A 57671-nucleotide genomic window follows, 5' to 3' on the forward strand; every position below is an offset into this window, starting at 1 on the left:
GCATTTTCTCGTCGGCGATCCTCTCGTTTATCGCGGTCTGGAATGACTTCCTGTTTGGCCTCAACCTGACCAGCGATGAGAGCGCACAGCCGGTTACGGTAGGTATTACGCGCTTCAATTCAGAACACGTTGTAGCGTATGGGCAGCTGGCCGCTGCGGCCATCATTGTAACCATCCCCCTGGTTATTATTGTCCTTTTCCTGCAACGCCGCATCGTTTCCGGCCTCACCGCCGGCGCCGTCAAAGGTTAAGAGACAATTGTGGTCAGGCGCTTGTGAGCGACTGACCACAATTGTTGCCTCCATTTGATTACCGCTCTCCTGCGCTCCCTGTATTCTCTGCCTGCCAATTGATGAGTTTTGTGATTGGTGGTCTAGACATCTTGACATTTATAAGAGAAGAATTTATAGTATCTGCAAGAGCTGTGCGCGACTTGCCCGTGGTGGGTGCGTGCGGCGATGAAACCTTTTCATTTGTTGCTTTCACGTTATACTCCATTTGTTTCTGTTTGTGACGCTGTTATGTCATGTCAGCCGTAAGTTGTAACAAAAGTCTGTAGTTACATTGGTGTTTGTTTCGGAAAAGCGAGGAGTGAAAGGTGTTCCTTCCAGTGATCTCTTCTCTTCATCTTCCGATACACTCGTTCTCATGATGTGCGGTTATAGGTAGACTGCATCGATGTCTGCCGAAACAGCTGCGCCTATTTTCAGAGGGTGGCTTTTAGTAGTCCTTTAGTAGAGGAGAACTTGCGATGAGTTCAATCACCACATCACCGACCAGTACCGGTGATCGTGTCCTTGGAGCGCTTCAGAGCGTTGGTCGTTCCCTCATGCTGCCAATCGCGGTCTTGCCGGCGGCGGCTTTGCTGCTGCGCCTGGGCCAACCTGATCTACTTGGTGGTATTCATTGGGGCGTGATTCATCTGGATTGGATCGCGAATGCGGGGAATGCTATTTTTACGAACCTACCGCTTATTTTCGCGATTGGCATCGCCATCGGCCTTTCTGGTGGCGAAGGCTCAGCGGCGCTGGCGGCGGTAGTGGGCTTCCTGGTGTTTACGGCGGTGTTTAATACTATTATCCCGCAGGTGAAGGGCGCCGATGGCACCATGGGGCCAGATCCAAATATTTCAATGGGTGTACTTTCGGGAATCTTGATGGGTATCGTTTCGGCGGGCCTGTACAAGAGGTTCTATGATATCCGCCTGCCCGATTACCTGGGTTTTTTCGGCGGTCGCCGCTTTGTTCCTATTATTACAGCTTTTGCGGCCCTTATTCTTGGTCTGATTTTCGGTATTATCTGGCCTCCTATCAATAGTGGCATTAACGCGCTTGGGACCGGCATCGTCTCGCTGGGCGCGGTTGGTGCTGGCATCTACGGCTTCTTGAACCGCTTGCTGATCCCCACCGGTCTGCATCATGTATTGAACTCCTACTTCTGGTTTCAGTTAGGCAATTACAAGGGTCCAGGTGGGACCGTGGTCCACGGTGACCTCAATCGCTATTTCGCGGGGGATCCCAATGCGGGATACTATATGGCGGGCTTCTTCCCGATGATGATGTTTGGTCTGCCTGCCGCCTGTTTCGCGATGATTCGCCATGCGAAATACCCCAAGGTGGCGGCCGGTATCCTGCTCTCGGCTGCGTTCGCCTCGTTTTTGACTGGCATTACCGAGCCGATTGAGTTCGCCTTCCTGTTTGTGGCACCCGTACTCTTCGTGGTGCACGCGGTCCTGACCGGTACGGCGCTGGCCGTCTGCTATCTGCTGCAGATCAAGATCGGCTTTGGCTTCTCCGCTGGCCTGATCGACTTTGTGTTAAACTTCAATAAGTCGAACACTACCAACCCCTGGCTCCTGTTGCTGGTCGGATTGATTTATGGTGTCATCTACTACTTTGTCTTTAGCTTCTTTATCGTTCGCTTCAACCTGGGTACCCCGGGACGCGGCGAGGAGTCAACCGGACTGGCTCCCGACTGGATCCTGCCCGAGTCACAGCGTCGACCGGCGGCGAGTCGGTCCACCGCGGCTTCTCCTGCAGCGACCGGTGAAGCAGTAGCGACCGAAGAGGCCGAGGATAAAGATACAGTGCTGGCTCGCGAGGTATTAAGCGCGCTGGGTGGCAAAGAAAACATCGAGAGCCTGGAAGGCTGTATCACGCGCCTTCGTACCTTTGTGAACCAGCCTGACAAGATCGATGAGCCACGTCTGAAGAGTCTGGGCGCCTCGGGTGTGATCAAAAAAGGCAAGATCGTGCAGGTGGTGATGGGCACACAGTCCGATCGCATTGCCAGCCGCATTAACCGTCTGCGCAAAGAGAACAATGTCGAAGTGTAGTTTTAGCGAGGAAGTATAGAGAACGATGACAAAGATTAACGTGCTCGCGCCCATTGATGGGACCGTGGTTGAGCTTGAGAAGGTTCCTGACGAGGTGTTCGCGCAGAAGATGGCTGGTGATGGTGTGGCCATCGATCCATCGGGGACGATCGCGGTCGCTCCTATCAGTGGAGATCTGGTCAAGCTGTTTCCCGGCGGCCATGCCTTTGGCATCGCTGCCGACGATATTGAGCTGATCGTGCACATCGGCCTCGATACCATCGAGCTAAACGGCGCCGGCTTTGAAAATATTGCCACTGAGGGACAGCATGTCGAGGCGGGCACCCCCATTGTGCGCTTCGACCGTGCCACCATTGAAGGCAAAGGCAAAGTCGTGCTGAGCCCCGTCGTTTCCAGTGGCGACGGTACCGTCGTCAGCCGTGCCAGCGGCTCCGTCAAAGCGGGGAGCGACGTGCTCTTTGTCCTGGAAGTATAAATTTCTGTATGTACCCTGGCGCGCCCGGCTGTCGTATTGCCGGGCGCGCCTTTGCGTTCCCTATGCAGATCGGCTACACTATAGGCTGAGAGTCCATCTACTGTCATCGATGCAATAAGCAGACAGGCAGAATTTCACCTGGAGGGAAAACCAGCCAGCATGTCACTCACCGCGGCGCAATCATCGGAGCCATCATTAACAGCACATATTCTGAAAGATCCACGCAATCCATTCCCCTGGTACCGGGAGATGCGGGAGCGCTATCCAGTCTACTATTCGCATGAATTCCATAGCTGGTTCATCACGCGCTACAGCGATGTGCAGCGCGTAATCAGCGATCCCCAGCTCTTCTCTTCCGAACAATCTATCCGCGCGCGTCCAACGAGCAGGATACAGACAACGACCAGACCGCTGCTGTGGACCGATCCGCCGCGTCACCGCCAGTTGCGTTCGTTGATCAACCAGGCGTTTACGCCGCGCACCATCGCCAACCTGGCCCCACGCATCACAGAGATCGTCCATTCCCACCTGGACCAGGTCGCATTGCAGGGGCAGATGGACGTGGTCAGTGACCTGGCCAATCCCCTGCCAATCATTGTGATCGCCGAGCTGCTGGGCGTCCCGATTCAGGATCAGCAGCGGTTTAAGCACTGGTCGGATATTATTGTGAGCCCGGCGCGCCAGCAGAAAAAACAGGCAGTCATCGAGATGAATACTTATTTTCAGATGGTGGTGGAGCAGCGCCGCCAGCACGCACAGGATGATCTGATCAGCGCGCTGCTGAGCGCCCATATCGAGGGAACGTATCTGACCGATGCCGAGATTTTAAGCTTCTGCCGCCTGCTACTGGTCGCCGGTCATGAGACCTCCACCAATCTGATCGGCAACGCCCTGTTGACCTTTGATGAACATCCTGAAGTCATTGAGGAGCTCCAGGCTCGGCCCGATTTGTTGCCGGGCGCCATCGAGGAGGTGATTCGCTATCGCACCCCGATTCAACGCCTGCGACGGGCCATTACTGTGGATACACAGCTCGGCGAGCACCGCATCAAGGCCGGGGAGATCGTATCGCCCGTGCTGGGCGCGGCCAACCGCGATGAGACGCAATTTAGCGCTTCCGAGACCTTTAATATCCATCGCAGCCCGAACCGGCATATCGGCTTCGGTCACGGCATCCACTTCTGTATCGGCTCCTCGCTGGCGCGGCTGGAGACGAAGATCGCGCTAGACATCCTCCTGTCACGCTTCGCCTCCCTCAGGCGCATCCCGGATGTGCCGCTGCAGCATGTTGCCAGCTCGTTCGTCTATGGTGTCAACAGCCTGCCCATGACCTTTCGGGAGCGCCAGTAGAACCTTGCGCGACCTGGGGCAAAAATCGGCAGAGACACCTACCAAAAGTGCCACTACTGGCGCGTGGTTGATGAGGGGCAGACTGCTGCCAGCGTACATTGGGCGCAGCGGGGTGAACGCGCCACGCATACGGCTCTCCCATGATAGATAATGCGGTGGGCCAGGCTAAGCCACTCTTGTTGAGGAACAAGGTTCATTATTTCGCGCTCGGCCTTGACGGCATCATCCTGCTGCGTCCAACCGAAGCGTTTGATCAGGCGTGCCACATGGGTATCAACAATAAAGCCTTCCGTGATGCCATAGGCGTTGCCGAGCACCACGTTGGCCGTTTTGCGTCCCACACCGGGAATCTTGACCATGTCGGCCATCGTCTGTGGCACCTCTCCGTTATGATGCAGCAAGAGATACTGACAGGCGGCACGGATCTGTTTGGCCTTCTGACGATAAAAGCCAGTCTTGATAATATCCTGCTCCAACTCTTCCTGACTGACCGTCGCGTAATCCTCGGCGCTGCGGTACTTCTGAAACAGATCTACCGTGACCGCATTAACACGCTTATCCGTACATTGCGCCGCCAGCAAGGTAGCCACCAGCAATTCGAGGGGCGTCGAAAAATTTAGATCGTAGCGGGCCTGGGGATACAGCGAGCGCAACTCATCAATCACGGTCTGCACAGGCAGCGCGCCTTCCGGTAGAGCCGCAGCAGTGGTCTCCTGAGATGTGTCTTTCATCATAACCTCTTCACAATAAATAGTAAACGCATCCTTATCCTATCTTATTCTCTGCTTTCCACGGAATTATGGCAAAAAAGTAGGATAAACGGCTACACTGGTTTTTTGAGTTGGTGCAGGGGAACGAATGCGCCCCCTGCACCAACTCAAAAAACCAGTGCGATCGATAGGCCATTCTTGCTTTTGGTTACCTATTCTATGCCCGCGTCATCCAGGATGCCGCGGCTCAGCTCTGACCAGTCGCGATCGGCGCGACCGCGCGCGAGGCCAGAGAGGAGACGATTCGATAGGTGGCTGGCAAACGGCATGGGTGACTGCACCTCTTTCGCCGAATCAAGGACCAGGTTGACGTCTTTGAGCGCCAGCTGCATGGTAAAGCCGACCGGCTCAAAGTTCTTTTCGGCGATGCGCTTGCCATACGACTGGTAGGCGGGGCAGGCAAACAGCGTCTGGGTGAACAGCTCATACATCTTAGAGCGCTCAATACCGTTCTTTTCACCCAGGGTAAACGCTTCTCCCATCGCTTCCATAGCCGCGGCCAGCATAAAATTCCCGCTGATCTTGACCACATTGGCATTGGCCGCCTCTTCCCCGAAATCAAACTGGCCCTGTCCCAGGGTGCCCAGGATATGCCGCACCCGCTGTTTACCTTCCGGCTTACCGGCTACCGCGATCCAGAGCTGACGAGCGGCCGCAGCCTCTGGTCGGCCAAAGACGGGAGCGGCCACATAGGTGCAATCCTGCTGCTCATGCAACTGCTGCATCTTCCGGGCCATGGCGGGTGATACAGTACTCATCGAGAGATGGATGCCACCGGGGCCCAGGTGAGCTAGCAGACCATCATTCCCCAGCGTGACGGCCTCCAATGCCTCATCATTCGCCAGCATCGTAATCACGATACTTCCATGATTGACCACATCACGCGGACGCGTACCACGTTTGGCGCCAGCCTCTACCAGGTCCTGCGTCTTGCTTAGATCACGATTGTACACCTGCAGATTATAGCCAGCCTTCAGCAGATTGATAGCCATCGGATGACCCATATTGCCCAGGCCAATAAAGCCAATTGTCTCACTCATAATTTTAATAATCTCCTTCCTACTCTTTATCACGTTGTAACGACGCAGAGAGAGATATGCGTCACCCTGAAGGCATGTGAGCGCCCCCGCACACGCGTCCGCACTGGTTTTTGTATGTTGGTGCATCGTGTGCGCGGATGCACACACGATGCACCAACATACAACTGGCACATGAGCACCGAAGGTGCGAAACATCAGGCAAGCGACAGGCGATGATCATGAGAGTAAAACACTCTCTCATTCTCTGATCGGATCTTGAAGCAATATAGGAAGTAATCATAAGATAGACACAAGGCTCGGGAACATTCATCTCTCGGGCACATTCTATTAGGAGCACTTATGCGTATACTCGTCACTGGAGGCGCCGGATTTATTGGAAGCACCTTTGTCAGACATATCCTGGCTACCTACCCGACAGATGAAATTGTGGTACTGGACAAATTAACATACGCTGGCAACATGGCCAACCTGCCGACGCTATCGACAACCCCTCGTCTCTCATTTATCAAAGGCGATATCTGTGACGAAAAGATTGTCGAGCAGGTAATGTCGGACTGTGATACGATTGTCCACTTTGCCGCCGAAACACACGTTGATCGTTCGCTGCTACAGGCCCAGGATTTTATGCGTACCAACGTGCAGGGTACCTATGTGCTGCTGGAGGCCGCGCGGCGGCGGCAGATACGGCACTTCTTGCATATCTCAACCGACGAGGTCTATGGCAATGCCCGCTCGCCCGAAGGGGTCAGCCGACCATCACTGGAGACCGATACGCTGCTCCCGCTCTCACCCTACGCCGCCAGTAAAGTGGGGGCGGATACGCTGGCCTTCTCGTATTGGGCCAGTTATGGGCTCCCCGTCACCATTACCCGCTGCAGCAACAACTATGGACCCTATCAGTATCCCGAAAAGCAGTTGCCGCTCTTCATCTTGAATGCGCTTGAGGATCGTCCTCTCCCTGTTTACGGGAATGGAGAGCATTCGCGCGATTGGATATATGTACAAGACCACGTGGAGGCGCTGGCGTTGATCCTGCATCAGCCGGACACCAAGGTGATTGGCCAGATCTTCAATATCGGTGCCCACGAGGAACGCAGCACGCTGCAAAATGCCCGCACGGTTCTGGAGATACTGGAAAAGCCGGACAAGTTGCTCAGCTTTGTCGAGGATCGCCCGGGTAATGTCCAGCGCCACGCGGTCGATACTAGCAAGATCGCCCGACAATTGGACTGGCGCGCACGCATCTCTTTCACGGTCGGTCTGCGACAGACCATCGACTGGTATCGCGCTCATCCCGCCTGGATCGATACGATTAAAGAACAGCGGAACGAATTCCTCGCGACAGCCCTGCAGCGCGGTATGCATGGCAGGTCAGTTGATGGTGTGACTCATTAATCATCTTCATGGAAGGAGGCCGTCAACCGCCAGCCGTCGGGGATGTTGAGCAGGACCGTTGCGCCCTGTTGATCGAAGCGAAAATGCATCCTCTTCAGGCCTCGCTCGTGCAAAACAGCGGTAACGGCCTCCTGGTCCGCTTCTGGGCAGTAGAGCAAGAAGAAGCCTCCACCACCAGCGCCGGTGATCTTTCCACCCTGCACGCCATGCTGACGCGCCAATGTATAACATTCGTCGATAAAGGCTGAAGACAGGTTGGGAGCGAGACGCCGCTTCTCCTGCCAGGAGTAATCCAGAATGCTGGCGAAACCGTCCAGGTCACCAGTCAACAGGCACTGCTCGATCTCACCCGCGCTCTTCTTGATATTATGCAAAGCCTGCAACACCGATTCATCCTGCTCGGTGGTCGATTTGCGTTGGTGCTTCAGGATAGATGTCGACTCGCGAGAACTGCCCGTAAAGAAAAGCATCAGGCGTTGCTCCAGCAGAGCACCTATCTCTGGCTCGATGCGCAGAGGCTCAACGGTTACGCCGGAACTGGTAAAGGTAATCTTATTTAAACCTCCAAAGGCCGAGGCATATTGATCCTGCTTCCCAATCGGCATGCCCATCTTCTCGATCTCGATCATGGATGCCAGATCGGCTACCTGTTGCCGGCTCAGCGGCTGATCAACCAGCGTCGACACGGCCCGCACCAGCGCCACCGTCGCGGCACTCGATGAGCCCAGGCCGGTCCCTGGTGGCACCTCGCTGGCGCTAAACAGATTGAGACCACCGCGAATACCAAAATGATGCAGCACAGCCCTGGGTAATGCCAGCTCACCATCCCATGTCAGATCGGCCGAGGACGTACTCCGAAAGAGTGTATGGTAATCAGCTGAGATCAACTGGAGATCTTGCGGCTCTTCAGGCGTCAGGATCGCGTAAAAATACTTATTGATGGTGCTACTGATAACCATGCCACCGTATTTTGCATAGTAAGCCTCAAGATCTGTCCCACCACCTCCCAGGCTGATACGCATCGGCGCTCTGGCAATTAACATAGTATCCCTCGTGCTACCTGTGTACAAAGCATATAGGAAGAAACATCTATCTATCTGTTATAAAGCTATCTTACCATTTTTTCTATTTTCTCTGCACAATCCATCATCCATGGCTTCCTTTATCGTCCTCTTCTTGAACTGTGCTGAATTTTCGTTACCCTCCTATTCAGGAACGCTCTATCGTGACGACAACCTATTGATGGCTATCGGTAGTCGTCGTCACGATAGAGCGCCAGTAGTCGAGTGTGTGTTTGAGCGCCTGGTTGAGGTCCACATCTGGTCGCCAGCTCGTATGGCGTTGAAGCTGTGACGTATCGGCACGCGCGGCTGACTGATCGGAGGGTCGCAAACGGTTGTGATCCTGCTGGACCCGAATAGGATGGTCGGTATGCTGCAGCAGCATGTTCAGAATATCCGCGATTGAATAGGCCATGCCCAAGCCAATGTTGTACGCTTCCCCAGGCTGGCCACGCTCCGCCACGGCCAGGTAGGCCTGCACCACGGCCTCGACAGGCAGGAAATCACGCCGGGCCTGCAGATTGCCAACGGATAGCACAGGCTCTATTTTTCCCGCCTCAATCAAGGCGATCTGGCGCGCCAGGCTGGCGATAACAAAGGTGGGCAGTTGCCGTGGTCCAAAGTGATTAAAAGGGCGAACGCGTATGGTGGGCAGACGATAGGCGACAAAATACTGGTAGGCGTAGAGATCCTGGGCCGCTTTCGCTACGGCGTAGGGGTTCGTCGGGTGAAACGGCTGGCTCTCTTTGATCAGATTCACCTCGGGAGGCACGGCACCATACTGTTCGCCTGAACCAACGACCACGATGCGCGCCATCAATCCCGCCAGGCGCAAGGCTTCAAAGAGATGGATCGCCCCCTCGGCGTTCACGCGCAGCGTCCTGATGGGATCAGACCAGGAAGAAGCTACCGAGGACTGGGCAGCCAGGTGGAAAACCAGGTCTGGTCGCGCGCGATCAACAACATTTTGCATGCTCTCCAACGAGAGGACATCGCCACTTACAGATTGAATACCTGTCTGGGGAATCGGCAACGCCAGGTGCTGACGATAGAGGCCAAAGATGGTAGCCTTTGGATAACGGCGCAAGCATGCCTGGGCAAGGTAGCTTCCTACAAAACCAGAAACGCCGGTGATCAGGATGCGGGCAGGCACTGTCATGACTCAATAACTCTCTTTCTGTGGACTTGAGCGTCTTTTCCGGCTATCTTGACCGGATCTGGCAGGGCTGTGTGGTGAAGGTATAGCTAACTTTTTTGATGGCCTCCTCCTCCCGGGCCACCAGGTGAATATCGTGCTTGATCATGCTATGCACGATATCCTCGAAGGTCACGGTCGGCGTCCAACCAGACGTTTGCCGGTTCCAGACCTCGACGCGGCGACTCATGGTTAAACAAAATACCGGAGCAGGCGAACAGGTCGTAGCTCTCGCGAAAGTTGACGGTCATCCAGTGACCATAGAGCTTGGCCACGCCATAGGGGCTACGTGGATGGAACGGCGTCTGAAGGAGTAATAAATAGGATCTTCATGCGGGTGAGATCTTCCCCTTCCAACAACATCAATCTACGCTTACAGCATCACATTATAATAAGCAGGTCATGGCTAAAAAGTTGCCAAATCGTTATATTGCAGTTAATTATTGCAATTCATGGTTGAACTTTTCAAATCCAGTAAATACATATAATAATATTAAATTAAGCAATTCAAATATCACACACCATTCATGCTCAGAAAACCGTTTTTGTGTAGGTGCAACAAGGGCGCGAATGCGCCCTGTCGCACCTACACAAAAAATCCACGCATCCGCGCAGGCGGACGCCCGTGCGGGGGAGCTCAAACGCGCCAGCAAGAGGTAGATGGCCCATCCATCCTAATACCTGCAATAACAATACAGATATTAGGATGGATGGGCCACAAGTTACTATATTTTTGTGGAAACGTTGTATGCTTTGATCATAGGTGATTTATGAATAGCTAAAGGCGATGCATGCTTGTGAGGAAGATTGGAGGAGGAAAGGTGGAAGTGGCATGTCTATTGGGACAGGTATAAAACATTACGGAACGTTGCTGCGGCGCTGGCTGTGGTTGTTGCTGCTTGTGGTCGCGCTCTGTACGGCGGTAACGTACGCCATCAGTATCACGATGCTGCCCGTTTATGAAGCTGCGGCACTACTGCAGGTCCACGATGTCAGCACAAACAATGGCAGCATCTTTGTTGACCAGGCCCTCGCGCAAAGCGATGCCCTCCTGATCAATCGCCCCGATGTGTTGCAGCGCGCGACCCGCAAAATCCATACGGTGAACGCTCAGCAGCTCGCAACACAGATCAGTGCTTCCCCCCTGGATAATACACCCATCATCCAGGTACGGGCCAGAGATACTGACGCGACACGTGCGGCCACGATCGCCAATACGGTGGTCGCCGTCTTTATCCAGCTGCAAAATGATTCACAGCAGCAACAATTAAAAAATATCGCCACCAGCCTGGCGAAGAATGTGAATAACGCCAGAAGCGCGGTTGACAACGACCAGGAACAACTGACACTCCTGCAAACGGCACACGCGGCACCCGAGAGCATTGTCCATCAGAACGATATTATTAACGGTGATCAAACCACATATAATTCATCATTAAGCAATTATACCCAGGTGCAGCAGCAATTGCTGCAGGTGCCCGGCAGCTTAAAAATCGTCCAATCCGCGGTCGCGCCACGCGACCCGGTGAGTCCGCGTGTACTGCTCAACACGGCGACCGCCGGTATCATGAGCCTGGTACTGGCCCTGGCGTTTATTCTATTGATGGATTGGATCGATGCCTCGCTGAAAACTGCGGAAGACGTGGAACGGATGGCCCGACTGCCGGTACCTGGCAGTGTACCTGATGTAACAATAACGTCCCAAAAGATGCGCGATGAGCTCCCCCTGGTCAATAACGAAGCGATCGAGCAGGCGTTTAGCACCATCAGTACCCATTTGATAATGAGGTTAGCTGAGAAACGTGCCGTGCTGGTAACAGGAGCACATGCGAAAGCGGGCACATCAACTGCGGCGATCAACCTGGCGATCACACTGGCACGCACAGGCTTGCGTGTCATGCTGGTGGATGGAGATTTGCAACGGGGGACCCTGCATCGCGTCTTTAAGCATCCTAACATTTATGGCCTCACCACGGTTATGACAGAGGGAACGCTCTTTCAAGAAGGACCAACCAGGTCTACCTGGCTACATGCCTGGCTACATCCACATAAAACCTCTATCCCCAATCTCTGGTTTTTACCAACCGGCCCATTACCCAACTCACGGGGAACCATTCTGCGTATACCGATGCTATCCCTGTTCCTGAAATGCCTGCTCCAGACGGTACAGGAATCAGAGGAACAGGCGCATAGTTTGATGGACGTCATCGTCATAGATAGTGGTCCGCTGGAAGAGAGTGCGCATACAGCGGTCCTGGCGGCGTGCGCGGACGCCTCACTGCTGGTGGTTGAAGCCGGTCACGAACAGGCAACACATCTACGCCACATAGCCCGCAATCTACAACGCCTGCAGGCTCCGGTACAGGGAGTTATCATCAATCGTCAAAAAGCACACCACCGATCTTACTTCTATGTTCCATCGCAAAATAGTGAAAAGACGTGGCTGGACGATGCGGAGGAGGCAGACAAAAAACCGTGGCGCGCAACCTCACCCTGGACGCGTATGGCGATAAGTAACCAGAGGCGCGCCTCGCTAGCGCGATCAACGTCATCCACCCATCATAAACCTGCGCTCCCACAGACCACCACAGCGGCGGACGAGGCACCAGAGGGGGGGCATCTATTGCCTGCGGTCTATCAGAAGCAACCGACAAATCAACACAAAGGGATTGTGGATGAGAAGTAGTCGCCGGGTAGCAATGATGCCAATCTCTATGCGGAGCAACAGATACTGCTGGCTCTGTGTTTCGTAGGGCTGCTAACCTTTACCGTGATAAGCTGCGCCTACCTGGCAACCCCAATGAAAGGGGGAAACTTCCGATGGATACGGCTTCTGTAAGCGTCATTATCCCTTATAGCAGGGCAGACCTCATTGAAACAGTGCTGGAAAAACTCAGTCAACAGACATATCCGGCCGATCTGACTGAAATTATCATTGTGGGGCAGCCCGGAAAAACGGTCGAAGAGCAGTGGTCAACCCATACCGTTAACGCGGCATCCAATATGTATCCAGGCCAAAAACGCAATCAGGGGGCACGTATCGCGCGTGGCGACTATCTACTCTTTCTCGACAATGATTGTGAGCCAGCGCCAGATTGGATCGCGCAAAATGTGCTCGAATTGCAGAATCCACAGATCGGAGCGGTTGGAGGACAGATCAAGGGGAAGTCCAACGCGTTCTTCGCGCGCTGTCTCGATTTCAGCAGCTTTGCCTTCTGTCAGAATAGTCAACGCAGCGAGATGCAGCTGTGTTCAGCCAGCCTCGGCGTCAGGCGCCAGATCTATAAGGAAGTGGGAGGTTTCAACGAGACGTTGCGTGTCTGTGAGGACATAGATTTTTGCTATCGCCTAGTGCAGCTCGGCTACCGCACCGTCTATCAGCCCGCGATCAAGGTAAAACATAACCATCGCCGCGACAGCTTCAAGGTATTGATGGCTTACAGCTATTTTTTGGACGCGCATCCGGCTTACACGTCAAGCTTTTATATCCCACCATGAACAGGCGCAGCCGCATCCTCGCATTGGCGCGCCATCCCTTCATTTACGCCCTGCTACTCGTCCCGGTCTCACTTAGCATTACCATCCTGATCATTCGCGTCAATATTGCCGAGCAGCCCCGTGTCCTGCTCTACGCTCCTTTTATCTTTCTGGCTAAGCTGGCATTCCACGCGGGTGTGCTGCAATGGTTGCTGGCTAAGCGCAACGCCTCTGAAGATAGGCCAGCAGCGGCTCAATGAAAGGGGAGACCCCTTTATAGGCCAGCATTTCGGGAGGTGTGGTGGTCAGAACTCGCTCCACCTTGCGCGCGGCCACCGGATCGACAACTATCTCTGCAACAGGCGCCTGATAGGTATGGACGGTAAAAAGAATGGCCTCCGTTTCTGGCAGACGTGTCAGAGTCTGACGCTCGACGCGCAGCCAGCACCGCTCTCCAACCGTGTCTTCCGACAGGTTCGCATATGACCGCAGCACCTCGCCGGCGGCCCGGGGCGTAATATCAAGCCGGGGAGTACTACGAAAAGCCCAGTTCAGCCGCCAGACGGGGCGGCCAGCCTTCAGGCGCTGCAATAAGAGCTGCGAGGATCGCCCCAGGTGTCGCGCAAATGAAGGGACCGGCTCATGGATCGCCAGAAACGATTGCCCAAGCTTCTCTTCCAGGCACCACGAATTAGGAAAGCACAACAGACCCGCTACCAGGGGAAAGCCAGTCTCCATATTCCCATCTAGCACCAGGAGATCCTCTTGCAGCTGGCGCCCTAACCAGTGAAGCGGCGAGAGCCGTAGATCAGCTAGCATTCCCGGTCGAAACTCGGTTTCTTCGTTCAACAATTGGTTATGCCAGTGCCATCGCCCCTGCTCTACTTTTAAGGTAAACCACTGTGGATAGCGCGCCGCCAGCTGCGGCAACAGTAATTCCAGCACCTCCCACTGCGCCGCCTCGGTTCGCGGCAAGGCTTGAAAATAATAAGGGGTATCCTCCCTCAGAAGGCGATGCTTGAGCGCTATCTCAGCAGCATAATGATCGGGATCAATCTCAATTACATTACCAGCTCCCAACGCCTGCACCCCCATAGACATCGAAAAGCTTTCAGACTCAAAAGGGAAGTAAGGAAACAATATATTAACTCCTCCGGTAAACGTGCGCGCCCCCGCTACGCGGGCGCATTCATTTTGTTTCTGTTGGTGCGTGGGTTGCGCATCCGCGCAACCCACGCACCAACAGAAACAAAATGAATGCGTACTTCAGTTGCATATCCCATGCACTAACAGAAACAAAAGACATGAGTGCCGAAAGTGCACATCCCATGCAGCAACAGAAACAAAAACTATGAGTCCTGCAGGTGCGAAAACCCAGACACGCCAAAGATGATGATCTTGCACGTAAGACGTATTCCCAGTATACCTGCTTGCGGGGAACATTGGTAGAGCAATGGTTCAGGTGAGATGCTACATAAGCAAATAGACACAGCCCAACAGCCATTTGGAGCCATCAATACAATGTACATAAAGAGCGGGATAATATAATACACTTAAAATAAGTGGCTTGCTTGTCACTTTAAACATATCCCTGGTTCATAAAATCTGGAGGCTTCGTAGTGTTTGATGTGATTATCATTGGCGCTGGTCCTGCCGGACTGAGCGCTGCTTTAATGTTAGGGCGTTGTTGCCGATCTGTGCTTGTCTGTGATAATGGGCAGCCGCGCAATATTGTCTCCCACGCGATGCATGGCTTTTTAACCTGTGATGGTATGGCACCAGCGGAATTCAGACGCATCGGGAAAGAACAATTACAAAAATATACAAACGTAGAGATACGCTCTACCACCGCAATCGATGCCAGGCGTACAGACGATCTCTTTACCGTCACCCTGGGCGATGGCTCTATACATACGGCCCGTGCCTTGCTGCTGGCCACCGGCCTGAAGGATGTTACCCCGTCGATTGAGGGGGTTCGGCGCTACTATGGAGCCGGGGTCTTCTCCTGCCCCTACTGCGACGCCTGGGAAGTACGCGACCAGCCACTGGCCGTCCTCGCGCAGAGAGCAGGAGGGGAGATGCTGGCCTTGCAGCTTCTACAATGGAGCCAGGATATTATCCTGTGTACCGATGGTCCCCATCAGATCAATAGCGAGACGCTGGCGCTTCTCAATCAACATAACATTCAACTTTATGAAACACCCATCGCCCGGCTGGAGGGTTCGGAACAGCGCTTTGAACGCATCGTCTTCACCGACGGCACCACGCTTGCGCGCTCGGCCATGTTCTTTCAAGTGCAGCATGTGCGGCGTCTGGAACTGCTCGATAAGCTCGGTTGTTCATTGCCCGAAACATACCAGGAGCCGATCGCCCCTGGCATCTACCTGGCTGGCGATGTCTATCGGACGCGCTGGGTGAGCGGAGCAGTCGCAGACGGCGTCGAACTCGCCGTCATGATCAACATAGAGCTGCAAAAAGAGGAGTTGGCGCGTAGCTATCAAACCCTGAAAGCATTTAAAGCATAGCTTGACAGATCACAATCCGTCGGCTATAGTTGTAATGGTTGTGATAAAAGTTTTATCGACGATAACAGAAAGGAGGACATGCCATGAAAACAGGTAATCATGTATTCCTGCCCATTTCTAGCTGGAACCTCCCAAATGTGATCGTATCCATACACAACCCACTGAACAACGGTGCGCACATTGATCTGGGGACCACAGGAGCCGTCTGCCCATTTTCAGATATGTGTGTCGCATATTCCGATCTCTACCCGCTAACATAGAGCACACAGCACATCTTCTGACCGTGGGCATCCGCCAATGAGGACCCGCGGTTTTTTTGTTGCCTTGCGCCGCATATCTCCATGGGTTCCATCATTGCCGGGCTCCCCTTTCAGCCATACGTTTTTTTGCTCGCCAGTAACTGCTGCTCGTTTTACAGAAACATAAGGAGGATACACACATGGCAATGACGCTGGATATCGCCGCCGCCGACTATAGACGTGACCTGGGCGATGGCCTGGTAGCGCGCTGGTCCACAGCAGATGATACAGAAAAGATCGCGCAGACCGCCGGCCAGGTCTTTCGAGGCAAAGAGAGCGATCCCTTTAATGAGAGGTTAGCCAATGTCGTCAGGGTATACATGAGCGGACGAGTACCTATCATGGGGCCGGGCGACTATGCGATTGTTGAGGACCACAATAAAGAGGGCAATCCCGTTGTGGCTGGTATCTGCCTGCAACGCATGGAGTGGTACTACGAGGATATTCCCTTTAAGATGGGGCGTCCGGAAATCGTCTTCAGCGATCCCGGCTATCGTAACCGTGGCCTGATACGTACCCTGTTCGAGTTCGTCCACGCGCGCAGTGCCGCCGAGGGACGTCTGCTGGACGCGATTACGGGCATCTACTACTTCTATCGCCAGTTTGGCTATGAATACGCCCTCGATCTGGACAGCAGCAAGGGGGTTTACCTGACCGCCATCCCCAAGGCCAAAGAGGGGGAGGCCGAACTTTACACCCTGCGCGAAGCCACGCAAGAAGACCTGCCACAGATAAAAGCAATCTATGAGCAGCGTGACCGATCTTTGCAGGCCGTCACGACGCACACAGATGATAGCTACATGAAATTCCTGGTAGAAGATTGGTCTGACCATCCCGCTCGCTCTCAATTCGGTGCCACGATGATGATCGTCGACCAACAGGGACAGGCACAGGGCTGGCTCTCGCTGCCCACCGCACGTGGGGTCAAGTCGCTTAATGTCTGGAGTATGTATACCAGGCCACACCTCAACCTGCAGGCAATGCTGCAATCCCTCTTGCGCGCCTTGCAGGCCTACGGTCAGCAGATGCCGACCCAAAAACCCGACACAGAGGCGTTCAGTGAGATCAGGTTCTACCTGGGGCAGCAACATCCGGTCTATACAGCATTGGGCAATCTGGCTGCCATTGCAGATCCGGGTTACGCCTGGTACGTTCGCATCGCGGACCTGCCTCGCTTTATCCACCATATCGCGCCCGCGCTGGAGAAACGCTTGCTCCATTCGCCGGTCGAGGGCTTTACAGGCGAGTTAAAGCTGGATTTCTACCGTGGGGGCATACGCATGGTCTTCAATGAAGGTCGGCTTGAGACAGTCGAAGACTGGCGCTCAACCGTGCTGAACAACAGCTCGGATGGTGGCTTTCCACCACTGGTCTTTTTCCAGGCGCTCCTTGGCTATCGCAGTTTAGATGAGCTGCGCCGAAACTATCCCGACGCCTGGGTCAATAACGAGGTGCTCTTCAATACCCTGTTCCCGGTGCGACCATCCTGGGCAGCGGTGCTATAACCCGCTCAATTCCAGACAGAGGACGGATGTATTTATCTACATCCGTCCTTATGAAATCTCTCTCTTAACGAGGGAACGCGTACTGGAACCACGCGCACGGAGCTGACCACGCAGCATAACCTGGCGCGGGGGTCGTGAAGGTTCAGCGATACGCTGGATCAGCAGTTCGGCGGCGATCTTGCCGATCTCATAGGTAGGCTGGGAGATAATCGTAATCGCCGGCTGCACCAGCACGGTCCAGGGAGTTTCGTCAAAGCCCGCCAGCGCGATATCTGCAGGCATTGAGAGATGGGCCGCGCGAATCGCCTGCAGCGCCCCTTCCAGGGTCAGGCTATTGCTGGTCAGCAAGGCATCTGGCTGTTGGGGTAGGCGCAGTAACGCGCTCGCGGCCGCCTTACCAGACTCAACCCGTGGCTGGGTATGCCTGATGTATTCGGGTACCACTGGCACATTATGCTGCCGCAGCGCCTGCTCATACCCTTGCTGCCGTTCCAGGCCGGTCAGGCTGGTCTCTCCAAAGATAGCCCCGATACGCCCAAAGCCATTGTTGATCAGGTGTGTTGTCAGCCGATACGCCGCCTCCACATTATCCAGCAAAACGGCATCAGCCTCAAAATCAGGGGCCGTGCGATCCACCATCACGATTGGAAAATCAAAGCGCTGTTGAGCAAGGCTGGCAGCCGTCTGGCGCGTCGGAGAAAAAATGATACCCGCCACGTTGGTATCACGCATCAACTGTAGATAAATGGCTTCCTTATTGACGTCTTCATCGGTATTGCAAAGCAGGACCGTAAAGCCCTGGGCGTAGGCGATGTCCTCAACGGCACGGCTAATGGAGGTAAAAAAGGGATTGCGAATATCTGACACAATCAGACCAATAGTATTCGATTGCTGAGAACGCAGGCTGCGCGCCACCAGATTGGGCCGGTAGCCTAACTTTTCGACCGCCTCCATCACCCGCCGACGCACCTCGGGCCGTACGTGCTGACCATTCGACAGCACACGCGAGACCGTAGCGGTAGAGACGCCAGCCGCCTCGGCAACTTCTTTAATACTCGCCATACCCACTCCCTCATTGATCAGGCTAGCCACAGATTGTAATCGATTGCAATTAGTATAGCATATTTTGAAGCAGTTTGAAAGGAAATCAAACAAAAATTCCTTGACAAATGGCATTGTAATCGATTACAATTTGCTTATCGGTTGTAATCGATTACAAGAATCTCAGGTTGGTCAGAGGTGACCATGTAGTGAAGACCATTCAGTTGTAGGACTCTGGGGAGAGCTCGCATGATTGAGATCAACGAACGACAGATCAGCTTGCATGCCAGTCCGCGTGACAAGCAAGAGGCCATCAATCTTGTAGGACAGCTTCTTATTGATAGCCACAATATCGCCCCCGGCTATGTGAACAGTATGCGGCAACGCGAAGAGGTATCCAATACATATCTGGGAAACGGGATCGCTATCCCCCATGGCTTAAATGAACATCGCGATCTCATTGAGCGTACAGGCATCTCTGTGCTGCAGGTCCCCGCAGGCGTCACCTGGAATCCAGGAGAAACGGCGCGCCTGATCGTGGGCATCGCCGCCAAATCGGATGAGCATATCGAGGTTCTGCGCCGTCTGACACGCGTACTGAGCGATGAGAAACAAGTTGAGCGCCTGGCTCAGACCACCAATCCACAGGATATCATCCAGGCTTTAACCGGTGAACGCGCCCCTGAAACGCCCACCACCAGTAGTCAACCGGCCGATTATGAACACTATTTTGATGCCGTGGTAGGCAATAAGACTGGTCTGCATGCCCGGCCAGCGGCCACGTTTACCAATCTGGCCAAAAGCTTTAAGGCCCGTATCCGGGTTCGCAATGGCGAGCGCGTCGCGGACGGCAAGCGTCTGCTTTCCTTGCTCCAGATAGGCGCTGAGCGCGGCACACAGATCCGTGTTTCCGCCCAGGGTGATGATGCCGAGAAAGCCCTGAAAGCCCTGCAGGAGGCCCTCAATAACAAGCTAGGAGAGGAAGAGGCTGAGGCCGAGCAACGTACGGAGACGGCATCGTGGACTCCTCGCCATGCCAGAGAGACCATTCACGGTATTTCGGCCGCGCCGGGCATCGTATTTGGATCGGTGAAGACATATGTCCATCGCGCTGCAAAGATTGAAGATGAGGCCGGCGATCCGATTGAAGAGGGCGAAAAGCTACAGCAGGCTCTGAATACGTCCCAAAAAGAGCTTGCACAGTTACATGCCGATGTCAGCGCTCGTTCAGGCGCCAGCCAGGCCGCTATATTTGAAGCTCACAGCGAATTCCTCAGCGATAGCAGCATCCTGCAGCAGACGATCTCGCTGATCTATCAGGGTCACAGCGCCGCCTGGTCCTGGAACCAGGCCATCCAGGAGCGGGTGGAGTCGCTCCAGCAGTTGAGAGATCCGGTGCTGGCCGGCCGTGCCGCCGATCTGCGCGATGTCGGCACGCGCGTACAAAATCACTTAACAGGAACCCAACAGCAGGAGATTCAACTGGATAACCATCCCGTCATCCTGGTGGCGGACGACCTGGCCCCATCTGATACGGCTACCCTCGATCCACAGGGGGTGCTCGGCTTCTGTACGGTCGGTGGCGGCCCAACCTCGCATACCGCTATTATCGCTCGTTCACTGGGCATTCCGGCCATTGTAGGAGCGGGCAAGGAGCTCCTGAATATCGCCGAAGGCAGCACTTGTATTCTGGATGGTTCGGCGGGAAAGCTCTATCTACAGCCCGATGACGCCGATATCGAACAGGTACGTCAGCTACAACAGCAGGCACGACAGCAGGAGGAAGCGGCCCGCGCCGAGCGTTTCGCGCACGCCATTACCCGCGATCAGCATCGTGTCGAGGTGGCCGCCAACATCGGCAATGTGCGCGACGCGCAGAAAGCGGCCGAGGCAGGTGCTGAGGGTGTTGGGCTCCTGCGCACCGAGTTCCTCTATCTGGAACGCAGCAGCGCTCCCTCTGAAGATGAGCAATTCGCGGTCTACCGCGATATCATTCAGACGCAGAAGGGGCAGAATGTGATTATCCGCACGCTGGATATCGGCGGCGATAAAGAGGTCAGCTACCTGAACCTGCCCAAAGAGGATAATCCATTCCTGGGCGTACGTGGCGTCCGGCTCTGCTTTGAATATCCCGACCTGTTCATCCCACAGTTGCGCGCCATATACCGGGCGGCCACCTATGGTCCGGTGAGCATCATGTTCCCGATGATCGCGACGCTGGAGGATTGGCAGAAAGCCGCAGCCATGGCCGAACAGGTACGCCAGGAGCTGAATGGGCCGACCATACCGATCGGGATCATGGTTGAGGTGCCTTCAGCGGTTCTGCTGGCCCATCACCTGGCCAGAGAGATCGCCTTCTTCTCCATTGGTACCAACGACCTGACGCAATATGTGATGGCCATGGACCGCGGTCATCCACAACTGGCCAAACAGGCCGACAGCCTGCATCCAGCCATCCTGCAGATGATCTCGCAGACCGTACAGGCAGCCGAGCAAGAGGGCAAATGGGTCGGTGTGTGCGGCGGGCTAGCCTCCGAGGTGCTGGGAGCCAGCATCCTGACCGGCCTGGGCGTAAAAGAGTTGAGCGTCAGCATCCCGAGCGTTGCCACCATTAAAGCTCACATCCGTAGTTCCTCCCTGCAAGACATGCAGGCGCTCGCCAAAAAAGCGCTCCAGTGTCGTACCAGCGCAGAGGTACGCAATCTATGAGTAAAATCGCAACTATTACGCTGAATCCCGCTATCGATCTGACGGTGCGCGTGGACCAGTTCGAGCCCGGCAGGGTTAATCGCGGCCAGCAGATGCAGATGGATGCCGGTGGTAAAGGGGTTAACGTGGCCTCTTTCCTGGCCGACTATGGTCACGCCACGGCGGTCACCGGCTTTCTGGGCCGCGATAACGCCGCCATCTTTGAGCAGCTATTCACCCAGAAACGGATCGAGGATGCCTTCGTCCGCTTGCCAGGTCAGACGCGTACCGGTATCAAGGTGATCGATGAGGCCAGGCAACAGACCACCGACATCAACATGCCGGGACTTCAACCCTCGGAGGCCGATGTTGAACAGCTCATGGCGCGCATCGAACAGCTGGCCGCGACCTGTGACTGGTTCGTGCTGGCGGGCCATCTGCCTCCCGGCCTGCCAACCGGCTTCTATGCAACCATTATCGAACACCTGAAAACACTGGGCAAGAATATCGTGCTGGATTCCAGCCAGGCCGCCCTGCGCGCGGGTGCGCAGGCGGGGCCCACCATCCTCAAACCAAACATCGATGAGCTGCGACAACTGGTAGAGCGTCCCCTGGAAGACGAAACGAGTATCGAACAGGGTGCCAGGCAATTGTTACGGGACAACGTGCGCCTGGTCGTGGTCTCGATGGGAGAGCAAGGCGCCCTGTTTGTGGATCAACACACCACCCTGGTAGCTCAACCACTGGCGATCAAGGTGAAGAGCACGGTCGGCGCCGGAGACGCCATGGTCGCGGGCCTGATCGCCGGGCTCACCGAGGGTCTCCCCCTGGCCGAATGCGCCCGGTTGGCGACCGCCTTTTCCGCTGGGACCATCACACGCATCGGCCCACACCTTCCCGAGCGCCCTGTACTGCAACAGTATATCAGCCAGGTTCGGGTGCGTACGCTCCAGCCAGCCTCCAAAACCCAGGAAGAATAATTGGCAGCATAGATACTACACACAGGCTCAAGCAAGTATCAGGATAAAGATCGTATTTAGTATATGCAGAGCAGCATGGTCTTATCCCGTGCAGAGGAGTTCTATTATGGCAAAGATTGTGGCCATCGCCTCCAGTCCCAGTGGCATCGTTCATACCTTTATGGCCGCGGAAGCACTACAGCGTGGCGCCGAGGCCCTGGGGCACACCATCAAGGTGGAGACACAGGGTTCAGGAGAGGCGCAAAATACATTGACCACGAACGATATACAGGCCGCCGATGCGGTAATTATCGCCGCCGACGAAAAGATAGCGCAGGACCGCTTTTCCACAAAGCCGGTCTATAAAACCACCACCAGTAAGGCAATCCGTCAGGGTCAGCAGATCATCGAAGAGGCCCTGGCTCAACAGACAGCAAGCAGCGCTGCTCCCGCTCCCGCCACCCAGGCGGCTCCAGCTACGCCAGTTGCAGCTAAAGAGGTTGAGCACGCACATATCGTCGCCATCACCTCGTGTCCCACCGGGATCGCACATACCTTTATGGCCGCCGAGGCGCTGGAGCGGGCCGCTGAAACATTGGGGCACCAGATTAAAGTGGAGACGCAGGGTTCGGTCGGTGCCCAGAATGCGCTGACACCGGAGGAGATTCAGCGGGCGAATGTGGTGGTGATCGCGGCCGACGCCAAGGTCGATCAGAGCCGCTTTAGTGGCAAGACGGTCTATGAAACATCGACCCATGACGCGCTCCAAAACGGGCCGGGCGTGCTAAATAAGGCTCTGGCGCTGGCCGCCCGCAATCCACAGGGCGCGGCAACCACCAGTGCAGACAGCTCATCATCACAGGATTATCTGGCACAGATTCAGGATGCCAAAAGCAAGCGGTCGGCCGCCAGCACGGGCGTCTACAAACATTTGATGACCGGCGTCTCCTATATGCTCCCCTTTGTGGTCGCCGGTGGACTGCTGATCGCGATCTCGTTTGCCATTGGGGGTATCGACGCGGCCAAACATGCCGGTACCATCGGCTGGGCCTTAAACCAGATCGGCGCGGGCACCGGCGCCTTCAGCCTGATCGTGCCCATTCTGGCGGGCTATATCTCTTACTCGATCGCCGATCGGCCGGGCCTGGCACCGGGCATGATCGGTGGCGTACTCTCCAACTCGATCGGCGCTGGTTTCCTGGGTGGTCTGATCGCGGGCTTCCTGGCAGGCTATGCCACCTTTTACCTCAGCAAATGGATCAACCTGCCAAAGAATCTGGCCGGCCTGAAGCCGGTGCTGGTCCTTCCCTTGCTCAGTACCGCCATCGTCGGCCTGTTAATGGTCTATGTCATCGGTACCCCGGTCAGCCTGATCCTGACGTCCCTGACCAACTGGCTCAAGACCATGCAGGGGACGAATGCCTTGCTGCTGGGGCTCCTGCTCGGCGGTATGATGGCCATCGATATGGGAGGGCCTATCAACAAGTCGGCCTATACGTTCTCGGTGGGCCTCCTGAGCAGCCATGTCGACGCGCCGATGGCGGCCGTGATGGCGGCGGGCATGACGCCACCACTTGGTCTGGCCCTGGCAACCTATCTGTTCAAAAATCGCTTTACGGTAGAAGAGCAGGACGCGGGCAAGGCGGCGGCAGTACTGGGTATCGCCTTCATCACCGAAGGAGCCATCCCCTTTGCCGCACGCGATCCATTCCGCGTCATTCCAGCTACCATGATTGGCTCGGCGATAGCTGGCGCGCTCTCCATGCTGTTCGCATGCCAACTCCAGGTTCCCCATGGCGGCATCTTCGTCCTGTTTATCCCTGGCGCGGTCACCAACCTGCTCTCCTACTTCATCGCCATCGTGGCAGGAACGTTAGTGACCACGGGCATCCTCTTCTTTACCAAACGCTCGCTTGTCAGCAAAACGGCACCAGTCAAAGCCGAAGTCCAGTTAGCCCAGGTTTCTTAGGAAGAGCATGTACATGTTGGTGCATCGGACGCGCATGCGCGTCCGATGCACCAACATGTACATGCAGTACTTTTGGGATATGTTTGTATCGAGCGATGTCACAAATTCCCTTCAACCAACGACTATATTTATACAATTACATCTATGCCAGATAAGGGATAAAATAGCCTGTAATAGACGTCTAATAAAGTAGTAGAAAAAGTTTTATGCTTCGAATACTATACCATGCTATTCATATAAAAAGCATTACCATATTTTACGCATACCACACATGAGTAGCAGTTAGAGGCATCATAGAGAGCGAGGATAGGCTAATTGTGAAGCCCGTAAATATTTTATATTGCGCGAATTGCGGAGCTGCCAATCACGAACAGGATACTATCTGCTTTGCCTGTGGGAAGACACTTGTACATGCTCAGGATATTGATGAGCAAGAACAGATGCAAACTATTGTTCTCCTTGAGAATCGATATCGCTTGATAGATTCAGTTGGTAAAGGAGGGTTTGCTACCGTCTATAAGGCTGAGGATCTACGCAGCAAAACAATCGTGGCGGTCAAAGAGATCACGTTAAAGGATTTGAAGCCGCAGGAGATCATCGATGCCACCGATACCTATCACCGTGAGATACGCTTTGGGGAGTCACTCAAACATCCAGCTCTCCCCAGAGTCTACGCCCATTTTATGGACCAGGATCACTGGTATATCGTGGCCCAGTTTATCGATGGTCAGACGCTAGAAGAGTACCGGCAACAACTGCCCGGTGGACAGCTTCCCCTGGATGAGGTGCTCTCTATCGCCCTGCAGGTCTGCGATGTGCTCACCTATCTCCATTCACGCCAGCCGCCCATTATTTTCCGCGATATCAAGCCCGATAATATCATGCGCACCCGCGCGGGACGTATCTATCTCATTGACCTTGGCATCGCGCGTCAGTTCAGACCGGGGCAGAGACGCGATACGCAGGCGCTCGGCTCCCCCGGCTATGCCGCCCCCGAACAGTATGGCTCGGACCAGACTACGGAGCGCTCGGATATCTATAGCCTGGGCGCCACACTGCAAGCATTGCTGACCGGACGAGATCCCCTGGATGAGGATACCACGATCACCAGAAAACCAGTTGTTCTCCCAGAAGAGCTTTCAGAGCTACTCGCGGAAATGCTGGCCAGGGATCCCGCGCAGCGTCCCAGTTCCATCATCAGCGTACAGCGGCGCCTGGAGCAGATCAATACCGGGATAGCCTCCTCTCAGGCATCTCCGATCCCCGTGCCACCCCCCGCTCCAGCGTCAACTCCTTACTACATCCCTTCTACAACGGCAGGATCCGGCAATCCACCCACTGCTCCCAAACAACGCTTTGGCAGATTACAAGTAATAGCCATAGCTATTGCACTGCTCGCGGTTCTCGGCTTTGGTAGCGATAGCCTCCTGAACTATATTTCTGGCCGGACACATCATGTTTCCCGGTCACAAGCAACCTCTATACCGCCAGCCAGCCAGCAGGTACTCAATATCGCCGCCAGCAATCTTGATGAGCCGCTTGATCCCGCAACCGTTCAATATACCCAGTCAACGCAGATCGTCAGCATGACTTCGGCAGGATTGGTCTCGCTCGAAAACGACATGAGGATTCATGGTCAACTGGCTTTATCCTGGGAAACAGATCCTCAAGGCTATACCTGGACATTCCATTTACAACATGGCCTCAAATTCAGTGATGGTTCACCTTTAACATCAAAGGATATCGCCTACAGTCTGGATCGTGCCCTGGATCCAGCCTTAAAAGACGGTACTGCCATGTACAATCTGCAGTATATTCAGGGCGCGGACCAGCGTTTCGCGGGCAAGGTCAAGACGGTGATCGGCCAGGGAATCCTGACACCCGATGACGACACACTCGTGATTAAATTATCCAAAAATATTGCCTACTTTCTGGACACATTGACCTGTCCCTGCGCCTCAGTCGTGAAAAAAGCGCTGATCGACAAATATGGTCAGAATTTCACCGATCATCTCAGTGAAGGAAGTAGCTCGGGTCCATTCAAAATCGAGCGAAACACAAAACAACAGGTCGATCTCATCCCCAACCCTGACTATTATGGGCCTCACCCAAAGCTCTCCAGGATCTCGTTCACCGCGTATACTGATGCGGAAACCAGCTATCATGCTTACCAGACGGGTCAGGTGAGCTTCGTCAACAATATCCCATTGTCACTGGCGGATACGGCGAGTCGGGATCAGACCTTCTATCGTTCACCGCAGCTCACCATGACATATGTCGCCATGAATTATCAGATCAAACCCTTTGACAACATCAAAATACGTCAGGCGTTCGCGCTGGCCATCGACAAAGATCTCATCAGCCAGACTATCAGAAAAGGTACGACCTTCCCCACGAACCACATCATCCCACGAGGAGATCCCAGTGCGAATCCGGCCACGGTGGGTCTTGATGGCAACCAATCGACAGCGGGCAACCCTGAGCAGGCGAAACAACTCCTGCAGGAAGGCATGGATGAAGAAGGCATTGCTGCTATTAAATCATTTCCCACCGTCACATTGACCTATTCCCAAAACTCATCTATAGCATCGAGAGAGGAACTGGCATTCCTACAGGCACAATGGAAAACCACGCTGGGTATTTCTGTTAAACTGCAAGAGATGCCCGTGGGCACTTTCTATAACCTGGTCGATAATGCAAAGGACGCCAGGAACATCCAGATGTGGCGCATAAGCTGGGCCGCCGATTACCCCGATGCCAGCGATTGGACAACGCTCCAGTTCGGCCAGAACTCGGCCCAGAACACATATGCCTACGGTCAGAATCAAAGTAAGGCGGCACCAGATCAGCAAGTCATACAAAAAACGCTGGCACAGGCGGATGTCACCCAGGATCAACAGCAAAGGGTAGCGCTGTACCAAGGAGCGGAACAGAATCTGATCAATGATGTGGCATGGTTGCCGCTGTATCAGTTCTATGATTGCTATGTCGTGAAGCCCAATATATACGGCCTGACAGTAAATGCCATGGGGATGATTTCACCCGACGATTGGGCTAACATCTATGTTACTCAATAAAGAGCGATGTTGAGGTTTAAACCTCAACATCGGCGATCGAATCGAGAATCCATGTGGGACGGTAGGGGAAGCGTTCCACCTGTTCGCGTTTGGTGACTCCTGAGAGCACCAGGACAGTGCGCAGACCGCTCTCGGTACCCGCCACGACGTCGGTATCCATGCGGTCCCCAATCATGGCCGATTCCTCCGAGTGGGCGTTGAGCTTGCGCAACGCCATGCGCATCATGAGCGGGTTGGGCTTGCCCACAAAATAGGGCTTGACGCCCGTGGCGGAACTGATTAAAGCCGCGACGGCGCCTGTCGCCGGCACAAAACCACCCTCGCCGGGACCCATGACGTCTGGATTGGTGGCGATGAAGCGCGCTCCATTGCTGATGAAGCGGCAGGCCTGCGAGATACGCTGGAAACTGTACATCGTCGTCTCGCCCACTACCACATATTCTGGCTCCTGCGAGGTCAAAATATAACCAATGTCATGCAGGGCGGTCGTTAATCCAGATTCACCAATGGTAAAAGCACTCCCACCAGGTCGCTGGGAATGCAGAAACTGCGCGGTCGCTAACGCGGATGTAAAGATAGCGTCCGCTGGCACATTCAATCCCATATAGGCAAGCCGTACTTGCAGATCACGGGGCGTGTAGAGAGAATTGTTGGTAAAAATCAAAAAAGGGATACCTTTATCCTGCAGTTTATGAATAAAGTCAGCCGCCCCCGGTATCAGCGATGAGCCCCACAACAACACCCCATCCATATCGATCAGGTAATTTTTAACGCCGTCCATTACTTGCCCCCATTCGCTAAAGCGCTACCCATATATTATCGAGTAGCAAACACACGTTAGTGTAGCCCACCGTTCAAGTGGATGTCAATGAGCTTGACAGAATAGAACAAAGCGTGGACAAACCCTATGAGGGTACTATTGGCTTGACCCGCGGGCACGCTACTAGCTACAGTGTAGGATAAAAACTGCGCACAACCTGCGTCGCACCGTATAGACAGATAGAAGATAGAAAGTTAGAAAGAGAACTGACGTGGATATTGCTACTTACACCCGCGAGGTGCATCGCACCTGCGACATAGAAGATCGCCGTGAGCTATTGATCCTGACCGCGTTGGGCATTGCCGGAGAATCAGGCGAGGTTGTCGACCTGCTCAAAAAAACGCTCTACCATTCCCATACCCTGGATGTAGCCACTCTCAATAAAGAGATTGGCGACTTGCTCTGGTATATGACCCTGCTCTGCGATACCGTAGGCCTGACCCTGGAAGATGTTATGCAGACCAATGTCAACAAACTGCGCCAGCGCTATCCCGATGGCTTTGATCCCCAACGCAGCCAGTCCCGTCAGGGGTAAGCAGAAAAGTAGCCCTTTTACTACCTGAGGAACTTTTTATAACAAATGAATAATGTAATTCTTCGTGATAAATATTTTCAAGAACACAAAGTATTTATCATTTAAATTTTTTCTACTTTTTTGCCTTGTCAGCAGATACTCAATTTGTTACTATTAAATATACTAACTGCATTTATATTATTGATTCCATCAACAATATCAAATTTTGATTGAAGGAGAACTTGAGAGGATGGCGCGGAGAAAGAATAAAATTAGCATGATGGCGACCCTCCAGAAGGAGGCAATCCGTAGGCAGAAAGAACTAGAAAAAGAACAAACTCAGGCAGCCAAAGCAGCAGAAAAGGCTCGCAGAGCGTATGAAAATGCACAAAAAGCGGATCAAAAAGAAAGAGCTCGCCTTTATGCCGAATCCAGAATAGCTCAGGTTAATTTACAAAATGAACAGCTTGAACAAGTAATTACAAGCTTCAATACCCTTCTAACAGACTCGCTCAAAACAGATAGTTTCATTCCATTTGAGACACTAAAGCAACCGAGAAACTTACCAAGCTTTAATCCAGGTCCACTGGCAACGCCTGAACCTCCTCCTGTAGAACACAATTATCGTCCACCCGAACCGTCTGGATTAAAAAAACTATTACCAGGGTCTAAAGAAAAATATGCCCAGGAAGTCGCAAAAGCTCAGGATTTGTATGCTAAGCATAGGGTAGAACATAGCGCTCGAGAACAACAACGGCAAGCGAAATTAGCTGAGCTAAGAGCTGATTTTGATCGCCATTATAATGATGAGCTACAAAAAATAAACAATCAGCATGCAGAGGTAGACAAATTCCAACAGGACTTTGATGCACGTATACCATCTGCAGTCGTCAACTATTTTACTATGGTACTGGCTGCTAGTAACTATCCAGATAACTTTCCTCAACATGCGAAAGTTGCCTATGTTCCTGAATCAGCACAGTTAGTAGTCGAGTATGATTTTCCAAATTTTGAGACAATCCCAGAGGTTGGAACTTTCAAATACACGAAATCTAAGGACGAAATCACAAAAACAACACGTCCATTAACGCAAAGGAAGAGTCTATATAACTCGATTATTGCTCAGATTACTCTGCGCACTCTTTACGAACTATTCAAAGCTGATCGCAAGCATTACATCGATGTTATAGTCTTTAACGGCTACACAGAAAGCATCAATAAAGGAACCGGATTACCTCTAAGAACGTGTTTGGCAACGGTACGCACAAGCCATGACATATTCGAAAAGTTAGATTTAACCAGAGTCGATCCCCTCGCATGTCTCCAAGGATTAAATGCATCTGTATCAAAGAGCCCCACAGAATTAGCTCCTGTAAGACCAGTATTAGAATTTGACATGGTAGATCCGCGTTTCATTGAAGAAATTGATGTACTCTCGGATCTAGATCAGAGACCCAACCTTATGGAATTAACACCTGGTGAATTCGAATCTTTGATAACCAATCTTTTCCAAAAGATGGGGTTAGAAACACGCCAAACACAAGCTTCAAGAGACGGAGGTGTTGATTGTGTAGCCTACGATCCTCGTCCTATTTTTGGTGGTAAAGTCGTTATACAGGCTAAACGATACAAGCATACGGTAGGTGTAAGTGCGGTTCGAGATCTGTATGGAACACTTCAAAATGAAGGAGCATCCAAAGGAATTCTTGTAACTACAAGTGGCTATGGGAAAGCTTCTTTTGAATTTGCTGAGGGGAAGCCTATTGAATTGTTAAGTGGTAGTAATTTACTTTTCTTGCTGTCTGAACATGCTGGCATTGAAGCTAAAATAGATACCCCTGAAAATTGGAAAGATCCCCAATAAGATTAGGTACAGTAGTTTGATTATCCAGGCTTTTCCAAGCATATGGAAAAGCCTGGATAATCAAACTAAATATTATTCTACCATTATGTATTGCTCATCTAAATAAATTATTTTCAATACTTTGCAACCCATATCTTAAATTATTATAATGTTGACTATATCAGTCTATTATAATGCAACAATGCATATAGACTAACCACACCACAGGTATATTTCCCTCACAATGACTATAAACGCTATGTCGCGCATGGAACGAAGGGAGTTGCATTATGCATCCAAAGGTAGAAGAGCTGCTTGGCCAGATGACGTTATCAGAAAAGGTATCGCTACTGGCCGGTGCCTCGATGTGGAATACGGTGCCGATAGAACGGCTGGGCATTCCATCGCTCAAGGTATCCGATGGACCCAACGGGGCTCGCGGCTCGGGCGATATATTGATGTCAGCCAATACAGATGAGGGCAGTGCGGGGGTGACCTCGGCCTGCTTTCCTGTCGGCATCTCATTGGCGGCTACCTGGAATCCCGCGCTGATTGAACGCGTTGGACAGGCGCTGGGACAGGAAGCGAAGACCAAGGGCGCGCGGGTCCTGCTGGCTCCCACGGTCAATATCCATCGTTCGCCCCTCAATGGCCGTAACTTTGAATGCTATTCGGAGGATCCTTACCTCTCAGCCAGAATGGCGGTCGCGTATATCAGAGGGGTGCAGAGCGAAGGGGTGGGCGCGACGGTCAAACACTTTGTGTGCAACGATTCAGAATTCCAGCGCAATAGCATTAGCTCAGAGGTGGGTGAGCGAGCATTGCGCGAGCTCTACCTGGTCCCCTTTAAAGCCGCCGTGCAGGAAGCCGGTAGCTGGTTGATCATGGCCTCCTACAACAAGATCAATGGCACCTATGCCAGTGAGAATCCCTATACCCTGACCGATATTTTGAGAAAGGAATGGGGCTTCGATGGCGTCGCGATGTCCGACTGGTTCGGCACCCAGAGTACGACCCCCTCGGTCAACGCCGGACTCGACCTGGAGATGCCAGGTCCCGCGCACTGGCGCGGCGACAAGTTGCTGCAGGCGGTGCAGAATGGCGAAGTTCCGGAGAGCAAAATAGACGAGAGCGTTGCGCGCCTGCTACACCTGTTTATCAAAGTAGGCCTGTTTGAGCCACATGAGGAGGGTCCGGAGCAAGCCATCGATCGTCCAGAGCATCGCGCATTGATCCGTGAGGCGGGGGCTGAGGGCTGCGTGCTGCTCAAAAATGAGCATGGCATTCTGCCTCTGCGGCCAGAGCGCTTAAAATCCATCGCGATCATCGGACCTAACGCACGGACGGCGCGCATGATGGGTGGCGGCAGCGCCTTTGTCAATGCCCACTACTCGATCGCGCCCTATGATGCCATTGTCGCGCGGGTAGGGGATCAGCTTACCATTGAGGATGAAACAGACTTTCCCAGCCATAACCTGCTCCCCTTATTCAATAAAGAGCTATTCAGTCCCACAAACAATCAGCAGGCACCAGGATTCGACATTGAGTATTTCCAGGCCCCTGACTTCACCAACCAGATTGATGAAACCGCCCATATCACCAGTTCTGAGATCACCTGGTTTGGATCGGTCGCCGCTAACATTGATCCACACCACTTTTCGGCACGCCTCAGCGGCCATATCCGTCCTCAAAAGACAGGTTCCTATGCCTTTGGCCTGGCCAGCGCTGGTTTGAGTAAGCTCTATATCGATGGTCACGAACTGATCAACAACTGGGATCAACAGGTTCCGGGGCAGACCTATTTTGGTATGGGAAGTACGGAGGCGACGGCGTCAATTGAGCTTACAGCGGGACAGGAGTATACGCTGACTGTCGAGTATGCCAAAGACGACGAGAAGGTTCCTATCGCGGCCGTACGCATCGGTGTGCTGCCTCCCACATCGACCACTGCCCTCGACCGGGCGGTTGAGCTGGCCACGCGGTCAGATGTAGCACTGGTCTTTGCCGGTCTAAATGGCGAGTGGGAGAGCGAGGGCTTTGATCGACCCAACATGGATCTGATGCCGGAGCAGGTCGAGTTGATCGAGAGGGTAGCCGCGGTCAATAAAAATACCGTCGTCGTTCTCAATACCGGCTCGCCAATTACCATGCCCTGGCTCGACCGGGTCGCTGGCGTGCTGCAATGCTGGTATCCAGGACAGGAATGCGGCAACGCCATCGCGGACGTGCTGTTCGGTGAGGTTAATCCATCGGGCAAGCTGCCACAGACGTTTCCGCAGCGATTGGAGGATAACCCGGCCTACATCAACTATCCAGGCGAAAACGGTCGTGTCTACTATGGCGAGGGTCTATTCGTAGGCTATCGTTACTATGACAAAAAGAAGGTCGCGCCCCTCTTCCCCTTTGGCTTTGGTCTCTCTTACACGACCTTCAGCTACTCCCCCGACATTGAACTCAGTACACAGAAGGTACAACCCGGTGAAACCCTGCGAGCAACCATTCAGATTACCAATACCGGACAGCGGGCGGGTAAGGAAGCTGTACAGCTATATGTGCGGGATGTCAAATCGACGCTGCATCGACCCGAAAAAGAGCTCAAGGCCTTCGCAAAAGTCCAGTTAGAGCCTGGTGAAAGTAAGCCAGTCACCTTTGAGCTCGATCAAAGCGCACTGGCCTACTACGACGACCTGGCCCGGCAGTGGATCGCTGAAGCAGGAGAGTTCGAGCTTCTCATCGGCTCTTCCGCCCGCGATATCCAGGCACATACAACCTTCTCACTAACCGAGACCAGCCGCTTCACTGAGGGTCCAGAGGCTCACTGAGACGTTCACGATTGTCACCCAGGAAGAGGCGCGCGTGCGCCTCTTCTTCATTTACTGTAAACGTACAAAATTGGTAACCACAGATAGCTGATCAGCATGCAACACCCTTGCCGCGTCCACCCGCCCATCAGCCTGCACGATCGCCCCCTGCTGAATATCCTGATTGCGCCCAACGCTAACCTGCTGATTGGCCCCCCAGACGATGTGCACGACATTGTTAGTACGTTGATAGACACCAGTGCTTGTCTGCTCTAGAATATAGCCATCCAGTGAGTTGTTGCCCGAAGACGAAATGACCTGGCAGACCACGCTGGTCTGGCTTCCAGCCGTCGCAGAGGCGAACTTTGGCGTGCTCGATAACTGTACCGATCCAGGAACGGTTATCAGATGATTAGCATATAAATAGAGCAAGACAATTGCCACGACCCCGATGATCAACGCGAGTAATCCCTTGCGGTCAGGCGCTCTCCGCGATCCACCCTGTTTAGAATCTTTCATAAACCATAACTCCTCTTAATGGAATGCAATCGATCTAATGCACACACCTGTATCGACGCAAAAAGAAAATACCTCAACATATCCTCTACCATCACACCATGCCTGAATCATTCATCCACAATTGCAGTTTCATATAAAACCATATCGGAAATATAGCATATATCTATAGCAACGGTCATGCCAATACCTATAAATGACTAATTTTGTAAGTAAAGGGGTGGTACACAGGCTTATCAGTATACTGAAAATCACCGGGAGGGAATGTATACTTTCATTGGAAAATGTATTTGTTCTAACTAAAGAGGGAGCATTGAATGGGTACGACGTTGAACACACATTCAGCCGATCCGGATAAACACCCGTCGCGTTTAGCCTGGATGATGATGGAGCCTTATCACGCTACGGTCTATTTCGCTCCGGAGACGCGAACCGTCTATAGCGAAGCAGGCTTAAAGGGTTATTGGATGGGCTACTTTGCCTCACGGGTAGCAGCGATGGGGCCGGTCTCTGCTTCAGTAGTGAGCGCTATATTCTATAATTTCCACCCTGGTATGGTGGCGCGGGCAATTCCCGATGCCTGGCGCTTCTCCAGTCCAGAGAAAGTCCTCGCCGCTCGCCTGCACATAGCGGATATCGCACTGCGCCGCCTGCTGGGTGATGATATTATCGCTTCATCTGAGATGGCTGAAGCAGCAGAGTTGGCGAAAATGGCAGCGAACGCCTGCTCAGTTGCTGGTCGCCCGCTTTTTGCAGGCCATGCTTCATTACCATGGCCTGAGCAGCCACATCTGACCCTCTGGCATGCCACTACGCTTTTCCGAGAATTTCGTGGTGATGGGCATATCGCTGCTCTGCTGGCAGAGAATGTCGATGGCTGTGAGGCACATCTCATCATGGTCGCTAACGGTGCGCTCACGCGAGAGAGCATCCAACCCCATCGCGGATGGGGCGACGAAGATTGGCAGGCGGCCCGTGAGCGGCTGACGCACAAAGGCTGGCTGGATCAGGATGGCAACATGACGGAAGAGGGCAAGCACAGACGTCACCACATTGAGCAGGTCACAAATGAACTGGCACTCCCTCCCTGGCAATCACTGGGAGAAGACAGATTTGAGCGCCTGCTATCACTGATGAAAAAATTCAGTATCCAGATCCTTGATCAAAATGGGGTACCAATACCAAATCCAGCCGGAGTTCCCGACCCGCGTAATTTCTAATCTAAAGAAGGAAGGGATTCATGCCTCGACAGTGGGTTTGCCCACTGTCGAGGCATGAATCCCTTTAATGCATCTATCGCAGAAGGCTTACCGTATCTATTGAAGGAACAAGGCCAGGTGTTGAGATGCATCCAGGAATGAGCGGATTTCTGGGTGGTTGATCAGCCCGCCCAGGTATCCTACATATATCAGCACACCTGTATTAATAACCAGGATGGCCATCACTATAATCTGTAGATAGCGAGGAAGCACCGGCTTGCGAGTATAGAAAAGGATACCAAAGACCGCGACAATACCAGTGACGAACATGATAATTAAACTGATGCGTGCCATCGATTCATGATCATGTATCAAATCAGGAGACGCGTGGTTCAAGCTCTCGACAATGTGGGCGGCCCCATCACCTGTTAAATAAGCAACCGCGGTAGCCAGTGCAGCCAGCACCAGAAACCACAGTGAAAGTTTCTGCAAAAAAACATTCCGGAAAATTAAAGCAATTAAAAATGTCAGAGCGACAAACGGTGTTCCAATGATCGGAATATGATTCACTATAATATGAATATGTGCCATGTTCATGTTCATATGCTAAAGCTCTTTCTACGGCTGGATTTCAAATTGTATAGATATATTCCATACGTTTGCTGGCTCTAGTATGGATGCACATGATTAAGCGTAGATGAAAATAGCACATGCTTGCTTCAAAGGTTCTGATCCAACAAAAATAAGCATAGATACCGTGCCACGATATCTATGCTCAAAAATCCTGTTTTGAGATCAGGAAATTGCGAGACCCAGGATGGCATTTACCTGCTCTTGCAATTTTTGTGTATTCGCAAAACCATAGTTGACGGCATGCGCATTGCCTTCAGTGTCAAGTACAACGGTCGTGGGCACGGTCAATACCTTGTAACGCTCTGTCAGATCATGCCGGGTGACCGCATCCACATGTACCACCTCTATCTTGTCTCCGCTTTGTTTTAGCAAGCGTTCAAGCGCTGGCTGCTGCAGCGTATGGCATTGGCGGCAATCTTCACTACTAAAGGCCAGGATACGCACCAGGTGCTCGTGATCATCCTTATCATTATCAGATGATGCAAAAACAAGAGGCTCAGCCGCCAACGCCTGTTGACGACGCCGAGCAACCAGCATACGTCCAGCCACAACTGCGATGGCAACCAGTACGCAAACCACTACTAAGATAATCAGCCGCAGTGAAAAATCAGCCATAGCTTAGATGCCTCTCCAACGAAAACCACCATCATAGCGCACGCGTGGCATGAGTCCCCAACGCCCCAGGTAGTAATAGACAAAACAGCCGGCGCAAAATCCGACGAAGACATTGATGGCGGCCAGCACAAATACAATGATCGTGAGGATCCAACCAGCCAGTGTGGCCGAGGTCAAAAAGAAAAGAATGCTGGCCACCAGTAGAAACGTGGCCCCCACGCCCTGGGCGAAACGATGTGGTGCGGGATCATCCTCAACCATACGTGCCTTGAGCAAACCTGCACGTACAATAACCTGGCGATATATCAATCTGAATGGGCTGGTAGCGGGCAAGATAGCGCTGAGAGCCAGGGCCAGGCCACTAATGAGGACCAGAATGGGTAGATTAAAAAGAAAACTAAGTGCAGTCAACACAAGCACACATGACTGCGAAAATTTCAACATATGTGCATCTACGCGTGGAACAGATACCATGATACAAATACTCTCCCTTGACACATTCCATCGATGTTTGCTTATATAGAAGAGAACTACATCAGAGCTCAAAATATTCCAGCGTGGTTTTTTTCTACAAAAAAAGAGATACGTAACTATAAGGCTACGTATCTCTTTTATAAAAATGGAGACAAGGAGATTCGAACTCCTGACCTTCGCCGTGCAAAGGCGACGCTCTACCAACTAAGCTATGTCCCCATACTCAACTGGAAATAGTATTCCCTCAATTTTGCCGAGCCATCTGTCAGTCAGAGACTGAAGCAGAGGACACGCATTCCAGCGCCACGATGAAGATACCTGTTGGTGAAACAAGCCGTACGATCATTAGGGCGACTTCGCTGCGCCTGTTACCAGGTGTCCACGTGTCGTCTATCTACCAGGTCGTCTTCCTGGGATCTTGACTTTCCGAAGAAAGTGGGAGAACTCGTCTTGGGTGCGGCTTCGCGCTTAGATGCTTTCAGCGCTTATCCCTTCTCGACATAGCTATCCAGCTCTGGCCCGGGCAGGCCAACTGGCACACCAGCGGTCGAGCCATCTCGGTCCTCTCGTACTGGAGATGACGCCCCTCAATTCTCCTACGCCCACGACGGATAGAGACCGAACTGTCTCGCGACGTTCTGAACCCAGCTCGCGTGCCGCTTTCATGGGCGAACAGCCCAACCCTTGGGACCTACTCCAGCCCCAGGATGCGACGAGCCGACATCGAGGTGCCAAACCTTGCCGTCGATGTGAACTCTTGGGCAAGATAAGCCTGTTATCCCCGGGGTAGCTTTTATCCGTTGAGCCACACTCCTTCCACTCGGGAATGTGGGATCACTAAGCCCGACTTTCGTCCCTGCTCGACCTGTCCGTCTTGCAGTCAAGCTCCCTTGTGCCTTTACACTCTGATGGGTGATGTCCATCCACCCTGAGGGAACCTTTGGGCGCCTCCGTTACTCTTTGGGAGGCGACCGCCCCAGTCAAACTACCCGCCTGATCCTGTCCACGTCCCGGCTCACGGTGACGTGTGAGAAACAAAACACAACGAGAGTGGTATTTCATTGGTGTCTCCCCCACCCCCACAAGGGTAGGTTCTCCGACTCCCACCTATGCTACGCACGCTCTGCCTCGTTTCGAGGTCAAGGTGTAGTAAAGCTCCACGGGGTCTTTTTGTCCTGTCGTGGGTAACCCGTATCTTCACGGGTACTTCAATTTCGCCGAGTCCTCTGTCGAGACAGTGCTCAACTCGTTACTCCTTTCGTGCGGGTCGGAACTTACCCGACAAGGAATTTCGCTACCTTAGGACCGTTATAGTTACGGCCGCCGTTCACCGGGGCTTAGATTCGCAGCTACGATCACCGCTCCTCGTAACCTTCCGGCACTGGGCAGGAGTCAGCCCCTATACTTCCGCTTTCGCGTTCGCAGAGACCTGTGTTTTTGGTAAACAGTCGGTTGAGCCAATTTCTTGCAACCCCCTCACGCCACTCCGAAGAGCATCGCTACTAGGGCACCCCTTCTTCCGAAGGTACGGGGTCAATTTGCCGAGTTCCTTAACAGAGGGTCGCTCGATCACCTGGGGAGTGTTCCCCCTGCCTACCAGTGTCGGTTTGCGGTACGGGCGGAGAAGACTCTGGCGAGAGGCTTTTCTTGGCGGCCTAGGGGCCGATGACTTCCGCGAGCTAACGCTCGCTCGCTGCACGTGTCATGCACAGGAAACCGGGATTTGCCTCGGCTTCGCACTTCAACGCACAGACCCATCCTGTCCAATCGATGGGCTCACCTTCCTTACCGCGTCCCCCCATTGCTCATAACGAGCATCTCCGGTGCAGGAATCTCTGACCTGCTTTCCATCGCCTACGACTATGACGTCCTCGGCTTAGGACCCGACTCACCCTGGGACGTTTGACGGTGCCCAGGAACCCTCAGGCATTCGGTGTGTCTGGTTATCACAGACATGACGCTACTCATTCCGGCATTCTCACTTCTCTTCGCTCCACCAGTCCTTGCGGTCTGGCTTCTCGGCTTGAGAACGCTCCCCTACCAATCCATCTAGGATGGATTCCATGGCTTCGGTAATCCGCTTAAGCCTCGATACGTTGTCGGTGCCACGACACTCGACCAGTGAGCTATTACGCACTCTTTAAATGGTGGCTGCTTCTAAGCCAACATCCTGGCTGTTTGGGCGTTGTGACCCCCTTTTACACTCAGCGGATACTTGGAGACCTTAGCCGATGGTCTGGGCTGTTTCCCTTTTGACGACGAAGCTTAGCCCCCGCCGTCTCACTTGCATGCATGCTGTCCTGGCATTCGCAGTTTGCTTGGGTTTGGTAACCTGCACGAGGCCCCTAGCCCATTCAGAGCTCTACCTCCAGGATAGTGTATCATACAGCTGTACCTCAATACATTTCGGGGAGAACCAGCTATCTCCGTGTTCGATTGGAATTTCTCCCCTATCCACAAGTCATCCCCCAGTTTTGCAACACTGGTGGGTGCGAGCCTCGACGGACTGTCACATCCGCTTCACTCTGCTCATGGATAGCTCACACGGTTTCGGGTCGCATCGCCGCAACCGCTCGCCCTCTTCAGACTCGGTTGCCCTATGGCTCCCCAGCTTTAGCGCTGGTTAACCAGGCTACGACGATGCACTCGCCGGATCATTCTACAAAAGGCACGCCATTAGCCCTTGGTTTCTCGTGAAACAGTGGCCTCTGACTGCTGGTGAGTACGTGGTTTCAGGGTCTCTTTCATCCCCCTCTCGGGGTGCTTTTCACCTTTCCCTCACGGTACTTGTTCGCTATCGGTCGCTAAAGATGTGTAGCCTTGGAGGGTGGTCCCCCCAGCTTCCCACAAGATTGCACGTGTCTCGTGGTACTCAGGATACCGACCCACGCCAACAAACCGTCCTCTACGGGGCTCTCACCCGCTCTGGCCACGCTTTCCAACGTGTTCGAGTAGTTCGTCGTTGCTTGTTGTCGGTCCTACAACCCCGATGGACCCGAGGGTTCATCGGTTTGGGCTCCTCCCGGTTCGCTCGCCACTACTACGGGAATCTCGGTTGATTTCTTTTCGTCGGGTTACTGAGATGTTTCAGTTCACCCACTGCCCCCCGTCACTGCCTATGTGTTCAGCAGGCGGTCTCCAGACATCACTCTGGAGGAGTTGCCTCATTCGGAATCTCGGGGTTCATCGCTTGTATGCAGCTCCCCCCGAACGTTTCGCCGGTCTCCGCGTCCTTCTTCGGTCTTTAGCGCCAAGGCATCCACCTCGTACTCTGTGTAGCTTGTTCTCTATGTCTCTTCATCATGTACTATGAATGCTTTGACTTCTGCTCTTCTTCTCGAAGAGAGAAATCGATCCTCTGCTTCAACTCTGGCTGACCATATGTGCTCAGCAAAATTGAAGGAATACTATCTTCAGTTGTTCAGGTGCACTGTTGGCCATCCGTTTTCCGTAGAAGGGGATGCTGTACCCCAACAGCTCAAGAGTGGAAACCAGCGTCGCTTCTGGCAACAGACATCAGACCAGGCTCCTGGTCGACCTGGAAGTGGAACACGCTTTGTTGTCTGAAGTCTCTCCAGACGCGTGCTCAAGCTCCCTAGAAAGGAGGTGATCCAGCCGCACCTTCCGGTACGGCTACCTTGTTACGACTTCACCCCAATCACTGACCCCACCCTCGACGCTTGCCTCCCCGAAGGGTTAGCCCAGCGGCTTCAAGTGTTGCCAACTTTCGTGGTGTGACGGGCGGTGTGTACAAGACCCGGGAACGTATTCACCGTAGTGTGCTGACCTACGGTTACTAGCAACTCCAACTTCATGGAGGCGGGTTGCAGCCTCCAATCTGAACTGAGGCCAGGTTTGACGAGATTAGCTCCCCCTCGCGGGTTGGCAACTCTTTGTCCTGACCATTGTAGCGTGTGTGTCGCCCAAAGCGTAAGGGCCGTGCTGACTTGACGTCATCCCCGCCTTCCTCCGTCTTATAACGGCAGTTTCGCTAGAAATATCCAACTAACGACAGGGGTTGCGCTCGTTGCGGGACTTAACCCAACATCTCACGACACGAGCTGACGACAGCCATGCAGCACCTGTGAACCCGCCCCGAAGGGACAGCCCGTTACGGCTGGTGCAAGTTCATGTCAAGCCTTGGTAAGGTTCTTCGCGTTGCATCGAATTAAACCACACGCTCCGCTGCTTGTGCGGGTCCCCGTCAATTCCTTTGAGTTTTAATCTTGCGACCGTACTCCCCAGGCGGACCACTTATTGTGTTAACTGCGACACTGAAGGGGTCGATACCCCCAACGTCTAGTGGTCATCGTTTACGGCTAGGACTACCAGGGTATCTAATCCTGTTCGCTCCCCTAGCTTTCGCACCTGAGCGTCAGGTACTTCCCAGGACACTGCCTTCGCCTTTGGTGTTCCTCCGGATATCTACGCATTTCACCACTCCACCCGGAATTCCGTGTCCCTCTGAAGCCCTCAAGTCAGACAGTTTCCATAGTACTTCGTCAGTTGAGCCGACGACTGTCACTACAGACTAATCTGACCGCCTGCGTGCGCTTTACGCCCAGTAACTCCGGACAACGCTCGCCCCCTACGTATTACCGCGGCTGCTGGCACGTAGTTAGCCGGGGCTGATTCCTCTGGTACCGTCCGTTCTCGTCCCAGAGAAAAGCAGTTTACGATCCGAAAACCGTCATCCTGCACGCGGCGTTGCTCGTTCAGGGTTGCCCCCATTGACGAAAATTCCTCACTGCTGCCCCCCGTAGGAGTCTGGGCCGTTCTCAATCCCAGTGTGGCTGATCGTCCTCTCAGACCAGCTATCGATCGCAGTCTTGGTAGGCCATTACCCCACCAACCAACTAATCGAGCGCAGGCTCATCCTCGGGCGCCGTTTCCGGCTTTGCTCTCGCGAAAGAGCATATGCGGTATTGTCGGCGATTTCTCGCCGGTATTCCTCACCCCAGGGTAGATGACCCACGTGTTCCTCACCCGTCCGCCACTCCCTGTTTGCACAGGGCGTTCGACTTGCATGTGTTAGGCACGCCGCCAGCGTTTATCCTGAGCCAGGATCAAACTCGCCATCCAATGTTTTTATAGACACATATCTCTGCAAGATATGTGAAAAAGCATGGTAAGTTGCGATCATGGCCAAGTTACATTAACATTGGCTTGTTTCGCAGATTATTATGGATACTTGATGTTGCCATCAAGCCTCCGAATTGACAGGAACTGGTTCTTATGTGTGTTGTTGTTCCAGTTGCTGTTCTGCTTTCCACTCTTCAGTTGTCAAGGTACTGAAACGCAAAACCGAGGTTTTGCGATCGGACAGGCGATGAATGTTTTTTCGTTCGCTTGTCTCGTGTGCTGTAGTATCGCATATCCGTTGTGCTTTGTCAAGCGGTTTTAGGACCACTTTTTCAGCGGCTCCGAAATCTCGTTGCGCGCCCCGGTTCCGATCGGAACCGCCGCGAAAAACGGCCTGAAAGGCTCACGGACGCAGTCATCCCGCGTGGTGTGTTTTTCAGAGGGGAATGGTGATCCCGGAGGAGCTACTTTACCGTAGCACAACTGCGATGCGAGAACAGGAGCACCCACGCTCATCGAGGCGGGTGATTGTTTCTTTTTTGACAGCTCGATGATTATGCCACAATGAATAGCAGTTGTCAAGCACTTTCGGACCAAAAAGTTAGATATTCAAATGCCTGACCAGGAAAGTAAAAACTCTTATGTCTACATCTTGAATAAAAACGAAAGACGTGTTATTCTATATTGACAACCAGATAGTGGGAATGCGGCCCGGGTGGATTCCAAACAGGCACTATCTAAGGAACAGAGTTATAGTTAAACCCTACCTACGTTGAACGATCAACGAAAAACAGTCAGCCATTTGTTGATAAGTGCCAGGCAGCAAAGTAGTCTTTGGCAACATTCTCCGGCATAGGTGCCTCTTCTATTGAGAAGCAAGATGCTACATAGCCCCCACAGACGCGAGGCTCACGCAGTTTCTTTTCAGCTTTTTTGTGTATAGAGTGAGGTTACAACATCGCCATGACACATTATCAAATGCAGTTGATCGTTCCTATCGATACATCAAACACCCACAAAGCCAATAAAGAAATAGAGCATTTAGAGCAGTGCTTCAAAGACATTATTGGCAGCTTTACGTCTTACTCCGACCAGTTCTATCGCATCTATAGCCTGATCTGTAATGAAGAGCAGTCAGATAAACTGGCCATTAAAATTCGTGGTCGCTGCGCCCTTCTGGAAGTTGTGCCTATCGCTACAGTCCCTCCCCTTACCTCTATTACCCCTATTTCGCCTATATTATAAGCCACCTCTGGTTGGGTACCCACACCTATATTATTTTCATAGCAGGCGTCCTGCGCAAAGCCTTATTTATCCTATCCCGGACGCCTGCTACAGTAAAAAAATGGTACGTATTTATTGATGGCAGCTTTCTCGGATGGCACGATGATATCCTATACCGTACCTCCGTATTCGAACAAGGACCATAACCACCAATGGCATTCCCCACACCCATAAACTGGTCAGATAAGTGGGCTGAAGCTTTGGCAACAGATTATAAAAAACCCACAGACAATATAAACCTACCATGCTGATCGAGAGCAGTCCCGCCAGTAAAGTTACGTCCAGTGAGCCAAAAACGAATCGTACCGGCGTACGACCGATGGATAGTTCTTGCTGCGTCATGGCCAGCAGGGCAAATAGACCAAAGAGGATGATGGCGTACCAGGGCCAGTACCAGGGCGAGCCTACGACGCAATAGAGCAGCCACGTACAGGCCAGCCATGCTACGAGCGCGGGCCAGGTGTTGATACACCGGGGCTGCCTGATTGATCGGATGCAAATCGCCACATAGAGTAATGCGAAAAGAGTTGTACTCAATATATGTGATAAAACTTCAAGCCGTGAGCCACGATCAATGCTGTGTGCCAGTGGAATTCCTCTTATCTGCGCGTAGCTATGCACGAGTAGTTCATAGATACTATTGATATTGCGCGATGCCGATGGCGTCATAGCCAAAACTCTGAGCAGAGCTCCATGTGACCAGAAAGGCACATGAATAGCGATAATAAGTCCTACATAGAGGAGCGTAGCCAACCCCACATTCAGTATGCGCTCCCGCACAGCTCTGGTCGTGCTGCCTTGCAGAAATAGAAACAGGAGGATGCCCGGCATCAATATGATATAAGAGATTTTGAGACCCGCGATCAAGGCCAGCAGGACAATAGAGATCAGAAACCGTGGCTGTCTATTTTCGATGCGGGGAATGAGAAACCAGAGCGCGAGCAGCAGTAAGAAGAGGATCGTTGCATCGTTATGTGCATTAACACAGGCCTCTAATAACAGGAAGGGATTCCAGGCAAAGGCCAGCGTAGCTCCCAACCTGCGCGCCTGCCAGATAGGGTTGTCATTACTTGAGTTTACATTGATAAAACGTCCACTTAACAACCATACAAGCCAGGTGGAACCCAGATGCATCAATAGGCCGAAAGTGCGTAGGAGCATCTCCATTGAGAGTACATATTTAAAGCCAATAACGGTTGCCAGTAACTGCAAAGTGGCGGTAATGGCTAACCAGGTTGGGCCATAGACCGAGGGTTGATGCACCCAGTAGAGAAATCCATAGACGAAGTCCGGTTGGATGGCCGTAGGAGGCGCAACCATAGGATTAAGGTGATAGAATACGGCCATGCGTGCATAGGCGATATAAGAAAATACATCCTGCGAAGTGACCAGTGGCAGCAGTAGATAGCCGATTCCCAGAGCTACCGTGGACTTGAAAATAAAGCGCTGCGTTATATTGTGTGGTAGGAGACGCAGGGCTAGGAAATAAAGGGTGAATAGCATGGTGAACAGACCAGTGAAGGCCACAGCAAGCGGGAGGGACTTGATCTGATTGAGCGGCATCGCTTCACCTACCGCTCCGTGAATAACGGTATGATGAACCGCGTGCAGGTGGGTATAAAAGACGGTGTATAACCAGAAGTGACGATTGCTAAATGTGAAGTCGGCGATAAGCAGAAGCAACAGGGTGGTCAGCAACAGGAAACGTGGCATGTTGCCCGCTTGATACGCCGGCGATCTCTGTGGCAGCAATCTGTGTACGGGAGCATCGAGCTTGTTGTGAGCCATGATCAGCATTCCTCGTGTCGAGTATATGCTTCCATGCCCTAAATTCAGACAGAAATAAGCTCTTACACTAATTGCGCCTGATATCGGGACGCATGTGACATTGCTATCACGTCAAAAATTTATAATCAGTAACAGTCATGCCCCCTTGATTACAGCTTCTAGCCTCAGTTCAACCAGTTGCCCGAGTTTCACACCTACGATGCTCACAAGTCATTTTTATGGTGGTGCAGCAGAGGCGTGGATATACCATTGTTGCACCGCCATAAAAACAAGCGCGTCCGCATAAGCTCACGCACACCATAAAAACGAGGGTAAGACTTATCTCATAACCTCTACCCATTGGCGGCTTTCAGTAGCCTCTACAACCGCGTCAATAACGGCCTGGCAGCGCATGCCATCATAGAAAGTCGGGATGTCCTCACCATTATTTTGCAAAATCGCCTGTATAAACGCGAAATCTTGATCGTAGCGAAAAGTGGTGGTGGGCTCGCCTTCAAGTGGTTTGCGTGATGAGCCAGGATAGGTCAAGAATTCATCTGGTACGCGCACGGTCTCTAGCATGCCCCCGGGACGTCCAACTAAAATTTCGTGGGGATGGTGCAGGTGGTACACCAGCGTTCCATCTGTACCGTACACTTCGAATTCATCCAGACTCTTGCCGCCAGCGCCACGCCCTTTGGCAACTTTACTTAGATCGAAGGAAGCAACGGCTCCCTGGTCCCCACCAAACTCGGCAATAAAAACAGCACAATCTTCCACATCGGCCGCGATAGGCTGGCCATCTGCTCCAATACGTTGGGGAACAAAGGTACGCTTTAAGCCAGCGACACGTTCAATAGGACCAATCAGGTCCAGGCAGAAATCGATCCGGTGAGCTCCCATATCTCCGATCTCTCCCGAGCCCGCCAGTTCTCGCTTCTGTCGCCAGCCCAGACTGGTATCCTTGAACTCTTGCAGGCGTGCGACACGTACATGTCTCGGCGTGCCAATGTCGCCACGCCGTAACAGATGCTTGAGATAACGCATTCCGGGAACGAAACGATAGGTAAAGGCAGTCATAGTCTGTACACCAGCTTTGCTGGCCGCTTCGTACATCTGCACGGCCTCGGCGTAGTTCATGGCCAGTTGCTTTTCAACCAGCAGATGCTTTCCAGCCGCAATCGCCGCTAACGCGATCGGCGCATGCATAACCGTCGGCGTAGCAATCACCACCGCGTCAATATCCGGTCGGGCGAGCAGGTCCTGATAGCGCGTATAGACGTGCTCAACCCCATATTCCTTCGCTCGTTGTTGCGCTAATGCCTCATTAACATCGCAGAACGCCACAATTTTTGCCTGCTCACAGGCCTTCAAACCTGGTAGATGCACATAGCCACTAATCCCCCCAACTCCGATGACACCTACACCGACAACTGACTGTTGCATAACATGTCGCCTTTCTCATAAATACGTCTCTAGACGGCATCACTGCCGCCAGTGGGCAAACCTTTGAAACGGTTCTCTCGTATCATACCCTATTTGCTGGCCTTGCTTGCATGGTTAAAAAATCCATAGATTCTTCTGCAGCTATTACTTTTATACTGATAGAAGACAAATTTATTGAATAACTTGCTATAACATGATAAAAAGTTAGTATCTAATGATTGCACAGTATAGCTTTTTAGAATGTATCTTAATGTGTAATCTAAATTGCTTGTAGGTATTTATAGGGTGATACAGGCAGAAAGGTTCTAAAGTTATGCTGTCTAAGGAGAGAGAAACAAATACATATGTAATCGACGTTGAGGAAGGAGCTGAAACCGCTCGTCTCCTTGAACAGGATCTTTTGTATAATCGGGCACAGGGAGGACTGCTACCGGAAGAGTTGGATGTATCATCGATGACACATCTCCTGGACATCGGATGTGGGCCAGGTGGTTGGGCGCTTGAAGTAGCTTACACCTATAGACATCTTGGTGTCGTCGGCATTGATATTAATCCTGTTATGGTAAACTATGCATTTGCTCAGGCTCGGAGCCGGGGACTCGAAAACATCTCTTTCGAGGTGATGGATGCTCGTAAACCTCTAGAGTTTCCAGACACGTCTTTCGATCTGATTAATGCTCGCTTCATCGCCGGCTTCATGGACCAGACTGCGTGGCCGGTATTGCTCGGTGATTGCCTGCGTCTCCTTAAACCAGGCGGCTATATTCGCCTGACAGAAATGGAGACGGCCACCTCGAATAGCCCAGCCCTGGAGAAGTTGCATGACTATCTCCACCAGGCCCTGAAAAAACAAAAACGCTCGTTCTCAGTTGACGGACGCAGTATCGGCGTGGGATATATGCTTGGTAAGTTATTACGCGAAGCGGGCTTTCGGAATATTACAAAAACGTCGTTCTTCAATGATTCTTCGTATGGCGCTGAGCAGCATTACAGTACCTCTAAAGATGTTGAACTGCTCTACCCACTCATTAAACCCTATTTTATTCGCTCTGGTATCGTGGATGAACGGACCTTTGATGAGACGTACGCGGCCATGGTAGAAGAAGTATGGAGACCACAACACGTGGCTATATCGTTTGGGCTTACAACCTGCGCCCAGAAAGCCCTGGACTGATCTTTGAAAAAACAGACTGTCCAAAAGAACAGTCGACACCACTCACTATAATAAGCATAGAACGACATCATCTAATACAATAAGAAATGAAGAAGCTGAAGCATACGAATGTGTAAAATGAAGCGCTTGCAGTATCATTGTGCGCGTAAAGTAACAGAAAGGGTGATACGCTATGCTACATATGTACCTGGCGATGGAACAAGAATTACTGGTTGTAAGAGAACAACAGGGTAAATGGCAGGCCGAGGCCAGGTTAACAGGTATGCAGACCACCAGTGTAGCCTCTGATCCGTTTCAGCCAGAGCGGCTCTATTGCGGCACCTTTGGTCGTGGTCTCTGGAGGAGTCTGGACGCCGGCGACTCCTGGCATCCCATCGGTGACCCCGGCAAAGCCATGGATTCTTACCGCGATAATGGCATTCCCCATGCCCAGATTACCTCCGTTGCGGTCAGCTCAACCGAAAAGGCAGGAGAATACGGCGTAGTCTACGTGGGCACGGAGCCTGCTTCACTGTATCGTTCTGAGGATGGAGGAGAGAGCTGGCAGGACCTCAAGACGTTGCGCGATCTTCCTTCCGCCTCTAGCTGGAGCTTTCCACCACGTCCCTATACCAATCATGTGCGCTGGATCACCCCTGATCCGCTAGTTGCCGGCCGCCTCTTTGTGGCGATCGAAGCTGGCGCGCTCATCCGTAGCGTTGATGGCGGCCAGACCTGGATGGATCGTCAGCCGGGTGGACCACTGGACACGCATACCCTGAGAATGCATCCTCGCGTCCCCGATCGCCTTTATTCAGCTGCCGGGGATGGCTTTGGCAGGATGCATGGTCGCGATACCCATGGCTATAACGAAAGTCTGGATGCTGGAGCTACCTGGCGCTATCCCGATGCGGGATTGCAGCATCACTATCTCTGGAGCATAGCAGTTGATGCGGCTGATCCAGACACCATCCTCATCTCGGCCTCCCCTGGTCCAGGTGAAGCACATCGTGCCCATTCACTGGAGGAGGCGCTCTCGTTTGTGTATCGTAAACAGGGCGGAACTCCCTGGCAGAAGGTAACAGAGGGATTACCGGAGCCGCAGGATACCGTTATCCCTGTACTGGCCAACCATCCCCATCAAACCGGCCAATTCTACATGCTCACCAACAAAGGGCTCTTCTCTTCATCCGACACAGGATTAAACTGGCGGCCCATTGATATTCCCTGGTCACCAACCTACCAGCGCCAGCATCAGCAAGCCTTGCTCATTACCGAGCACTAAAACTAAAGGTACTCGCACCTACGGTGCTCAAAAGGTATTTGGATAGTGGTGCATCGGGCGCGCATCCGCGCCCGATGCACCACTATCCAAATACCTTTTCTTTTAAGAATGAAGTTTGCGGGGCGCTGAGCGCCTCGCAAACTTCATTCTTAAGGTATACCTTTTGTCCACTTATAGATATAAATGGGGCCGAATAGGCACAATTGTATCTCCCGGCTCAACCCCTTTACTGATCGCGGTATCTAGAGCGGAAAACATGGCGCGTGCGATATCGGCCGTATCAACCTCGACACTGGCCATCTGCTTGGTGCGGCCGAACAGAATTGGCGAACCAGCATTGGCGTACGTGACAATTTTGATGTCTTTTCCAATCTCTACACCCAGTTCCTCCAGCGCCACCAGAGCTCCTGAAGTAAGCATGTCGTCAGAGATGTAGAGCCCATCGGGCCTGTGTCCGTTAAAGGTGGCAAATATTTCGCGCGCCAGCAGATATCCTTGCTCCTGGTAGATCATTGTTCGCACAGGAGTAGGCGGCAGATTAGCCACGCGGAAAAATTCAGGATACAACTGCATCGGCAGGTCCGCGGCTACCTGCTTAAGAGAATCCAACACGATTAACTCGTAATTGGTGGGGGGTCCATTGGGGACAGCGACCCAGCAGCCTATCTTCTTACACCCCTGCTGCATTAACGTTTGCATCGCCAGTCGCGCCGCTTCCTGCTGATCAATCTGCACCATAATATCGCCCCCACCCGCGAAAACAACATGTGGAGTAGTTATGAGCTTCTTTACACCATCAATGCGTGCGCTTAAACCGATCAGAAGACAACCATCGGATTGCGGCGAATTGAGGAGCGCAAGATATTCATCTGGCAGGTTTTCACCGGGCGCTAGACAGAGAAAATGAAAGCGATATTGCTCATTTTTGAAGGCTGCATTCTGTTCCGCTTCCTGCAGAAGCTTAACCCATAATAAAGACCAGAAAGGCGATTGACCAACATTGGTCATGTTGGAAACATTGAAGATGATGTGGATGGTACGCTGATAGATGACATCGGCGACAAAAATACCCTGGCGCTCTTTGCGACAGAGAATCTTTTCACCTTCCAGCAAATCTAAGGCGGCGGTCAGGGTAGCGCTGGACGTTTGCAGCCGTACACAAAGTTCCCGAATGGTCGGCAACTGGGTGCCCGCACCCTGTGCCAGAGCCAGGGCGCGCAGATCTTTACTAATGCGCTCGACTTTGGCATTTGCTCTTTTCGTCATCGACTGACGCAGTTGCCTGGGCGTTACAATCTGTATCGCGTCCGTATTGGTAATACGTTTTTCTATCTGCATATCGCTCTCATATTTTCACTTTAGCTCTTGCGGGCTGTGGCTGTGTCCTAAAACAATAATAAATTTAATGACCTCCTCTGTCAAGAGCTCTACAATATACACACCCGCATGTCGTATATATACTTCGGCCAAACCCTACTCATTATATCAACGGCAATTCACACCAAAAATACCTGACAAAATGGGTAACACGCCCTGTTCTTGTTCTAAAACAGAAACAGGAAGTAGTACTCCACAGTCGTATGTGAGTGGGTGCGACAGGGGTACGGACGTGCCCCTGTCGCACCCACTCACATACGACTGCGCGGACACATTCACAAATCCTTTGTATGTTGGTGTGCCTGGGGACGCGCATGCACCCCTATCACACCCACTCACATATAACTGTACGGACGCGTGTGCGGACACGTTCACAAATCCTTTGTATGTTGGTGCCTGGGGGCGCGGATGCGCCCCCAGGCACCAACATACAAAACAAAGTGCGGCCGCGCAGCGGACGCCCGTGTGGGGGCGCTCACGTGTCCCACACTGATCAATACATCCATATAGGCGCTCAAGCCTGAGCGCCTATATGGATATCAAACCACTCCATCGTTCTTTCCCAGGCCAGGTAGTATTGGCCCGGCTTTTCAGCCCCTGCATGCCAGCTGGCGGGCAGGCGCATAAATTCAACCGGCGCCTTGCCAATCGTCTTGAGCACTACATAGAACTGCTCGGATTGCCCAATGGGACAGCGCAGATCGCTCTCACCGTGCACAATCAGCGTAGGCGTGGTCACATTGGCAGCCGAAGAAAGGGGCGAGCGCTCTCGATAGTAATCCTGATACTCCGGGTCCCATGGATATCCTTTGGATTGCCAGGTCAGCCAGAAACCGAGGTCGGATGTGCCTACAAAGCTCGACAGGTCAGAGACGCTCGCCGTGGGCACGGCCGCCTTGAAGCGATCGCTATGACCAACGATAAACATGGTCATGTAGCCGCCGTAACTGGTTCCCATGACACCCAACCGCTCAGGATCGATCCCGCCACGCTTGATGCACTTATCGACGCCCAGCATGATATCCTGAAAATCTTTCCCGCCCCAGTCTCCCAGGCTCCCATTCAGAAATTCCTCGCCATAGCCGGTGCTTCCATGCGGATTACAATAGAAGACGGCATACCCGCGCGCGGCCAGGCACTGACTTAAAGGGTCTATGGCATTGCCGATGCCGTAAGCCCCGTTGGGACCCCCATGGATGCGTACAATCATGGGATAACGCTCTCCAGCATGGGCATCCAGAGGCCGTATCAACCATCCTTCAATCTCATCGTTCTGCGCACCCACGTACGTCACCCGCTCAACCGGTGACCAGCGTCTCTCAGAGATCCATTGATCATAGAGCCGGGTTAGACGCCTCGCCTCTCCACCTTCCCCAGATGAGAGTGGAAGACAATAGAGTTCCCATGGCTGCTCGCTCGTCTCCTTCGCATACAATATCTTCTGTTCATCCGGGAGCAACGCAATATAGCGAATAATCTCTGTTCCCTGCGTCATCTGTGTCATTGAGCGCCAGACAACACCCAATCGATAGATATGCGCGCAGCCTGACGCTGAGGCTAGAAAATAGATGCTCTGTCCATCACTGCTCCACTGAGGACGATACGGTCCGGGAACGCCGAAGGTGCTCCCCACGGTAATATCAGCATCGTAAGCGAAATCTGGACTGATGCATAGGGTGCGATCACCGACGTTTCCCTGTCGCGTCACCAGGTAGAGACGGGATAGCTTCAGACTGCTGAAAGCTCTCTGTTCCGCCGCAACCACAACTGCTGACTTACCATCAGGTGACCAGGCATACGTTGAAATTGCTAGATTGCTGTCTGTCAGGCGACGGGCTTCGCCGCTCTCGGCATTAATTGCCCATAGGTTGGAGTCAAAGAATTCCTCTTGTTCGTCTAACTCGCGCAGAACGCCGATCTCATGCCCATCGGGCGCCCACTGTGGCTGGGAGTACGTGTAATCACCCGCAGTCAGGCGACGTATGCTGGCTGGATCGATATCAGAGACGCTGTTTTCGGGCGCGGGCATCACAAACAGGTGACTGACACGATCAAACAGGCCAACCCCATCTAACCTGTACCAGAGCCGGTTGATAGTACGTGGACGCAGACGCTGCTGTCCGGCCAGCTTTTTTTTGCTCTCTTCATTCAATGAGAGGCGACCCAGCAATACATCGTCTTCAACATCTGGCGTCGTGGCGGCTGTAAAAGCGATCTGTTTTCCATCCGGCGACCAGGCGGCCTCATCTACCCCGTAAAACAGATTGGTCAGCCGCCGGGCCTCTCCCCCTTCAGTATCAATGGCCCATAATTGATTGCCGTTCTCACGGTTGGATTTAAAGAGAAGAAGCCTGCTATCAGGGGACCAGGCGGGGTGACTATCGTTTTTGAGTCCGCTGGTCAGCTGCCGTGGCTCCGCTAGCGCTTCGCCATGCTCATCCAATGACAGGAGAAATATGCCGCTGCTATTGTCGTTTTTCTCTTTATCCTGGCCGCTCATCACAAAGGCTACACGCCTACCATCTGGCGAGAGCGCGATCTCGCCCATATTTTTTACAGACCACACATCCTCCATCGTCCATTTATGTGGCGTCTTCATTAAAAATGCCTTTCATTTATCTACCAACCTATGGAATTCAAAAATCTGGCTTTTTCTTTATACCTGATGCATACCCCTTATATTAAGGACATGTACAGCAAATTATTGTCAAGAAACGCAAACAGGCTGATAGCTACCAACCGTTACGCGGCACGTAGCGGTTGATAACTATCAGCCTGTTCACTATTGAACTATGGTACCCGGCTCTCGCGATTCTCGGCCACATCTGTGCCGGTAACCTCTACCAGGTTCTCGGGTTCCGGCATCTGCTCGATGCGACCAAGCAAGAACAGGAAACAGAGAATACCAAGAATCAAGATGGCACCGGCCACCAGGAAGTTGGCGGCAAACGATTTGGTGTATTGCAGAATATAGCCAGCCACGATGGGTGCCGCAATACCCGCCAGATTTCCTAGCAGATTCATAATTCCACCGACCGAACCCACCGTTCCTTTGGGAGCAATCAGAGAAGGGATGCTCCAGGCAACGGGGGCGGCGAAGGCCAGTCCACCGAGGGCGATGCTGATCCAGATGGTAGCGACAATCGCGTTAGTGGTAAAGGCGGCCCCGATCACGGCCAGTCCCAGCAACATGCCAATCGTGACGATGGTACGCCTTACTTTGGTGTTGTCGTGGCCTTGCGCGATCAATCTATCGACCAGCACACCACCGATAAAGATATCGGTTAACGTAGCGATAAACCAGGGAATGATTGTGTACCAGCCACTTTTCAGGACCGACATGTGTAGCGTCTTCTGCAAGTAACCGGGCAGCCAGGTCAAGAACAGATAGAACGAATAGTTATAGGCGGCAAACCCTAGCGCTAATCCCCACACCTTTTTCTGTCTGAAGAGGTAGGAATACGTGGCCCAGCCACTGGCTTTCGGTACGACTCTTTCCTCTTGTGCGCCACCTTCTTTAATATAGCTGGCTTCCTCCAGTGACAATTGCTTCGCCTCGCTGGGATCACGATAGAGCAGCCAGAAGGCGATGCCATACACCAGGCTAATCACACCCGTTAGATAAAACGCGGATTGCCAGCCATAGGCGCTGACGACAAACGCGATCAATGGCGCGCCGATAACCGAGGAGAATTTGGCTGCGGCATCAAAGGCCGAGGTGGCCAGTCCGCGCTCCTTGATAGGAAACCAGTAGCCGGTGGCTTTAGATGAGCCAGGAAAGGCTGGTGCCTCGCCAACACCCAACAGTAACCGACACAGTAGAATCAGCCCAAATCCGCTTACCAGGGCGGTTAAAAACGTGGCGACGGTCCAGATGATAACGCCAATACGGTTCATCCATTTGACACCGAAGCGATCCAGCCACGCCCCAACCGGCAACTGCAATACAGCATAGGAGATTAAGAAAGAAGATAATATATATCCAACCTGCGCATCAGTGAGATGAAATTCTTTTTGTAGACTGACACTGGTCACCGAAAGGTTGACGCGGTCAAGGTAATTGATGACGATGCCAATACCCAGTAAGATCGCCATCCACCAGCGCATATTGCCAACGCGATTCTGCATGATAGGCCTCCATTGTTCTATCCTTGTTAGATTCAGATTCCCTCCTAATATTAATTACTATTGGTTACACGTTTGTAAGAAGAAATAGTATTTCATTGGAGCAGAAGTGCCAGGTCAGACGTATGTTGTCCTCCTGCGGCCTGCTGCTGCTGCACCCGTGCGGGACACTCACGCACGAACCTCCTTCAGCATGTGATATACTATATTTACAGAGCTTCATATATTTGTCTTTTGTCAAGTAACACTTTCTCTCTATGGCAAAACAAGACTCAAACGATACGCCTTTGTACTTCCACCTTGTAGGCCCCACACGTAAGTCATACCACTAATCAGCATTCCTGAATCGATAGGAACGCCACTTATAGTTCTTTGCCGCTTATAGAATGAAGGGATGGATTGAATGCATGATCTGCCAATTCTGGTGAATATTACAGTTGCTTTGGTTGCGGCTTTTGCCGGTGGTATCGTTGCTCGCCTTTTAAAACTGCCACCGATGGTTGGGTATCTGTTAGGGGGTGTGGCGATCGGTCCCTTTACACCAGGTTATACCGGCAATACCAATACTATTCAGCAGTTGGCTGAGATGGGTATTGCCTTTTTGATGTTTGGCGTTGGTCTGCATTTTTCCCTCCACGATTTATGGGCGGTGCGCCGCATAGCATTTCCTGGTGCGCTGCTCCAGCTTGCCATTCTCGCTCCCGTGGTCATACTTGTGACCCTATTATGGGGCTGGTCCTTTCCCAGCGCCCTCATCGTTGGCCTGGCGGTCCCAATTGCGACCAGTACCGTGGTCATGCTGCGCAATTTGATGGACCAGGGACTGCTCAATACCTCGCATGGGAAAGCCGTCATTGGCTGGTTGGTATTGGAAGACTTAATTACGGTATTGATACTGGTACTCGTACCTACCCTCTCATCCCATAGTTCTGGACCGATCTGGCAGACGATTGGAATAGCCTTGCTGAAGGCGGCCGCCTTTGCCGCGATTATGTTGATTGCGGGTACGCGTTTGATTCCTGTCCTGCTCCGTCGCATCTCGCTAACCGCTTCACGAGAGATATTTATTGTGGCGATCGTGCTGGTGGCGTTGGGAACGGCGATCGCGGCTTCAGCCTTCTTTGGAGTCTCGCTGGCGCTGGGCGCCTTCTTGGCCGGAGCGGTCATCAATGAAACAACCCTGAGCCAGCAGGTCGAGAGCGAGATTCTACCGTTCCGCGAAACCTTTACGGTGCTCTTCTTTGTGTCAATCGGCATGCTGGTCAACCCTGTCCAGCTGATCGGACATTTACCCGAGATTGCCATCCTGGCGGTTATTGTTATCGCGGGCAAGTACATCCTGACCATGCTGATGGGTATTGTCCTGAAGTGGCCGGAGCGCACGACGCTGGTTCTGGCGGCGGGACGTGGCCAGATCGGCGAGTTCGCCTTCATTCTGGGAGAAACCGGCGTGGCGGTAGGCTTGCTGGCCGAGGAGCAGTATTCGATCCTCCTGGCCGCGGCGATTGCGTCGATTATTGTGAATCCCTTTGTCTTCCGAACGTTGCCCGCGACCGAGAAAGCGCTGCACAGATTTCCTACCCTCCTGGCACGCATGCAGCAGCAGCCAGAACAGCAAGCGGCCGATAGTGCCACCTATCATGATCACGTGGTGATCGTTGGCTTTGGGCGTGTGGGTGAGCACATCATTAATGTATTGGGGCAGTTGCAGGTGCCGCGCCTGGTGGTGGACCTTAACGTGCAGCGCATCAACAAGCTAAATCAAAAGCAGATTCCGACCCTCTATGGTGACGTGGCTAATTCTGACATTCTGGCCCATGCTCGGGTAGATAAAGCACAAGCCGTAGTCATAACGATTCCTGATGAGACGGCGGCCGAGATCGCGATTATGAATATCCGTCGTATCTCACCTGATGTGCCAATTATTGTGCGTGCGACGACACAGGCGGGGTTGCATCAGCTGGTGGTTCGTGGCGCCACGGCCGTCATTCAACCAGAATTGGAGGGCGGCCTGGAAATTGTCAGCCGAACCTTATCGGCCCTGGATTTTCCTCGCGAGCAGATCGATGAGTATACAGATTGCGTGCGTAACGATCTCTACGATACTGCCAGATTGACTCCCGAGGAACAACAGGCGCTTGAACAGATAGCGGCACGGCGAACAAGTAAGGCGTAATTGCCGTACGCTCATAACCTCTACGCAATTGTTGGGTAAGCTACCCATTTGCCGATCATGGCTTCTCTTATGTGATAAAAGGGCTATGATCGGTTGAGTATGCGCCTTGACAATAATCAAATCACAAGCATAAGATGAAGTATTGCATCTTCTTTCATATCATCAGCCTCCACATAGTAGCCCATTCTGCAATGTAAAGGACAAACGATAGATGGTTATGAAAATCTACAATACTCTGACCAGGCGAGTTGAAGAGATAGTCACCCTGGAACCTGGCATCGTCAAAATGTATTCTTGCGGCCCCACTGTCTATCGCAATATCCATATCGGCAATCTGCGTACCTTTACTATGGCCGATTGGCTACGCCGCGCCTTTGAGTACCGTGGCTACCAGGTACTGCACGTGAAAAATATCACGGATGTCGGCCACATGCGCCAGGAGATGCTGGACCGGGGCGAGGACAAGATCATTGCGCAAGCCCGTAAGGAAGGGAAAACCTCGGCCCAGATCGCTCAATTCTATACCCAATCGTTCCTTGAGGATGAAGCCAGCCTGCATATCCTGCCCGCCCATGTTTTTCCACGCGCCACCCAGCATGTGCCGGAGATGATCGCCATTGTTCAGCGCCTGCTGGAAAAAGGACTGGCCTATGAGGCGGGAGGCAACGTTTACTACGATACGCAGAAGTTCAGGGATTATGGCAAGCTCTCGGGCAACGAGGTGGAGAATATGGTGGCGGCCAATAGCGAAGCCATCGATCCTCATCGCCACCATCAAGAGGATTTCGCGCTCTGGAAACTGGCCGAAGCGGGACGCGAGATGGCCTGGGAGAGTCCATGGGGACGCGGTTTTCCCGGCTGGCATATCGAGTGTAGCGCGATGTCGATGAAATATCTGGGCGAGCACTTCGATATCCATACCGGCGGCGTGGATAATATTTTTCCCCATCATGAAGATGAGATCGCGCAGAGCGAAGGCTACTCCGGCGGTCCCTTTGTCAATTATTGGATTCACGCCCAGCACCTGCTGGCCGATGGTCAGAAGATGGCCAAGTCGACCGGCAATGCCTATATCCGCACCGAGATTGAGCAGCGGGGATTTGATCCACTGGCCCTGCGCATGTTCTATACGACCGCGAGCTATCGCAGCCGCCTGAACTTTACGTTCCGCGCGCTGCAGGCGTCTCAGACCACGCTGACACGTCTGCGCACCCTGGCCTATCACCTGTTCTTGCAGGCCGACCAGGCTCTGTTGAGCGATCACCAGCGTCCCGCTCATACGCATTGGGATGATGAGTTCCTGCAGGCGATTGAGAATGATTTGAATCTGCCGCGCGCAATGTCGATCATCTGGCGTCTGCTGCGCTCCACTGAGGATGATCCCACAACCAGGTTGAGCC

Annotated in this window: 40 protein-coding genes, 1 tRNA gene, 2 rRNA genes and 1 pseudogene (2 of these 44 cut by a window edge); 23 read left to right on the forward strand and 21 right to left on the reverse strand. The window is 52.8% G+C overall.

The window, feature by feature from the left end; all coding sequences use genetic code 11:
- The 4 genes from AABA21_RS06670 to AABA21_RS06685 all read left to right on the forward strand — a co-directional run.
- On the forward strand, positions 1-251 hold the 3' end of the coding sequence (locus tag AABA21_RS06670) for a carbohydrate ABC transporter permease (protein ID WP_338248203.1). 655 nt of this gene lie to the left of the window's left edge; 251 of the gene's 906 nt are visible here — the last part of the coding sequence; the start codon falls outside the window, past its left edge; its stop codon occupies positions 249-251.
- Positions 252-751: 500 nt separating this feature from the next.
- Positions 752-2335: a PTS transporter subunit EIIC gene (locus AABA21_RS06675; protein WP_338248204.1), complete on the forward strand. Its 1584-nt coding sequence runs from the start codon at positions 752-754 to the stop codon at positions 2333-2335.
- Positions 2336-2360: 25 nt separating this feature from the next.
- The gene (locus tag AABA21_RS06680) at positions 2361-2810 is read left to right on the forward strand and encodes a PTS sugar transporter subunit IIA (protein ID WP_338248205.1); all 450 of its coding nucleotides are present in this window, start codon (positions 2361-2363) and stop codon (positions 2808-2810) included.
- Between the two features lie 159 nt (positions 2811-2969).
- Complete coding sequence (locus AABA21_RS06685; protein WP_338248206.1) at positions 2970-4160, forward strand: cytochrome P450; 1191 nt, start codon at positions 2970-2972, stop codon at positions 4158-4160.
- Between the two features lie 53 nt (positions 4161-4213).
- On the opposite strand, the gene nth is transcribed toward AABA21_RS06685, so the two are convergent.
- Both nth and AABA21_RS06695 read right to left on the reverse strand, forming a co-directional pair.
- Positions 4214-4894 (reverse strand): endonuclease III, encoded by a 681-nt coding sequence (nth, locus tag AABA21_RS06690; protein WP_338248207.1) that lies wholly within the window; start codon positions 4892-4894, stop codon positions 4214-4216.
- A gap of 188 nt (positions 4895-5082) precedes the next feature.
- Positions 5083-5970 (reverse strand): NAD(P)-dependent oxidoreductase, encoded by an 888-nt coding sequence (locus AABA21_RS06695; protein WP_338248208.1) that lies wholly within the window; start codon positions 5968-5970, stop codon positions 5083-5085.
- 339 nt (positions 5971-6309) lie between these two features.
- On the opposite strand from AABA21_RS06695, the gene rfbB reads away from it, so the two are divergent.
- Positions 6310-7365: a dTDP-glucose 4,6-dehydratase gene (rfbB, locus tag AABA21_RS06700; protein ID WP_338248209.1), complete on the forward strand. Its 1056-nt coding sequence runs from the start codon at positions 6310-6312 to the stop codon at positions 7363-7365.
- On the opposite strand, the gene AABA21_RS06705 is transcribed toward rfbB, so the two are convergent.
- The 4 genes and pseudogenes from AABA21_RS06705 to AABA21_RS39315 form a co-directional block, all read right to left on the reverse strand.
- On the reverse strand, positions 7362-8408 hold the full coding sequence (locus tag AABA21_RS06705) for a GHMP family kinase ATP-binding protein (RefSeq protein WP_338248210.1): 1047 nt from the start codon (positions 8406-8408) through the stop codon (positions 7362-7364). The genes rfbB and AABA21_RS06705 overlap by 4 nt on opposite strands.
- A 193-nt stretch (positions 8409-8601) precedes the next feature.
- Positions 8602-9585 (reverse strand): GDP-mannose 4,6-dehydratase, encoded by a 984-nt coding sequence (locus AABA21_RS06710; protein WP_338248211.1) that lies wholly within the window; start codon positions 9583-9585, stop codon positions 8602-8604.
- Positions 9586-9628: 43 nt separating this feature from the next.
- Positions 9629-9811 (reverse strand): hypothetical protein, encoded by a 183-nt coding sequence (locus AABA21_RS06715; RefSeq protein ID WP_338251045.1) that lies wholly within the window; start codon positions 9809-9811, stop codon positions 9629-9631.
- Positions 9786-9926, reverse strand: a pseudogene (locus AABA21_RS39315) (GDP-mannose 4,6-dehydratase); the annotation flags it as partial. The pseudogene AABA21_RS39315 and the gene AABA21_RS06715, both read right to left, overlap by 26 nt.
- 527 nt (positions 9927-10453) lie before the next feature.
- Between AABA21_RS39315 and AABA21_RS06720 the strand changes: the two are divergent.
- The 3 genes from AABA21_RS06720 (at position 10454) to AABA21_RS06730 (ending at position 13358) form a co-directional block, all read left to right on the forward strand.
- A complete protein-coding gene (locus AABA21_RS06720) occupies positions 10454-12307 on the forward strand; it encodes a Wzz/FepE/Etk N-terminal domain-containing protein (protein ID WP_338248212.1) in 1854 nt (617 codons plus the stop codon).
- A gap of 134 nt (positions 12308-12441) precedes the next feature.
- Positions 12442-13119, forward strand: coding sequence for a glycosyltransferase family 2 protein (locus AABA21_RS06725; protein WP_338248213.1), 678 nt, complete (start codon positions 12442-12444; stop codon positions 13117-13119).
- On the forward strand, positions 13116-13358 hold the full coding sequence (locus AABA21_RS06730; RefSeq protein ID WP_338248214.1) for a hypothetical protein: 243 nt from the start codon (positions 13116-13118) through the stop codon (positions 13356-13358). The genes AABA21_RS06725 and AABA21_RS06730 overlap by 4 nt, the downstream gene beginning before the upstream one ends.
- Here the strand turns inward: AABA21_RS06730 and AABA21_RS06735 are convergent.
- Positions 13315-14199, reverse strand: a complete 885-nt coding sequence (locus AABA21_RS06735; RefSeq protein WP_338248215.1) for a heme-dependent oxidative N-demethylase family protein — start codon at positions 14197-14199, stop codon at positions 13315-13317. The two genes, AABA21_RS06730 and AABA21_RS06735, sit on opposite strands and share 44 nt — an antisense overlap.
- Before the next feature lie 518 nt (positions 14200-14717).
- On the opposite strand from AABA21_RS06735, the gene AABA21_RS06740 reads away from it, so the two are divergent.
- Together AABA21_RS06740 and AABA21_RS06745 are read left to right on the forward strand one after the other, a co-directional pair.
- A complete protein-coding gene (locus AABA21_RS06740; protein ID WP_338248216.1) occupies positions 14718-15623 on the forward strand; it encodes an NAD(P)/FAD-dependent oxidoreductase in 906 nt (301 codons plus the stop codon).
- A gap of 439 nt (positions 15624-16062) precedes the next feature.
- Positions 16063-17427, forward strand: coding sequence for a GNAT family N-acetyltransferase (locus AABA21_RS06745; protein ID WP_338248217.1), 1365 nt, complete (start codon positions 16063-16065; stop codon positions 17425-17427).
- A gap of 48 nt (positions 17428-17475) precedes the next feature.
- Here the strand turns inward: AABA21_RS06745 and AABA21_RS06750 are convergent, their stop codons facing one another.
- Complete coding sequence (locus AABA21_RS06750; RefSeq protein ID WP_338248218.1) at positions 17476-18489, reverse strand: LacI family DNA-binding transcriptional regulator; 1014 nt, start codon at positions 18487-18489, stop codon at positions 17476-17478.
- A 228-nt stretch (positions 18490-18717) separates the two neighbouring features.
- On the opposite strand from AABA21_RS06750, the gene ptsP reads away from it, so the two are divergent.
- The 4 genes from ptsP to AABA21_RS06770 all read left to right on the forward strand — a co-directional run bounded on the left by ptsP (position 18718) and on the right by AABA21_RS06770 (position 27161).
- Complete coding sequence (gene ptsP / locus AABA21_RS06755; RefSeq protein WP_338248219.1) at positions 18718-21177, forward strand: phosphoenolpyruvate--protein phosphotransferase; 2460 nt, start codon at positions 18718-18720, stop codon at positions 21175-21177.
- Complete coding sequence (pfkB, locus tag AABA21_RS06760) at positions 21174-22136, forward strand: 1-phosphofructokinase (RefSeq protein ID WP_338248220.1); 963 nt, start codon at positions 21174-21176, stop codon at positions 22134-22136. The genes ptsP and pfkB overlap by 4 nt, the downstream gene beginning before the upstream one ends.
- 106 nt (positions 22137-22242) lie before the next feature.
- Positions 22243-24084, forward strand: a complete 1842-nt coding sequence (locus tag AABA21_RS06765) for a PTS fructose-like transporter subunit IIB (protein ID WP_338248221.1) — start codon at positions 22243-22245, stop codon at positions 24082-24084.
- A gap of 440 nt (positions 24085-24524) precedes the next feature.
- Positions 24525-27161 carry an ABC transporter substrate-binding protein gene (locus AABA21_RS06770; RefSeq protein WP_338248222.1) on the forward strand — a complete coding sequence of 879 codons (2637 nt, stop codon included), beginning with the start codon at positions 24525-24527 and terminating at the stop codon, positions 27159-27161.
- 16 nt (positions 27162-27177) lie between these two features.
- On the opposite strand, the gene AABA21_RS06775 is transcribed toward AABA21_RS06770, so the two are convergent.
- Positions 27178-27942: an HAD-IIA family hydrolase gene (locus tag AABA21_RS06775; RefSeq protein ID WP_338248223.1), complete on the reverse strand. Its 765-nt coding sequence runs from the start codon at positions 27940-27942 to the stop codon at positions 27178-27180.
- A gap of 250 nt (positions 27943-28192) precedes the next feature.
- Between AABA21_RS06775 and AABA21_RS06780 the strand changes: the two genes are divergently transcribed.
- The 3 genes from AABA21_RS06780 (at position 28193) to AABA21_RS06790 (ending at position 33160) form a co-directional block, all read left to right on the forward strand.
- Positions 28193-28516 (forward strand): nucleoside triphosphate pyrophosphohydrolase family protein, encoded by a 324-nt coding sequence (locus tag AABA21_RS06780; protein WP_338248224.1) that lies wholly within the window; start codon positions 28193-28195, stop codon positions 28514-28516.
- A 256-nt stretch (positions 28517-28772) separates the two neighbouring features.
- Positions 28773-30359 (forward strand): restriction endonuclease, encoded by a 1587-nt coding sequence (locus AABA21_RS06785; protein ID WP_338248225.1) that lies wholly within the window; start codon positions 28773-28775, stop codon positions 30357-30359.
- Positions 30360-30628: 269 nt separating this feature from the next.
- On the forward strand, positions 30629-33160 hold the full coding sequence (locus tag AABA21_RS06790; RefSeq protein ID WP_338248226.1) for a glycoside hydrolase family 3 C-terminal domain-containing protein: 2532 nt from the start codon (positions 30629-30631) through the stop codon (positions 33158-33160).
- A 51-nt stretch (positions 33161-33211) separates the two neighbouring features.
- Here AABA21_RS06790 and AABA21_RS06795 read toward each other — a convergent pair whose 3' ends face one another.
- A complete protein-coding gene (locus AABA21_RS06795; RefSeq protein WP_338248227.1) occupies positions 33212-33658 on the reverse strand; it encodes a hypothetical protein in 447 nt (148 codons plus the stop codon).
- A gap of 314 nt (positions 33659-33972) precedes the next feature.
- Here AABA21_RS06795 and AABA21_RS06800 point away from each other — a divergent pair, with 314 nt between their 5' ends.
- On the forward strand, positions 33973-34875 hold the full coding sequence (locus AABA21_RS06800) for an SCO6745 family protein (protein WP_338248228.1): 903 nt from the start codon (positions 33973-33975) through the stop codon (positions 34873-34875).
- Positions 34876-34971: 96 nt separating this feature from the next.
- Here the strand turns inward: AABA21_RS06800 and AABA21_RS06805 are convergent, their stop codons facing one another.
- The 6 genes from AABA21_RS06805 to AABA21_RS06830 all read right to left on the reverse strand — a co-directional run bounded on the left by AABA21_RS06805 (position 34972) and on the right by AABA21_RS06830 (position 41658).
- The gene (locus tag AABA21_RS06805) at positions 34972-35457 is read right to left on the reverse strand and encodes a hypothetical protein (RefSeq protein WP_338248229.1); all 486 of its coding nucleotides are present in this window, start codon (positions 35455-35457) and stop codon (positions 34972-34974) included.
- 192 nt (positions 35458-35649) lie between these two features.
- Positions 35650-36102 (reverse strand): thioredoxin family protein, encoded by a 453-nt coding sequence (locus tag AABA21_RS06810; RefSeq protein WP_338248231.1) that lies wholly within the window; start codon positions 36100-36102, stop codon positions 35650-35652.
- Positions 36103-36105: 3 nt separating this feature from the next.
- On the reverse strand, positions 36106-36576 hold the full coding sequence (locus AABA21_RS06815) for a DUF4395 domain-containing protein (protein WP_338248232.1): 471 nt from the start codon (positions 36574-36576) through the stop codon (positions 36106-36108).
- Positions 36577-36722: 146 nt separating this feature from the next.
- Positions 36723-36795, reverse strand: a tRNA-Ala gene (locus AABA21_RS06820).
- Positions 36796-36901: 106 nt separating this feature from the next.
- Positions 36902-39862, reverse strand: a 23S ribosomal RNA gene (locus tag AABA21_RS06825).
- 313 nt (positions 39863-40175) lie between these two features.
- Positions 40176-41658: ribosomal RNA gene (locus tag AABA21_RS06830) — 16S ribosomal RNA — on the reverse strand.
- The 16S and 23S rRNA genes sit together here with 1 tRNA gene alongside, the layout of an rRNA operon.
- Before the next feature lie 963 nt (positions 41659-42621).
- On the opposite strand from AABA21_RS06830, the gene AABA21_RS06835 reads away from it, so the two are divergent.
- Positions 42622-42903: a hypothetical protein gene (locus AABA21_RS06835; protein ID WP_338248233.1), complete on the forward strand. Its 282-nt coding sequence runs from the start codon at positions 42622-42624 to the stop codon at positions 42901-42903.
- Between the two features lie 111 nt (positions 42904-43014).
- On the opposite strand, the gene AABA21_RS06840 is transcribed toward AABA21_RS06835, so the two are convergent.
- Both AABA21_RS06840 and AABA21_RS06845 read right to left on the reverse strand, forming a co-directional pair.
- The gene (locus AABA21_RS06840; RefSeq protein WP_338248234.1) at positions 43015-44730 is read right to left on the reverse strand and encodes a hypothetical protein; all 1716 of its coding nucleotides are present in this window, start codon (positions 44728-44730) and stop codon (positions 43015-43017) included.
- A 318-nt stretch (positions 44731-45048) separates the two neighbouring features.
- Positions 45049-46155, reverse strand: a complete 1107-nt coding sequence (locus tag AABA21_RS06845) for a Gfo/Idh/MocA family protein (protein ID WP_338248235.1) — start codon at positions 46153-46155, stop codon at positions 45049-45051.
- A 313-nt stretch (positions 46156-46468) separates the two neighbouring features.
- Here AABA21_RS06845 and AABA21_RS06850 point away from each other — a divergent pair, with 313 nt between their 5' ends.
- Together AABA21_RS06850 and AABA21_RS06855 are read left to right on the forward strand one after the other, a co-directional pair.
- On the forward strand, positions 46469-47329 hold the full coding sequence (locus tag AABA21_RS06850; protein WP_338248236.1) for a class I SAM-dependent methyltransferase: 861 nt from the start codon (positions 46469-46471) through the stop codon (positions 47327-47329).
- 172 nt (positions 47330-47501) lie between these two features.
- A complete protein-coding gene (locus tag AABA21_RS06855) occupies positions 47502-48593 on the forward strand; it encodes a beta propeller repeat protein (protein ID WP_338248237.1) in 1092 nt (363 codons plus the stop codon).
- Positions 48594-48764: 171 nt separating this feature from the next.
- Here the strand turns inward: AABA21_RS06855 and AABA21_RS06860 are convergent, their stop codons facing one another.
- The 3 genes from AABA21_RS06860 to AABA21_RS06870 all read right to left on the reverse strand — a co-directional run bounded on the left by AABA21_RS06860 (position 48765) and on the right by AABA21_RS06870 (position 54098).
- Entirely contained in the window at positions 48765-49931 is a 1167-nt protein-coding gene (locus AABA21_RS06860; protein ID WP_338248238.1) for a substrate-binding domain-containing protein, read from the reverse strand.
- Positions 49932-50484: 553 nt separating this feature from the next.
- Entirely contained in the window at positions 50485-52569 is a 2085-nt protein-coding gene (locus AABA21_RS06865) for a S9 family peptidase (protein WP_338248239.1), read from the reverse strand.
- A gap of 191 nt (positions 52570-52760) precedes the next feature.
- Positions 52761-54098, reverse strand: coding sequence for an MFS transporter (locus AABA21_RS06870; protein WP_338248240.1), 1338 nt, complete (start codon positions 54096-54098; stop codon positions 52761-52763).
- A gap of 400 nt (positions 54099-54498) precedes the next feature.
- Between AABA21_RS06870 and AABA21_RS06875 the strand changes: the two genes are divergently transcribed.
- Together AABA21_RS06875 and cysS are read left to right on the forward strand one after the other, a co-directional pair.
- Positions 54499-56271 (forward strand): cation:proton antiporter, encoded by a 1773-nt coding sequence (locus AABA21_RS06875; RefSeq protein WP_338248241.1) that lies wholly within the window; start codon positions 54499-54501, stop codon positions 56269-56271.
- 211 nt (positions 56272-56482) lie between these two features.
- On the forward strand, positions 56483-57671 hold the start of the coding sequence (gene cysS / locus AABA21_RS06880; protein WP_338248242.1) for a cysteine--tRNA ligase. The gene runs 1217 nt beyond the window's last position; 1189 of the gene's 2406 nt are visible here — the first part of the coding sequence; it begins with the start codon at positions 56483-56485; its stop codon lies beyond the right edge, outside the window.

The organism is Dictyobacter halimunensis (genome assembly GCF_036245075.1).

Excerpts from the sequence above, each read along its gene's own strand:
- AABA21_RS06850 (WP_338248236.1), top strand. The coding sequence starts at position 46,469 with ATGCTGTCTAAGGAGAGAGAAACAAATACATATGTAATCGACGTTGAG.
- AABA21_RS06835 (WP_338248233.1), top strand. The coding sequence starts at position 42,622 with ATGACACATTATCAAATGCAGTTGATCGTTCCTATCGATACATCAAAC.
- AABA21_RS06860 (WP_338248238.1), bottom strand. The coding sequence starts at position 49,931 with ATGCAGATAGAAAAACGTATTACCAATACGGACGCGATACAGATTGTA.
- AABA21_RS06695 (WP_338248208.1), bottom strand. The coding sequence starts at position 5,970 with ATGAGTGAGACAATTGGCTTTATTGGCCTGGGCAATATGGGTCATCCG.
- AABA21_RS06775 (WP_338248223.1), bottom strand. The coding sequence starts at position 27,942 with ATGGACGGCGTTAAAAATTACCTGATCGATATGGATGGGGTGTTGTTG.
- AABA21_RS06705 (WP_338248210.1), bottom strand. The coding sequence starts at position 8,408 with ATGTTAATTGCCAGAGCGCCGATGCGTATCAGCCTGGGAGGTGGTGGG.
- AABA21_RS06710 (WP_338248211.1), bottom strand. The coding sequence starts at position 9,585 with ATGACAGTGCCTGCCCGCATCCTGATCACCGGCGTTTCTGGTTTTGTA.
- AABA21_RS06855 (WP_338248237.1), top strand. The coding sequence starts at position 47,502 with ATGCTACATATGTACCTGGCGATGGAACAAGAATTACTGGTTGTAAGA.
- rfbB (WP_338248209.1), top strand. The coding sequence starts at position 6,310 with ATGCGTATACTCGTCACTGGAGGCGCCGGATTTATTGGAAGCACCTTT.
- AABA21_RS06840 (WP_338248234.1), bottom strand. The coding sequence starts at position 44,730 with ATGGCTCACAACAAGCTCGATGCTCCCGTACACAGATTGCTGCCACAG.
- AABA21_RS06720 (WP_338248212.1), top strand. The coding sequence starts at position 10,454 with ATGTCTATTGGGACAGGTATAAAACATTACGGAACGTTGCTGCGGCGC.
- AABA21_RS06870 (WP_338248240.1), bottom strand. The coding sequence starts at position 54,098 with ATGCAGAATCGCGTTGGCAATATGCGCTGGTGGATGGCGATCTTACTG.
- nth (WP_338248207.1), bottom strand. The coding sequence starts at position 4,894 with ATGATGAAAGACACATCTCAGGAGACCACTGCTGCGGCTCTACCGGAA.
- AABA21_RS06785 (WP_338248225.1), top strand. The coding sequence starts at position 28,773 with ATGATGGCGACCCTCCAGAAGGAGGCAATCCGTAGGCAGAAAGAACTA.
- AABA21_RS06815 (WP_338248232.1), bottom strand. The coding sequence starts at position 36,576 with ATGGTATCTGTTCCACGCGTAGATGCACATATGTTGAAATTTTCGCAG.
- AABA21_RS06680 (WP_338248205.1), top strand. The coding sequence starts at position 2,361 with ATGACAAAGATTAACGTGCTCGCGCCCATTGATGGGACCGTGGTTGAG.
- AABA21_RS06715 (WP_338251045.1), bottom strand. The coding sequence starts at position 9,811 with ATGAGTCGCCGCGTCGAGGTCTGGAACCGGCAAACGTCTGGTTGGACG.
- pfkB (WP_338248220.1), top strand. The coding sequence starts at position 21,174 with ATGAGTAAAATCGCAACTATTACGCTGAATCCCGCTATCGATCTGACG.
- AABA21_RS06805 (WP_338248229.1), bottom strand. The coding sequence starts at position 35,457 with ATGAACATGAACATGGCACATATTCATATTATAGTGAATCATATTCCG.
- AABA21_RS06770 (WP_338248222.1), top strand. The coding sequence starts at position 24,525 with ATGCAAACTATTGTTCTCCTTGAGAATCGATATCGCTTGATAGATTCA.
- AABA21_RS06765 (WP_338248221.1), top strand. The coding sequence starts at position 22,243 with ATGGCAAAGATTGTGGCCATCGCCTCCAGTCCCAGTGGCATCGTTCAT.
- AABA21_RS06725 (WP_338248213.1), top strand. The coding sequence starts at position 12,442 with ATGGATACGGCTTCTGTAAGCGTCATTATCCCTTATAGCAGGGCAGAC.
- ptsP (WP_338248219.1), top strand. The coding sequence starts at position 18,718 with ATGATTGAGATCAACGAACGACAGATCAGCTTGCATGCCAGTCCGCGT.
- AABA21_RS06685 (WP_338248206.1), top strand. The coding sequence starts at position 2,970 with ATGTCACTCACCGCGGCGCAATCATCGGAGCCATCATTAACAGCACAT.
- AABA21_RS06730 (WP_338248214.1), top strand. The coding sequence starts at position 13,116 with ATGAACAGGCGCAGCCGCATCCTCGCATTGGCGCGCCATCCCTTCATT.
- AABA21_RS06795 (WP_338248227.1), bottom strand. The coding sequence starts at position 33,658 with ATGAAAGATTCTAAACAGGGTGGATCGCGGAGAGCGCCTGACCGCAAG.
- AABA21_RS06845 (WP_338248235.1), bottom strand. The coding sequence starts at position 46,155 with ATGCAACAGTCAGTTGTCGGTGTAGGTGTCATCGGAGTTGGGGGGATT.
- AABA21_RS06810 (WP_338248231.1), bottom strand. The coding sequence starts at position 36,102 with ATGGCTGATTTTTCACTGCGGCTGATTATCTTAGTAGTGGTTTGCGTA.
- AABA21_RS06800 (WP_338248228.1), top strand. The coding sequence starts at position 33,973 with ATGGGTACGACGTTGAACACACATTCAGCCGATCCGGATAAACACCCG.
- AABA21_RS06750 (WP_338248218.1), bottom strand. The coding sequence starts at position 18,489 with ATGGCGAGTATTAAAGAAGTTGCCGAGGCGGCTGGCGTCTCTACCGCT.
- AABA21_RS06790 (WP_338248226.1), top strand. The coding sequence starts at position 30,629 with ATGCATCCAAAGGTAGAAGAGCTGCTTGGCCAGATGACGTTATCAGAA.
- AABA21_RS06865 (WP_338248239.1), bottom strand. The coding sequence starts at position 52,569 with ATGAAGACGCCACATAAATGGACGATGGAGGATGTGTGGTCTGTAAAA.
- AABA21_RS06735 (WP_338248215.1), bottom strand. The coding sequence starts at position 14,199 with ATGTCTATGGGGGTGCAGGCGTTGGGAGCTGGTAATGTAATTGAGATT.
- AABA21_RS06875 (WP_338248241.1), top strand. The coding sequence starts at position 54,499 with ATGCATGATCTGCCAATTCTGGTGAATATTACAGTTGCTTTGGTTGCG.
- AABA21_RS06745 (WP_338248217.1), top strand. The coding sequence starts at position 16,063 with ATGGCAATGACGCTGGATATCGCCGCCGCCGACTATAGACGTGACCTG.
- AABA21_RS06675 (WP_338248204.1), top strand. The coding sequence starts at position 752 with ATGAGTTCAATCACCACATCACCGACCAGTACCGGTGATCGTGTCCTT.